Annotated in this window: 42 protein-coding genes and 1 riboswitch (2 of these 43 cut by a window edge); of the genes, 28 read left to right on the top strand and 14 right to left on the bottom strand. The window is 72.7% G+C overall.

The features are described 5' to 3' along the window. Window positions 1–867, bottom strand: partial view of a nucleotide sugar dehydrogenase gene (locus tag ACFYPA_RS23880; protein WP_359078432.1) — the 5' portion only. 396 nt of this gene lie to the left of the window's left edge; the window shows 867 of its 1,263 coding nt (coding positions 1–867); the start codon lies at window positions 865–867; its stop codon lies off the left edge, out of view. Between the two features lie 248 nt (window positions 868–1,115). Between ACFYPA_RS23880 and ACFYPA_RS23875 the strand changes: the two genes are divergently transcribed. The 7 genes from ACFYPA_RS23875 (at window position 1,116) to ACFYPA_RS23845 (ending at window position 15,607) form a co-directional block, all read left to right on the top strand. Next, window positions 1,116–2,822 carry a glycerol-3-phosphate dehydrogenase/oxidase gene (locus ACFYPA_RS23875; protein WP_359078434.1) on the top strand — a complete coding sequence of 569 codons (1,707 nt, stop codon included), beginning with the start codon at window positions 1,116–1,118 and terminating at the stop codon, window positions 2,820–2,822. A gap of 322 nt (window positions 2,823–3,144) precedes the next feature. Then, on the top strand, window positions 3,145–5,094 hold the full coding sequence (locus ACFYPA_RS23870; RefSeq protein WP_389134074.1) for a serine/threonine-protein kinase: 1,950 nt from the start codon (window positions 3,145–3,147) through the stop codon (window positions 5,092–5,094). A 179-nt stretch (window positions 5,095–5,273) separates the two neighbouring features. After that, window positions 5,274–8,039: a protein kinase gene (locus tag ACFYPA_RS23865; RefSeq protein WP_389134071.1), complete on the top strand. Its 2,766-nt coding sequence runs from the start codon at window positions 5,274–5,276 to the stop codon at window positions 8,037–8,039. 134 nt (window positions 8,040–8,173) lie between these two features. Beyond that, window positions 8,174–9,865, top strand: a complete 1,692-nt coding sequence (locus ACFYPA_RS23860) for a serine/threonine-protein kinase (RefSeq protein WP_389134069.1) — start codon at window positions 8,174–8,176, stop codon at window positions 9,863–9,865. Between the two features lie 186 nt (window positions 9,866–10,051). Then, complete coding sequence (locus ACFYPA_RS23855) at window positions 10,052–11,668, top strand: succinic semialdehyde dehydrogenase (protein ID WP_359078442.1); 1,617 nt, start codon at window positions 10,052–10,054, stop codon at window positions 11,666–11,668. Window positions 11,669–11,716: 48 nt separating this feature from the next. Beyond that, a complete protein-coding gene (locus tag ACFYPA_RS23850) occupies window positions 11,717–13,543 on the top strand; it encodes a GMC oxidoreductase (protein WP_389134067.1) in 1,827 nt (608 codons plus the stop codon). A gap of 312 nt (window positions 13,544–13,855) precedes the next feature. Beyond that, entirely contained in the window at window positions 13,856–15,607 is a 1,752-nt protein-coding gene (locus tag ACFYPA_RS23845; protein ID WP_389134064.1) for a peptidase, read from the top strand. A 335-nt stretch (window positions 15,608–15,942) separates the two neighbouring features. Here ACFYPA_RS23845 and ACFYPA_RS23840 read toward each other — a convergent pair whose 3' ends face one another. Then, the gene (locus ACFYPA_RS23840) at window positions 15,943–16,251 is read right to left on the bottom strand and encodes a chorismate mutase (RefSeq protein ID WP_359078447.1); all 309 of its coding nucleotides are present in this window, start codon (window positions 16,249–16,251) and stop codon (window positions 15,943–15,945) included. A 337-nt stretch (window positions 16,252–16,588) separates the two neighbouring features. Here ACFYPA_RS23840 and guaA point away from each other — a divergent pair, with 337 nt between their 5' ends. The 4 genes from guaA to ACFYPA_RS23820 all read left to right on the top strand — a co-directional run bounded on the left by guaA (window position 16,589) and on the right by ACFYPA_RS23820 (window position 21,161). Beyond that, window positions 16,589–18,175 carry a glutamine-hydrolyzing GMP synthase gene (guaA, locus tag ACFYPA_RS23835; RefSeq protein ID WP_359078450.1) on the top strand — a complete coding sequence of 529 codons (1,587 nt, stop codon included), beginning with the start codon at window positions 16,589–16,591 and terminating at the stop codon, window positions 18,173–18,175. 161 nt (window positions 18,176–18,336) lie between these two features. Then, complete coding sequence (locus tag ACFYPA_RS23830) at window positions 18,337–19,107, top strand: class II aldolase/adducin family protein (RefSeq protein ID WP_359313684.1); 771 nt, start codon at window positions 18,337–18,339, stop codon at window positions 19,105–19,107. Between the two features lie 126 nt (window positions 19,108–19,233). After that, on the top strand, window positions 19,234–20,499 hold the full coding sequence (locus ACFYPA_RS23825; protein WP_389134060.1) for a hypothetical protein: 1,266 nt from the start codon (window positions 19,234–19,236) through the stop codon (window positions 20,497–20,499). A 152-nt stretch (window positions 20,500–20,651) separates the two neighbouring features. Further along, a complete protein-coding gene (locus ACFYPA_RS23820; RefSeq protein WP_359078456.1) occupies window positions 20,652–21,161 on the top strand; it encodes a DoxX family protein in 510 nt (169 codons plus the stop codon). On the opposite strand, the gene ACFYPA_RS23815 is transcribed toward ACFYPA_RS23820, so the two are convergent. Beyond that, complete coding sequence (locus ACFYPA_RS23815; protein ID WP_359078458.1) at window positions 21,068–21,331, bottom strand: hypothetical protein; 264 nt, start codon at window positions 21,329–21,331, stop codon at window positions 21,068–21,070. The two genes, ACFYPA_RS23820 and ACFYPA_RS23815, sit on opposite strands and share 94 nt — an antisense overlap. Continuing rightward, entirely contained in the window at window positions 21,318–22,625 is a 1,308-nt protein-coding gene (locus ACFYPA_RS23810; protein ID WP_389134056.1) for a PspC domain-containing protein, read from the bottom strand. The genes ACFYPA_RS23815 and ACFYPA_RS23810 overlap by 14 nt, the downstream gene beginning before the upstream one ends. Before the next feature lie 173 nt (window positions 22,626–22,798). On the opposite strand from ACFYPA_RS23810, the gene ACFYPA_RS23805 reads away from it, so the two are divergent. Both ACFYPA_RS23805 and ACFYPA_RS23800 read left to right on the top strand, forming a co-directional pair. Beyond that, window positions 22,799–24,097 (top strand): PspC domain-containing protein, encoded by a 1,299-nt coding sequence (locus ACFYPA_RS23805; protein WP_359313682.1) that lies wholly within the window; start codon window positions 22,799–22,801, stop codon window positions 24,095–24,097. Then, window positions 24,081–24,785, top strand: a complete 705-nt coding sequence (locus ACFYPA_RS23800; protein WP_359078464.1) for a response regulator transcription factor — start codon at window positions 24,081–24,083, stop codon at window positions 24,783–24,785. Before ACFYPA_RS23805 ends, ACFYPA_RS23800 begins: the two co-directional genes overlap by 17 nt. Before the next feature lies 1 nt (window position 24,786). Here ACFYPA_RS23800 and ACFYPA_RS23795 read toward each other — a convergent pair whose 3' ends face one another. After that, window positions 24,787–25,560 (bottom strand): GNAT family N-acetyltransferase, encoded by a 774-nt coding sequence (locus ACFYPA_RS23795; protein WP_359078466.1) that lies wholly within the window; start codon window positions 25,558–25,560, stop codon window positions 24,787–24,789. 43 nt (window positions 25,561–25,603) lie between these two features. Continuing rightward, window positions 25,604–26,650 (bottom strand): NlpC/P60 family protein, encoded by a 1,047-nt coding sequence (locus ACFYPA_RS23790; protein WP_389134051.1) that lies wholly within the window; start codon window positions 26,648–26,650, stop codon window positions 25,604–25,606. A gap of 355 nt (window positions 26,651–27,005) precedes the next feature. Between ACFYPA_RS23790 and ACFYPA_RS23785 the strand changes: the two genes are divergently transcribed. Then, entirely contained in the window at window positions 27,006–27,359 is a 354-nt protein-coding gene (locus ACFYPA_RS23785; protein WP_389134049.1) for a hypothetical protein, read from the top strand. 74 nt (window positions 27,360–27,433) lie between these two features. Here ACFYPA_RS23785 and ACFYPA_RS23780 read toward each other — a convergent pair whose 3' ends face one another. Beyond that, window positions 27,434–28,615, bottom strand: coding sequence for an NlpC/P60 family protein (locus tag ACFYPA_RS23780; protein WP_389134046.1), 1,182 nt, complete (start codon window positions 28,613–28,615; stop codon window positions 27,434–27,436). Next, window positions 28,614–28,779: riboswitch (cyclic di-AMP (ydaO/yuaA leader) on the bottom strand. It overlaps the preceding gene by 2 nt. 259 nt (window positions 28,780–29,038) lie before the next feature. Here ACFYPA_RS23780 and pcrA point away from each other — a divergent pair. Then, window positions 29,039–31,477, top strand: a complete 2,439-nt coding sequence (gene pcrA / locus ACFYPA_RS23775) for a DNA helicase PcrA (protein ID WP_389134043.1) — start codon at window positions 29,039–29,041, stop codon at window positions 31,475–31,477. Between the two features lie 52 nt (window positions 31,478–31,529). Here pcrA and ACFYPA_RS23770 read toward each other — a convergent pair whose 3' ends face one another. Both ACFYPA_RS23770 and ACFYPA_RS23765 read right to left on the bottom strand, forming a co-directional pair. Further along, a complete protein-coding gene (locus ACFYPA_RS23770) occupies window positions 31,530–33,176 on the bottom strand; it encodes a M23 family metallopeptidase (protein ID WP_359078474.1) in 1,647 nt (548 codons plus the stop codon). A gap of 258 nt (window positions 33,177–33,434) precedes the next feature. Continuing rightward, the gene (locus ACFYPA_RS23765; protein WP_359078476.1) at window positions 33,435–34,400 is read right to left on the bottom strand and encodes an alpha/beta fold hydrolase; all 966 of its coding nucleotides are present in this window, start codon (window positions 34,398–34,400) and stop codon (window positions 33,435–33,437) included. 406 nt (window positions 34,401–34,806) lie between these two features. Here ACFYPA_RS23765 and ACFYPA_RS23760 point away from each other — a divergent pair, with 406 nt between their 5' ends. Further along, on the top strand, window positions 34,807–35,220 hold the full coding sequence (locus ACFYPA_RS23760; protein WP_328898391.1) for a cobalamin B12-binding domain-containing protein: 414 nt from the start codon (window positions 34,807–34,809) through the stop codon (window positions 35,218–35,220). Window positions 35,221–35,399: 179 nt separating this feature from the next. Here the strand turns inward: ACFYPA_RS23760 and ACFYPA_RS23755 are convergent, their stop codons facing one another. Both ACFYPA_RS23755 and ACFYPA_RS23750 read right to left on the bottom strand, forming a co-directional pair. Continuing rightward, window positions 35,400–37,133, bottom strand: a complete 1,734-nt coding sequence (locus tag ACFYPA_RS23755; RefSeq protein ID WP_359078478.1) for a DUF5691 domain-containing protein — start codon at window positions 37,131–37,133, stop codon at window positions 35,400–35,402. A gap of 30 nt (window positions 37,134–37,163) precedes the next feature. Further along, window positions 37,164–38,582 carry an SWIM zinc finger family protein gene (locus tag ACFYPA_RS23750; protein ID WP_359078480.1) on the bottom strand — a complete coding sequence of 473 codons (1,419 nt, stop codon included), beginning with the start codon at window positions 38,580–38,582 and terminating at the stop codon, window positions 37,164–37,166. 117 nt (window positions 38,583–38,699) lie between these two features. Between ACFYPA_RS23750 and ACFYPA_RS23745 the strand changes: the two genes are divergently transcribed. The 7 genes from ACFYPA_RS23745 to sucD all read left to right on the top strand — a co-directional run bounded on the left by ACFYPA_RS23745 (window position 38,700) and on the right by sucD (window position 48,496). After that, window positions 38,700–39,812, top strand: coding sequence for an AAA family ATPase (locus ACFYPA_RS23745; RefSeq protein WP_359078482.1), 1,113 nt, complete (start codon window positions 38,700–38,702; stop codon window positions 39,810–39,812). Next, window positions 39,809–42,229 carry a DUF5682 family protein gene (locus tag ACFYPA_RS23740; protein WP_359078484.1) on the top strand — a complete coding sequence of 807 codons (2,421 nt, stop codon included), beginning with the start codon at window positions 39,809–39,811 and terminating at the stop codon, window positions 42,227–42,229. Before ACFYPA_RS23745 ends, ACFYPA_RS23740 begins: the two co-directional genes overlap by 4 nt. Then, window positions 42,226–43,479 (top strand): vWA domain-containing protein, encoded by a 1,254-nt coding sequence (locus ACFYPA_RS23735; protein WP_389134038.1) that lies wholly within the window; start codon window positions 42,226–42,228, stop codon window positions 43,477–43,479. Before ACFYPA_RS23740 ends, ACFYPA_RS23735 begins: the two co-directional genes overlap by 4 nt. A 103-nt stretch (window positions 43,480–43,582) precedes the next feature. Further along, window positions 43,583–44,698, top strand: a complete 1,116-nt coding sequence (locus ACFYPA_RS23730) for a hypothetical protein (RefSeq protein WP_359078486.1) — start codon at window positions 43,583–43,585, stop codon at window positions 44,696–44,698. 108 nt (window positions 44,699–44,806) lie between these two features. Beyond that, window positions 44,807–46,078, top strand: coding sequence for a hypothetical protein (locus ACFYPA_RS23725; protein WP_359078488.1), 1,272 nt, complete (start codon window positions 44,807–44,809; stop codon window positions 46,076–46,078). 330 nt (window positions 46,079–46,408) lie between these two features. After that, on the top strand, window positions 46,409–47,590 hold the full coding sequence (gene sucC / locus ACFYPA_RS23720; RefSeq protein ID WP_359078490.1) for an ADP-forming succinate--CoA ligase subunit beta: 1,182 nt from the start codon (window positions 46,409–46,411) through the stop codon (window positions 47,588–47,590). Between the two features lie 21 nt (window positions 47,591–47,611). Then, window positions 47,612–48,496, top strand: a complete 885-nt coding sequence (gene sucD, locus ACFYPA_RS23715; protein WP_327709318.1) for a succinate--CoA ligase subunit alpha — start codon at window positions 47,612–47,614, stop codon at window positions 48,494–48,496. A gap of 136 nt (window positions 48,497–48,632) precedes the next feature. Here the strand turns inward: sucD and ACFYPA_RS23710 are convergent, their stop codons facing one another. Next, window positions 48,633–50,030 (bottom strand): helix-turn-helix domain-containing protein, encoded by a 1,398-nt coding sequence (locus ACFYPA_RS23710; RefSeq protein ID WP_359078493.1) that lies wholly within the window; start codon window positions 50,028–50,030, stop codon window positions 48,633–48,635. Window positions 50,031–50,155: 125 nt separating this feature from the next. Here ACFYPA_RS23710 and ACFYPA_RS23705 point away from each other — a divergent pair, with 125 nt between their 5' ends. Further along, window positions 50,156–51,829: a DUF6350 family protein gene (locus tag ACFYPA_RS23705; RefSeq protein ID WP_359078921.1), complete on the top strand. Its 1,674-nt coding sequence runs from the start codon at window positions 50,156–50,158 to the stop codon at window positions 51,827–51,829. Here the strand turns inward: ACFYPA_RS23705 and ACFYPA_RS23700 are convergent. Then, window positions 51,819–52,748 (bottom strand): hypothetical protein, encoded by a 930-nt coding sequence (locus tag ACFYPA_RS23700; protein WP_359078495.1) that lies wholly within the window; start codon window positions 52,746–52,748, stop codon window positions 51,819–51,821. The two genes, ACFYPA_RS23705 and ACFYPA_RS23700, sit on opposite strands and share 11 nt — an antisense overlap. Window positions 52,749–53,072: 324 nt before the next feature. On the opposite strand from ACFYPA_RS23700, the gene purN reads away from it, so the two are divergent. Beyond that, window positions 53,073–53,729 carry a phosphoribosylglycinamide formyltransferase gene (gene purN / locus ACFYPA_RS23695; RefSeq protein ID WP_359078497.1) on the top strand — a complete coding sequence of 219 codons (657 nt, stop codon included), beginning with the start codon at window positions 53,073–53,075 and terminating at the stop codon, window positions 53,727–53,729. After that, a complete protein-coding gene (gene purH, locus ACFYPA_RS23690; RefSeq protein ID WP_359078499.1) occupies window positions 53,716–55,269 on the top strand; it encodes a bifunctional phosphoribosylaminoimidazolecarboxamide formyltransferase/IMP cyclohydrolase in 1,554 nt (517 codons plus the stop codon). The genes purN and purH overlap by 14 nt, the downstream gene beginning before the upstream one ends. A 131-nt stretch (window positions 55,270–55,400) precedes the next feature. Here the strand turns inward: purH and ACFYPA_RS23685 are convergent, their stop codons facing one another. Next, window positions 55,401–56,189, bottom strand: a complete 789-nt coding sequence (locus tag ACFYPA_RS23685; RefSeq protein ID WP_359078501.1) for an RDD family protein — start codon at window positions 56,187–56,189, stop codon at window positions 55,401–55,403. Window positions 56,190–56,419: 230 nt separating this feature from the next. On the opposite strand from ACFYPA_RS23685, the gene ACFYPA_RS23680 reads away from it, so the two are divergent. Together ACFYPA_RS23680 and ACFYPA_RS23675 are read left to right on the top strand one after the other, a co-directional pair. Then, a complete protein-coding gene (locus ACFYPA_RS23680) occupies window positions 56,420–57,295 on the top strand; it encodes a bifunctional methylenetetrahydrofolate dehydrogenase/methenyltetrahydrofolate cyclohydrolase (protein WP_359078503.1) in 876 nt (291 codons plus the stop codon). A 20-nt stretch (window positions 57,296–57,315) separates the two neighbouring features. After that, on the top strand, window positions 57,316–57,671 hold the 5' portion of the coding sequence (locus ACFYPA_RS23675; protein WP_359078505.1) for a DUF3017 domain-containing protein. It continues 229 nt past the right edge of the window; the window shows 356 of its 585 coding nt (coding positions 1–356); the start codon lies at window positions 57,316–57,318; its stop codon lies off the right edge, out of view.

Below are 57,671 nucleotides of genomic sequence, written 5' to 3'. Positions count from 1 at the left end.
CTCCTGGGCGAGCGAGACCATCCGCAGCGGGTGTCCGGGGGTGCGGCTGTTGTACGGGAGGTAGCCCGGGTCGACCGGGGCGCCGTGGCCGCCGACGCCGGGGCCGGGGCGGAAGGGCTGGAAGCCGAAGGGCTTGGTCTCGGCGCACCTGATGACGTCCCACAGGTCGACGCCGAGGTCGTGGCAGAGCACCGCCATCTCGTTGACGAGCGCGATGTTGACGTGCCGGAAGTTGGTCTCCAGGACCTTCGTCATCTCGGCCTCGCGGGGGCCGCGGGCGCGGACGACCTTGTCGGTGAGCCGGCCGTAGAAGGCGGCGGCCGATTCGGTGCAGGCGGGAGTGAGGCCGCCGATGACCTTGGGGGTGTTGGCGTAGACGTGGGCGCGGTTGCCGGGGTCGAGCCGGGTGGGGGAGTGGGCCAGGTGGAAATCGCGTCCGCCGCGCAGGCCGGAGCCCTCTTCGAGGAGGGGGAGCAGGAAGTTCTCCGTGCTCCCGGGGGGCACGGCCGATTCCAGGAGCACCGTGGTGTGGGGGCGCAGCCGAGCCGCGAGGGCACGGGCGGCGTCGCCCACGCCGGTGAGGTCGAGGGTGCGGTCCGGGCCGAGCGGGGTGGGCGCACAGATCACGGCGGTACGGACCCGGCCCAGCTCGGCCTGGTTGGTGGTGGGGCGGAAGCCACCCGAGAGCATCCGGCGGATGTCGGACGCGGTGAGCGATCCCTCGACGGGGGTGCGGCCCGCGGAGATCTCCGCGAAGGCCCGGGGGTCGGTGTCGTAGCCGATGGTCTGGATACCGGCGGCGACGGCGGCTTGGGCGAGGGGCAGGCCGAGGTGACCGAGTCCGATGACGGCGAGGTCTGCAGGCACGTGGGTGGCCGTCCTTCCCTAAGACCATGAGGACAGAAAGCGCAACCGCTGTGGACAGCGCAATGTCAGACTAGGCGTAAATATGACCTATATGTCGCATTGTGGGCTCGTGATCGTCCGGGTGTTGTCCACAGGCGGTGGCTGAAGTCGCCGAGCCCGGACAGAATCGAGAGGTGGGCACGGGCATTCGACCCCGCGGTCGGACCGCATCCCCGTGCCGGACCACCCCGATCTACCGGGAGGCAGCAGTGAGGACAGCGACACTGGGACCCGCGGAGCGCGCCGAGGCGCTCGCCGCGATGGCCGAGCGCGAACTGGACGTGCTGGTCGTGGGGGCGGGCGTGGTCGGCGCCGGGACAGCGCTCGACGCGGTGACGAGAGGACTTTCGACCGGGCTGGTCGAGGCGCGCGACTGGGCGTCCGGCACGTCGAGCAGGTCGAGCAAGCTGATCCACGGCGGACTGCGCTATCTGGAGATGCTCGACTTCGCGCTCGTCCGCGAGGCACTGAAGGAGCGCGGGCTGCTGCTGGAGCGCCTGGCCCCGCACCTGGTGAAACCCGTGCCGTTCCTCTACCCGTTGCAGCACAAGGGCTGGGAGCGGCTGTACGCGGGTTCGGGCGTCGCGCTGTACGACGCGATGTCGGTGTCGTCCGGCCACGGCCGCGGACTGCCCATGCACCGGCACCTCTCGCGTGGCCAGGCCCTGCGGGTCGCGCCCGCCCTCAAGCGGGACGCCCTGGTGGGCGCCCTCCAGTACTACGACGCCCAGATGGACGATGCCCGCTATGTGGCGACGCTGGTGCGCACCGCCGCCGGGTACGGCGCGCAGGTCGCGAACCGGGCGCGGGTGATCGGCTTCCTCCGGGAGGGTGAACGTGTCGTCGGCGCCCGGGTGGAGGACGCCGAGGAGGGTGGTGTCTACGAGGTCAGGGCCAAACAGGTGGTCAACGCCACCGGCGTCTGGACGGATGACACGCAGGCGCTGATCGGCGAGCGCGGCCAGTTCCACGTACGGGCGTCCAAGGGCATCCACCTGGTCGTCCCGAAGGACCGCATCCACTCCTCCACGGGCCTGATCCTGCGGACCGAGAAGTCCGTGCTCTTCGTCATTCCGTGGGGACGGCACTGGATCGTCGGGACGACGGACACCGACTGGGACCTGGACAAGGCGCATCCGGCCGCGTCCAGCGCGGACATCGACTATCTGCTCGAACACGTCAACTCGGTCCTGGCCACCCCGCTGACCAGGGACGACGTCGAGGGCGTCTACGCGGGCCTGCGGCCCCTGCTGGCGGGCGAGTCGGACGCGACCAGCAAGCTGTCGCGCGAGCACACGGTGGCGCACCCGCTGCCGGGCCTCGTCGTCGTCGCGGGCGGTAAGTACACGACCTACCGGGTGATGGCGAAGGACGCCGTCGACGAGGCGGTGCACGGCCTCGACCAGCGCGTCGCGGAGTGCGTCACCGAGGACATCCCGCTGCTGGGCGCCGAGGGCTACCGGGCCCTGTGGAACGCCCGGGCCAGGATCGCGGCCCGGACCGGCCTCCACGTCGCCCGGGTGGAGCACCTGCTGAACCGGTACGGCTCCATGGCCGAGGAGATCCTGGAGCTGATCGTCGCCGATCCGGTGCTGGGTGAACCGCTGCCGTCCGCCGACGACTACCTGAAGGCCGAGATCGTGTACGCGGCCTCCCACGAGGGCGCGCGCCACCTCGACGACGTACTGACCCGGCGCACCCGGATCTCCATCGAGACCTTCGACCGGGGCACGCGGTCCGCCCAGTTGTGCGCGGAGTTGATGGCGCGGGTGCTCGGCTGGGACGAGGGCCGGATCGAGCGCGAGGTCGCGCACTACGAGAAGCGGGTCGAGGCGGAACGGGAGTCGCAGCGCCAGCCCGACGACCTGACGGCGGACGCGGCGCGGCTGGGGGCGCCGGACATCGTGCCGATCTAGTGCCGCGTCCGGCCGGGAGGCGGGCCCGTGTCCAACTGCCCCCGCCGGCACGAGGCGACGGCGGATCGCGCCGGGAATACGGTGGTCCGGAGCGTCGCTGTCCACGACGAGCCGTGGTAGGCAGGGGTGTGCCCGCGTGAGATGTGGTTCGCTGGGCAGGGGTCCGCAGGCGCGGTGCGTTGGCGGACCGCCCCGTACGGGCAGGCCGGGAATCCCTCCCGCCGGCCCCGTCGGGACGGTCCCCGGACCCGGCACCAGGACCGGTCCCGGGGTGAGGGACAATGAACGCTCTGCCAGGGCGGGTTGATCGCAGAGGGGACGCATGTCGGAGGCTGAGCAGGCACGGGAGCCCCAACGGGACAAGGACGGACGTCTTCTCGCGGGGCGGTACCGGCTCGGAGAGGTGCTCGGCCGGGGTGGGATGGGCACGGTCCACCGCGCCGTCGACGAGACGCTGGGCCGCACGGTCGCGGTCAAGGAACTGCGGTTCCCCTCAGCCATCGACGACGACGAGAAGCGCCGGCTCATCACGCGCACCCTGCGCGAGGCGAAGGCGATCGCCCGGATCCGCAACAACGGCGCGGTCACCGTCTACGACGTGGTCGACGAGGACGACCGGCCGTGGATCGTCATGGAACTCATCGAGGGCAAGTCGCTGGCCGAGGCGGTGCGCGAGGACGGCGTCCTGACGCCGAGACGGGCGGCCGAGGTCGGCCTCGCCATCCTCGACGTGCTGCGCTCGGCGCACCGCGAAGGCATCCTGCACCGCGACGTGAAGCCGTCCAACGTGCTGATCGCCGAGGACGGCCGGGTCGTGCTGACCGACTTCGGCATCGCCCAGGTCGAGGGCGACCCGTCGGTCACCTCGACCGGCATGCTCGTCGGCGCCCCCTCGTACATCTCGCCGGAGCGGGCCCGCGGCCACAAGCCCGGCCCGCCCGCGGACCTGTGGTCGCTCGGCGGACTGCTGTACGCGAGCGTCGAGGGCTGCCCGCCGTACGACAAGGGGTCGGCTATCGCCACCCTGACCGCCGTGATGACCGAGCCGCTGGACCCGCCGAAGAACGCGGGCCCGCTGGAGGAGGTCATCTACGGGCTGCTCGCCCGGGACCCCGAGCAGCGGCTCGACGACGCGGGCGCGCGCGCCCTGCTCAACCATGTGATCGACGCCCCGGAGGAGCCGGCGGTTCCGGTTCCGCCGCCTGCGGACGCCACCCAGGTGATGGCGCTCCCCAAGAACGTGGCCGACGCCCCGCCCAGGGCGCCGCAGAAGTCCGGCGAGACGGGCGAGGGCACCCGCGACCGGCTGCGCGGGGCGCTGCGCTCCGCGCGGAACGCGAAGTCGGCACCCGCCGCTGCCGCAGCCGCCGCCGTGGCCTCCGTTCCGGCCCGGCCCGTCACGGCACCCAAGACGGCCACGGCCTCCCCTTCGGGCGCCGTGCCGCCGCCGCGTCCGTCCACCTCACCGGTCAGCCCTCCCCGCGCGTCTCTGACGGACGTGGTGCCGCGCCGCACGCTGGCGATCATCGCCGCCGTCATCGTGCTCGCCGTGCTGGGCACGGTCCTCGCCCTCACGCTCGGCGGGGACGACCAGGGCTCCGGCAACGCGGGCAAGGCCAAGGACGGCACGTCCGCCTCGGCCGGAACCTCCGCGGGCAGCGGCTCCGGAGGTTCCGGCGGCTCCGCCGACACCGAGCAGGGCAGCGGCAAGGAGCAGGACAAGGACGAGCAGGGGAAGGACGACGGCCGGGGCGCGAGCGACGACTCGGGCAAGGGGTCGGACGACGCGCAGGGCGACAAGAAGGATGGCGCCGTGCCCGCCGGCTACAAGGTGGTGAAGAACGAGCAGTTCCACTTCTCCATGGCGATGCCCGAGGGCTTCCGCTTCGACAAGACGGCGGGCGCCAACTCCGGTGCCATCTACAACGTCAGCGGCGGTTTCCCCCGCATCCAGGTCGACTACACCGACTCGCCCGGCGGCGACGCCGCGGCAGCCTGGAACGCGGCCAGGGCCGCCGTCGCGGGCACCAGCAACGGCTACCACCACCTCGGCATAAACAAGGTCCAGTACAACGGCTACCCGACCGTCGCCGACTGGCAGTTCGAGCGCACGCAGCAGGGCCAGCGGGTCCGGGTGCTCAACCGGGGCTTCAAGGTCGACGGCGGTCACGGGTACGCGATCATGATCAGCTGCAAGGCCGACGCGTGGGACGGCGCGGAGTGCCGGGCGATGCGCAAGACGGCGTTCGACACGTTCAAGCCGCTCGGCTGAGGGAAGCCGCCCGGCCGGGTTGCGCCGACCCTGCCGCGCGGCCGCCTCCTGCCACGTATTGTGAGAGTTCGAAGACCGTGCGCAGCCGAAGACACCGGGCAATCGCACAGTAAGTGACCGCAATTGACGGTTTCGTGCGGTCAACGTGACCGGGGGACAGCGCGCTCTGGGGAGGCGTCGTGGACGACTATGCGGGTCGGGTACTTGCCGACCGCTACCGCCTTCCGCTGCCCCCGTCCGATGCGTACGAGCTGGTCGAGACCCGGGCGTTCGACACGTACAGCGGCCAGGAGGTGCTGGTCCGTCAGGTGCCGTTGCCGGAAGTCGTGGACGCCGAGGTGCTCGACGCGGACGGCCTGCCGACGGCGGCGCGGCGGGCCGGTGGGCGCACGGTGCGGCGGTCCACCGACCCGGCGGTGCGGCGCGCCATCGAGGCCGCCCAGGCCGCGGCCCAGGTGCCCGACCACCCCCGCTTGGACCAGGTCTTCGACGTGTTCGCCGAGGCGGGCTCGCTCTGGATCGTGAGCGAACTGGTCGCGGCCCGGCCGCTGGCGGCCCTGCTCGCGGAGCGCCCGCTCAATCCGTACCGGGCCGCCGAGATCGGCTCCGACGTCCTCACCGCGCTGCGCGTCCTGCACGCCCACGGCTGGACCCACCGCAACATCACCGTGCGCACGGTGCTCATCTGCGACGACGGACGCGTCGTGCTGACCGGCCTGGCGGCCGGGGCGGCCGAGGAGGCGCTCTGCGGGTACGTGCCCGTGCCGCGCGCCGACGACGACGGCGAGGCCGAGGACGGCTACGGCGGCCCCGCGGTGGAGTCGGGCGGCGCCGACCCGTACGGCCCGCCGGGGACGACGGAACCGGGCGGCCCCGACCCGTACGGCCCGCCCGCCGTCGAGCCGGGGCGCGATGACCCGTACCGCCGGCCCGCCGTCGAGGCCGCGCACGACGATCCGTACGGCCCGCCCGAGGTGCCCGGCTCCCGTGGGGCCGCGGCCATCGAGTCAGGGGCCGGGGGTGGTCCCGCGCAGCCCTACGGGGCGGGTGAGCCGGACTCCACGCGCCGGCCGTCGCCGCCCGCCTCCGTGCCGGTCCCCGCCTCCGAGGCCGCCGGCAGCGCTCAGGCGCGGGCCGCGCGGGCGGGTGCCATCGCCGCGTACCGTGCGGGCGCCCGCGCAGCCGCCCGCGTCGGCGAGGAGGAGCGCAGGGCCGGTGCGGACGGGGCCGAGGACACCGGCGTCCTCCCGGTCCAGCGCCCCGCGAACCCGCGGCAGCCCCTCGGCCTGCCCGGCGCCCCGGAGGCGTACGGCCAGGAGGCGTACGACGACGAGGATCTCTATGACGACGAGGACCCGTACGACGACGAGGACGACGGTGGCCCGCCGCCCCGCCGGCTCCATCTGACCGGTTCATGGGACGACGGTCCCGGCCGTGGGCGCCCGGTGCCCGCCGGTGGCTCCAACGAGGACGCCCTGCGCGCCGACTCCCGGCGCCGGGGCGCCACCCCGGAGGGCCACGCGCACCTGCCGGCCACCACCAGGGACACCTCCCCGGGCCGCTGGGACGAGATCGTCGCCGGAAGCCGCGAGCCGTCCGCCTACCGCGGCCCCGCCACCCCCCTCGCCGCCGAGCGCGCCCGCCAGGCCCGGATCGCCGTCGTCGGCGCGGTCACCGAACGCTGGGCACCCGAGCAGGCCGGACCGGTCCACGAGAACTGGCAGCTGGCACCGCCCATCGGCCCCTCCACCGACCTCTGGGCGCTGGGCGCGCTGCTCTACCGCGCCGTCCAGGGCCACGCCCCGTACCCGGAGGAGAACGCCGCCGAACTCGTCCAGATGGTCTGCGGCGAACCGCCCGCCTTCGCCGAGGAGTGCGGCGCTCTGCGTCCCGTCGTCGAGTCGCTGCTGCGTCAGGACCCCACCGAGCGTCCGGACTTCGAGGAACTGCGCGGCTGGCTGCGCTCCCTCGTGCGGTCGGCGCCCGAGCCGGAGGCCGGTCTCGACGTCGTGCCGCTGCCGGCCGCGGACGCCACCCGGCTGCCCGTCGTACGCCGCCGCGGCGAGCTCGTCCGCAAGCGCCGAGGCCGCCGGGGCGGGGCGGCCCACGGCCGGCACCGCCACACCAGGGAACGGCTGGAACCCGCGCAGCGGTCCACGCTCCAGCCGCGTGAGCCCAGGAGCCCCAGGCCGCCCCGCGAGCCCAAGGGGCCCAAGGCGCTGCGCACCCCGCCCCGCCCGCACCAGGACGGGGAACGCGCACCGCGCCGGCTCGGCCGGCTGCTGCTCGTCCTGATCCTGCTGCTCCTGGTCGCGGCGATCGTGTACGCCGTGATGTTCATGCCCAAGTCCGGTACGGAGTCCGGGGCCGGCGCCAGTCCCTCCCGTACCGCGTCCACAGCACCCGAGCCGGGCGGGCAGGACACGGGCGAGCCGTCCCCCTCGCGCTCCTCCGGCGCACAGCAGCCGCAGACCAGCCGTTCCGCCGTCGCGCTCGCACCCGGCTACACCCTGCGCAAGGACGCCGAGGGCTTCGAGGTCGGGGCGCCCAAGGGCTGGCAGCGCAGCCCGGCCAACGCGGACCGTCAGATCCGTTACGGCAGCGACGGCTTCAGCCTCCTCGTCGTCCCGGGCCGCGACACCGTGAAGGCGAACGGGGCCGATCCGCTCGACTACCAGCGCAACAAGGAACCGGAGTTGCAGCAGTTCCGCGACTCCAGCTGGGCGTCGGCGAGCGGACTGCGCCGGATCGACGTCGGCCGACAGGCCATGGCGGAGGGCCAGTTCACCTGGCAGGACGCCGGCGGCCGCGAGGTCTACGTGCGCAACCTCGTGATGATCGTCGAGGGCCGCTACCACATACTCCAGGTCATCGGCCCGGAGGACCAGCGCGACAAGGTGACCGAAATCTACCAACAGGCCACTGCCTCCTACCGCGTGACGTAGCGAAGACAACGCGTGAGAACGGCGTGCGGTCCCGAAGCGACAAGCATCACAGTGCGATCTCGTGAGCGGTGCGAGGTTCCGTGGCCGTACTTCCCCTCCGTAACCTGTCATCCGAAGGAACGGGGCGGGGACACGTGGATCGATCGCAGGGCACGGAAGAGGGACTGCTGCTGGCCGGGAGGTACCGGCTGGGCGAAGTCCTGGGGCGCGGCGGCATGGGCAAGGTCTGGCGGGCCCATGACGAGGTGCTGCACCGCACCGTCGCCGTCAAGGAGCTGACCGCTGGGCTGTACGTCGCCGAGGCGGACCGGGTCGTGCTGCACGCGCGTACCCAGAAAGAGGCGCGGGCCGCCGCCCGCATCACGCACCCCGGTGTGGTCACCGTCCATGACGTGATCGAGTACGACAACCGGCCCTGGATCGTCATGCAGTACGTCGACGGCCCGTCACTCGCCGACCAGGCCAAGGAGTCCGGCGAGATCGATCCCCGCGAGGCGGCCAGGATCGGACTGCACGTGCTGGGTGCCCTGCGCGCCGCGCACGGTGCCGGGGTGCTGCACCGCGACGTGAAGCCGGGCAACGTGCTGCTCGCCCGGGACGGCCGGGTGCTGCTCACCGACTTCGGCATCGCGGCGATAGAGGGCGACTCGACCATCACCAGGACCGGTGAACTGGTCGGCTCCATCGACTACCTGGCACCCGAGCGGGTCCGCGGCGGCGATCCGGGCCCCGCGTCCGACCTGTGGTCGCTGGGCGCCACGCTGTACACCGCGGTCGAGGGACGCTCGCCGTTCCGCCGCACCTCGCCCATCTCCACGATGCAGGCCGTCGTCACCGAAGAACCGCCCGCGCCCGAACGGGCCGGCGCGCTGGCCCACGTCATCACCGCGCTGCTCCGCAAGGAACCCGAGGACCGGCCGTCGGCCGAGGAGACGGAGCGGATGCTGCTGGAGGCCATGGAGGGGCGCGCGCCCCGGTCGGCCCAGGCGTACGTCCCCACCCAGCGGGTTCCTGAGGAGGCCCTGCACGCGATGGGCCCCGGCGGCACCTCCGGTGGCGGGATGCCGAGCGGCGGCACGGCCCAGTTCCCCTACCCCGGGCCCCTCCCCGTCCCCGGATCCGCACCGGTGACCCGGCGCGGTCGCGGCCGCTGGCGCACCACGGTCGTGGTCATCGCGGTGGCGGCCCTGGTGGGCGGCGGCGCCGGCATCGCCGCGATGATGTACGGGAACCGCACGGACACGGGCGGCGGCAGCGGCGGTACGGCCTCGCACGGCACCCGGTCGCCGGGCCCGGTCACCACCGGCCCGACAGCCACTCCCACGCCCACTCCGACTCCCACGACCGAGTCGGACCCGGTGAAGGACGGCGTACCGGACGGCTGGCGGCGGGTGGAGGACCCGTCAGGGTTCAGCATCCTCATGCCGATCGGCTGGGAGCGCCGGGTGGAGGGCACCAACATCGACTACACCCCGGACGGCGGTGTGCACTACCTCCGCGTCAGCGTGGACCCGGCGCCCGACTTCGAGCACCCGTACACGCACATGCAGAACCTGGAGACGAGCCTGCGCGAGCGGCTGCCGGAGTACCGGAGCGTGGAGATGAACTCCAACGTCTACCGGGACTGCCCCGGATCCATCTGGGAGTTCACCTGGACCGAGAAGGACGGCTCGCAACGGCACGCCATCGACCAGATGTACTACGCGCAGGAGGGCGGCCCCGAGTACGCGCTGTACATGACGGGACCGGAGGCCGACTGGGACATCACCCGGGACCGGTTCAACACGATGCTGCGCAGCTGGCGCGCGCCGGTCGATTCCAACTGAGCCCGGCCTGCTCCGGCGGGGTCTGTCGCGCCGGTGACTCCGAGGGAGATACCCCCTGATCAGCGGTTATGCCGCCAGTGATCACTGGCTGGATTGCCCGCTCACCGCCGAGGGCTGTTGTGGGGAGTGTGAAAAGCTGTTACCCACGGGTACCCAAAGCATCCGGCTCGACGTACTCTCGCCCTCATGACGGACTCGCAGGCCCCTGTAGCCCCCACCGGCTCGAACCCCGTGGCCGCCACGCCCGCGGGCGTGCGCACGGCCGCCGACGTCGTGACGCCCGAGGTGATCGCCCAGCTGACCCGTGGTGTCGTCGGCTCCGGCCGTACGGCCAACCACACACCCTTCACCGGCGAGAAGCTGGCCGACCTGCCCGAGTCCACCCCCGAGGACGTGGCGACCGCCTTCGAGCGCGCCCGTGCCGCCCAGCCCGCCTGGGCCGCGCTGTCCGTGCGCGCCAGGGCCGCCGTGCTGCTGCGCTTCCACGACCTCGTCCTCGACCGCCAGTCGGAGGTCCTCGACCTCATCCAGCTGGAGACCGGCAAGGCCCGGCTGCACGCCCACGAGGAGGTGCTGGCGGTCTCCGTCGCCGCCCGGCACTACGGCCGCAGGGCGCACGCCTATCTGAAGCCGAAGCGGCACACCGGTGTCGTACCGACCCTCACCAAGGTGACCGAGCTGCGCCAGCCGCGCGGTGTCATCGGCCAGATCGCGCCGTGGAACTACCCGCTCGAACTGTCCGTCGGCGACGCGCTGCCCGCGTTCGTCTCCGGCAACGCCGTGGTGATGAAGCCCGACACGGAGACCGCGCTGACCGCGCTGTGGGCCCGTGACCTCCTCATCGAGGCCGGACTGCCGCCCGAGGTCTTCCAGGTGGTCATCGGAGAGGGCCCCGTCGTCGGCCCCGAGGTCGTCAAGCACGCCGACTACGTCTCCTTCACCGGCTCCACCCGCACCGGCCGCGAGGTCGCCCAGGGCGCCGCGGCCCGGCTCGTCGGCGTCTCGCTGGAACTCGGCGGCAAGAACGCCATGCTCGTCCTCGAGGACGCCGACGTGGAGAAGGCCGCCGCAGGCGCCGTCCGCGCCTGCTTCTCCTCCGCCGGCCAGCTCTGCATCTCCATCGAGCGGCTGTACGTCCACGAGTCCGTCGCCGACGACTTCGTGGCCCGGTTCGCCGCCCGTACGAAGGCGATGCGGCTCGGCACCTCCCTCGCGTACGGCGCCGACATGGGCTCGCTCGTCGGCGAGCGCCAGTTGGAGACCGTGAGCCGGCACGTCGCGGAGGCGGTCGAGAAGGGCGCCAAGCTGGTGGCCGGCGGCGTCGCCCGGCCCGACATCGGCCCGCTGTTCTACGAGCCGACCATCCTCGACGGCGTCGAGGCGCCGATGGCCGTCTGCACCGAGGAGACCTTCGGCCCGGTCGTCTCCGTCTACCGCTTCAGTGACGAGGACGAGGTCATCGCCCTCGCCAACGCCACCCCGTACGGCCTCAACTCGAGCGTCTGGACCAAGGACGGCCGCCGCGGCCACCGGGTCGCCGCCCGGCTGCGGACCGGCACGGTCAACATCAACGAGGGGTACGCCCCCGCGTACGGCAGCGTGCAGTCCCCGATGGGCGGCATGAAGGACTCCGGACTCGGCCGCCGTCACGGCTCCGAGGGCATCCTCAAGTACACCGAGGCCCAGACCGTCGCCCAGCAGCGGCTGATCCCGCTCGCCCCGTCCTTCGGCATGGACGACGCGAAGTACGCGGCGTTCATGAGCCGCAGCCTCAAGGCGATGAAGGCCTTCCGCCTGCGCTGACCCCCGCCCCACCGCAGCATTCCTGTCCTTTTCGTACCGAGGAGAGCCATGTCCCAGGACAGCCCTGCCCAGAATCAGGCCGGACCGGCCGGCTTGGCCGATGACGACGCCGCGTACGACTACGACGTGCTGATCGTCGGCTCGGGCTTCGGCGGCGCGGTGTCGGCGCTGCGGCTGTCCGAGAAGGGGTACCGGGTCGGCGTCCTGGAAGCGGGCCGCCGCTTCACCCCCGGCACGTTGCCCAAGAACTCCTGGGACCTGAAGAACTACCTCTGGGCCCCCGCCCTCGGCCTCTTCGGCATCCAGCGCGTGCACCTGCTCGGCAGCGTGATGGTGCTGGCCGGTGCGGGTGTCGGCGGCGGCTCGCTCAACTACGCCAACACGCTGTACGTGCCCCCGGCGCCGTTCTTCGAGGACGGTCAGTGGGCGCACATCACCGACTGGCAGGACGAACTTAAGCCGTACTACGACCAGGCCACCCGGATGCTCGGGGTCAGGCTCAACCCGACGATGACCCCCTCCGACGTCCATCTGAAGGCGACCGCCGAGGCGATGGGCGTCGGTGACACCTTCCACCTCGCCCCGGTCGGCGTCTTCTTCGGCGACGGCAAGGACGCCGACGGGACGGCGAGGGCGAAGCCCGGCGGCACCGTCGCCGACCCGTACTTCGGCGGCGCGGGCCCGGCCCGCAAGGCCTGCACCGAGTGCGGCGAGTGCATGACCGGCTGCCGGCACGGCGCGAAGAACACCCTCAACGAGAACTACCTCCACCTCGCCGAGAAGGCCGGAGCCGTCATCCACCCGATGACGTCCGTCGTCGGGATCACGGACCACCCGGAGGGCGGCTACCGCGTCTCCACCGTGCCGACCGACCGGCGCGGGAAGGCGAAGCCCACCCCGCTGCGCGCACGGAAGGTGGTCGTCGCGGCCGGCACGTACGGCACCCAGACCCTGCTGCACACCATGAAGGACCGGGGACTGCTGCCGCGGATATCGGCCCGCCTCGGCGAGCTGACCCGGACCAACTCGGAAGGCCTCGTCGGCGCGCAGACCTCCGAGCGCCGCTACCGCAAGAAGCACGGCACCAAGCCCGACTTCACCAAGGGCGTCGCCATCACCTCGTCGATCCACCCCGACGGGAACACCCACATCGAACCGGTCCGCTACGGCAAGGGGTCGAACGCGATGGGCGGCCTGACCATCCTCCAGGTCCCCTACAGCACCCACCGGGTGCTGGCCTGGCTCGGCAACATCACCAAGCACCCGACGCTCGCCTTGCGTTCGCTCTCCAACCGGCGCTGGTCGGAGCGGACCATCATCGGGCTCGTCATGCAGTCACTGGACAACTCCCTGACCGCGTACCGCAAGCCCCGCGGCATCGGGAAGGGACTGCTCACCGCCCGCCAGGGCCACGGCGCCCCCAACCCGACGCAGATCGCCGAGGCGACGCAGAGCGCGTCGCTGCTCGCCGAGGAGATCAACGGTTTCCCGGGCTCCAACATCGGCGAGCTGGTGGGCACCCCGCTCACCGCCCACTTCCTCGGCGGCTGCGCGATCGGCGCGAGTGCCGAGGAGGGCGTCATCGACCCGTATCACCGGCTGTTCGGCCACCCGGGCATCTCGGTCGTCGACGGTTCGGCGGTCTCCGCCAACCTCGGCGTCAACCCGTCGCTGACCATCACCGCGCAGGCGGAGCGGGCCATGTCGTTCTGGCCCAACAAGGGCGAGCGTGACCCCCGCCCGGCGCAGGGCGAGGCGTACGAGCGGCTGGCGGCGGTCGAGCCGCAGGCGCCGGCCGTCCCGAAGGAGGCGTTCGGCGCGCTGAGGCTGCCGTTCCTGGGGATGCCGGTGGTACCGCCGAAGACAACGGCCTGAGCCTTCGGGCGGGAGACAGCAGAAGGGGCTGCACCCCCCTCCGAGTGCAGCCCCTCACGCTCTACCGGTGAAGCCGCGTTACGGATGTGACCGGTGGTTCCGCATGCATGACCTGCCGGGCCGCCGGATGGTTGTCCCCGGACGCACATAATCCTTATGTGACGCCGCTCACATTCCCCTCGCCGCCTCCGCCCTGACGTGCTCAATCCGTGACCTGGACCCGCGCAACTGTTCGTACGGTCCCGGGGTCGAACTCGTATCGCTGCCACGGCAGCCGCACGGTTTCCACCGACCCCCCCAGAAGGTCCCGCGATGAGAAGCACGACCCCGAGAGCCGCCCTGCGCCGCGCCGCGGGCACTCTCGCCGCCGCCGGCCTGCTGGCCGCCGGATCGCTCGCGCTGAGCGCCCCGGCCCGCGCCGCCGGTCCGGTCATGGGCTTCGGCGGCCCGGCCGAGACCGCGCTGTACCCGTACCCGGCGAGCGGCGGACCGCGGCAGGCCTCCGTGGCGATCACCGTCGACAACCTGTCCCGGGACGAGGCGCACGGCCGCTTCGAGGGCGCGTACACCGTGACCTTCGACCTCGGCGGGATCGCGGGCGTCGCCGACGCCGCCTTCGACGCGGAGGGCGGCGCGGAGTGCGAGATCACCGGCACGACCGGCGTCTGCCGCGGCGCGGGCCTCGCGCCCGGGACGAACCCGCTGCCCGAGCTCCGCGTCAGCGCCGCCGCGGGCAGCGAGGAGGGGGACTCCGGAACGATCCGGATCACCGGCACCGCGAGCGGCGCGACCTTCGCCCCGTTCACCACCCGGGTCGGGATCGGCGGCCCCGACCTGGTGATGGAGCGGGCCCCGCTGGAGCAGGAGCTCCGGCCGGGCCGGACCCAGCCGTTCCCGCTCGCCTTCGCCAACCACGGCACCCGCGCCGCCGACGGTGTCGTGCTCACGCTCATGTACACGCGCGGCATCGAGTTCACCGAACGGTACGAGAACTGCGTGTACAGCGAGGACGACGCCGGACAGGGCGTCCCCGTGTGGACCACCGCGCTCTGCTCCGTCGAGGGCAGCTACGAGGCGGGCGCCGTCTACGAGCTGGCCGAACCCCTGGTGCTCCGGGCCACCCCGCGCGCCTACCGCGACACCCTCGTCTACCGCATCAACGAGGCCGGGCCGGCGCCACGCGGCGCCGAGGGGGCGCCCGGAGCGCGGTCCGCCCCGGGCGCCAGGGGGAACGTGCTCACGCTCAAGGAGGCCCCGGCCGTCCGCTCCAGCGACCTCGACCCCCGGGACAACCAGCAGGAGATCGACTTCCGTACCGCGAACACCGCCGACTTCGCCGCGTACGGGGACACGGCGGCCGGCCGGCCGGGCAGCACGGTCGGCGCCGACATCGGCTTCCGCAACGACGGACCGGCCTGGATCGGCGACCTGCGCTCGGGCGAACCCGTCGCCACGGTCGACTTCACCGTCCCCGAGGGCGCCTCGGTCACCGCATGGCCCACCGGCTGCCGGGGCGTGGCGGCCGACGGGGAGTACCGCGAGGAGCAGGCGGGCGCACCGCGCTACGTGTGCGACACGTCGATGGCCGTCCGTGAGGACGCCGACCTCGCGCTGCACTTCGACCTGAAGATCGTCGAGGCCGTGACGGGGGCCTCCGGGGTGGTCGAGGTACGGAACACACGGTCGCGGGACCCGCTGCTGCCGTTCGACCCGGACCGGAGCAACAACACCGCCTCCCTCGTCCTGAACGCACCCGGCACCGGAGACCCGGACGCCGCCGCGTCGGGATCCACATCGGGCTCGGCCGGCGGCAGTGGCGACGGCGGCAGCGGTGGCGGTACGGCGGACGGCGGCTCCGCCTCGACCGGCTCCGCCTCGACCGGCTCCACGTCGGCCGGCTCCGGCTCCACGGGGAGCAGCGGCCCGGCGCCTCAGAAATCCGGCACCGGCGGGCGTCTCGCCGCCACCGGGACCGGCGCCGCGTCGGCGGCGGGCGCCGCGGCGGCGCTGCTGCTGGCGGGCGGCCTGCTGTACTGGGCGACCGGACGACGAGCGACCCGGTAGCCGCGCCCCCGCCGGCAGGTGCGCCGGGCCTCGGACAGAGATGCGGCCGCCCCCTGGCGTCCCAGGAGGCGGCCGTATCGAGTGACCGGGCTGCTGTCCCCTGCCGACCGGTCACGCACGCCGGTGCGCGGTCCCACGGCGTACGTGCAGTACGCCACACGCCCCGGCGGAGCCACGCGTGGTTCTCTTTCCACAGCCGCCCCTGGCTGGCACGGACACCGGGACCAACGAAGCCCCGTGGGGCCCGGTCACGCGCCGTACGGGTGAGAGTCCACCCGAACTGGGATACGCCCGTACAGCCCTGCCGGCCCTTGGTACGCCTGACCTGCGGCGCGTCACACCCGGCCGCGGCACAGCTCCAGGAGGGTCATCGCGAGGGAGGTGCCGGGCCTGCCCAGCGCGTCCCGGTACTGGCCGAGGATCTCCATCTCGCGGGAGAGGCTGACCCGGCGGCCCCCGGAGGTGATCCGCGCCTCCTGGATGACGGTGGAGACGGCCATCCGCTCCTGGACGAGGCCGATGATCCGGTCGTCGAGGGTGTCGATGCGCGTCCGGGCGTCGGCGATCAGGGACGCGGCCTCGTCGGTGTGCGCGCCGGTCACCTCGGCGGCGGTCCTGGCGGGGGTGGGGGTGGTGGTGCTCATGGCGGGTCTCCCTCGGGGAATGCGTGCGGCTCCCGAGGGCCGACCGGGCCCGGAACGCCAGAACGCCCCGGGCCTGTCGGCCCGGGGCGCCTGGAACGTTGCTTGTCAGTTGCTCAAGCAGCACGACCATGGCAGCCGGCGGGCCGGGTGCCATAGGTAAAGACGAAGATCGTGTGCTGACGCATGCGGACAGTATGAACCCCCGCCGGGCCCGGCCCGAGGCCGGGCCCGGATGGTGAGACGGCCGGCGTCCTCCCGGCGCGACGAAGCCCGCTCCCGGCCGCCGGTAGAATCGGAAGAACCGACCCCCCTTCTCCACCGCCGGAAGGCCGCTCCCGTGCCAGCAGCACCCCCCGCCGCCCCCGACATCACCACCGACGTGGTCCTCGTTGTCGACTTCGGCGCGCAGTACGCCCAGCTCATCGCCCGACGCGTCCGTGAGGCCCGGGTCTACAGCGAGATCGTGCCGTCCACGATGCCGGTGGCCGAGATGCTGGCCAAGAACCCGCGGGCGATCATCCTGTCCGGCGGACCCTCCTCGGTGTACGCCGAGGGCGCGCCCTCGCTCGACCGCGCACTGTTCGAGGCCGGGGTCCCCGTCTTCGGCATGTGCTACGGCTTCCAGCTGATGGCCACCACGCTCGGCGGCACCGTCGACGACAACGGTGCCCGCGAGTACGGCCGTACCGAGCTCACCGTCTCCAAGACCGGCTCCACCCTCTTCGAGGGCACCCCGGCCGAGCAGCCGGTGTGGATGTCGCACGGCGACGCCTGCTCCGCCGCCCCCGAGGGCTTCACCGTCACCGCGTCCACGGACGTCGTCCCGGTCGCCGCCTTCGAGAACGACGAGAAGAAGCTCTACGGCGTCCAGTACCACCCGGAGGTCCTGCACTCCACGCACGGCCAGCAGGTCCTGGAGCACTTCCTCTACCGCGGCGCCGGCATCGAGCCGAACTGGACGACGACCAACGTCGTCGAGGAGCAGGTCGCCCTCATCCGCGAGCAGGTCGGCACCAAGCGTGCCATCTGCGGCCTGTCCGGCGGAGTGGACTCGGCGGTCGCCGCCGCCCTCGTACAGAAGGCCATCGGCTCGCAGCTGACCTGCGTCTACGTCGACCACGGTCTGATGCGCAAGGGCGAGACCGAGCAGGTCGAGAAGGACTTCGTGGCCGCGACCGGCGCGAAGCTGAAGGTCGTCGACGCGGAGAAGCGCTTCCTCGACGCCCTGGCCGGTGTGTCCGACCCGGAGCAGAAGCGGAAGATCATCGGCCGCGAGTTCATCCGCGTCTTCGAGCAGGCCCAGCTGGAGATCCTCCAGGAGGACGGCCCCGAGGTCGCCTTCCTCGTCCAGGGCACGCTCTACCCGGACGTCGTCGAGTCCGGCGGCGGCACCGGCACCGCCAACATCAAGTCGCACCACAACGTGGGCGGGCTCCCCGACGACATCGAGTTCCAGCTCGTCGAGCCGCTGCGCCAGCTGTTCAAGGACGAGGTCCGGATGGTCGGCCAGGAGCTCGGCCTGCCGGAGGAGATCGTCCAGCGCCAGCCCTTCCCCGGCCCCGGCCTCGGTATCCGGATCGTCGGCGAGGTCACCAAGGAGCGGCTCGACCTGCTGCGCGACGCCGACGCCATCGCCCGCGAGGAGCTGACCAAGGCCGGCCTGGACCGTGACATCTGGCAGTGCCCGGTGGTCCTGCTCGCTGACGTCCGCAGCGTCGGTGTCCAGGGCGACGGCCGCACCTACGGTCACCCGATCGTGCTGCGCCCGGTCTCCTCCGAGGACGCCATGACGGCGGACTGGTCGCGCCTGCCGTACGAGACCCTCGCCAAGATCTCCACCCGCATCACCAACGAGGTCGCCGATGTGAACCGCGTCGTGCTCGACATCACGAGCAAGCCGCCGGGGACCATCGAGTGGGAGTAGGAGCTCACGCCGATGCCGCCGTCCGTTCCCACGGGCGGCGGCATCGCCGCGTTCCCGGGCCGAATCGATGGCCTACGGCTCTGGTCACCTGCGGCGACCGGCGGTAACTTCCGATCCCGTACGCCTGATCCCGTACGCCCGGGAGCACCCGAGGAGTCGCCATGCCCGAACCCACACCCGTACCCGTGGACCAGCTCCACTTCGCCATGCCGCCCGTGCACGCCTCCGTGGAGGAGGAACGCGTCCACCGCAAGGAACGCCTGGCCGGCGCGCTGCGCCTGTTCGGTGAGTACGGGTACGAGGACGGCGTCTCCGGGCACATCACGGCGCGCGACCCGGAGTTCGGCGACTGCTACTGGGTCAACCCCTTCGGCGCCCCCTTCGACGGGCTGCGGCCCGAGGAGCTGATCCTGGTCAACGGCGAGGGCCAGGTCGTCGAGGGCAGCCGGCACGTCAACCAGGCCGCGTTCGCCGTCCACGCGCAGGTGCACCGGGCCCGCCCGGACGTCGTCGCTGTCGCACACACCCACTCCGTGCACGGCAGGGCGCTGGCCGCGCTGGGGGAGCTCGTGGAGCCGATCACCCAGGAGTCCTGCGCCTTCTACGAGGACCACGCGCTCTACGACGCGTACACCGGGGTCGTCGTGGACGAGGACGAGGGCCGCCGGATCGCGGCCGCGCTCGGACCCCGCAAGGCCATCGTGCTGCGCAACCACGGGCTGCTGACCGTGGGCGACTCGGTGGACGCGGCCGCCTGGTGGTTCCTCGCACTGGAGCGGTCCTGCCAGGTCCAGCTGGCAGCGCGGGCGGCCGGGAAGCCGGTGCGGATCGACCACCGGGACGCGGTCACCACCCGCGAACAGCTCGGCAGCGACCTGGTCGCCTGGATCAACTACCAGCCGCTGTGGACCCGGATCTCTCGAACGTTCTGACGATCCCGCCCGCCCGGTGTGCCCCGATGCGGGAAAGTCCCGCCCCGTACGGCACAATTCGCAGCGATCGCAGTCGAGTTGGGTTGGCCGGCGACTGTACCGGGGCGGGAAAGGGCGGCGTTCTCCGTGGCGTTGGACGAGGCGAGACAGAGCACGCACGGTGGAGGCTGCACGTGCGGCGACTGCCCGCACGGAGCACGCCAGGGGCACCGGCGCGCGGTGGCCGCCTTCCTGGCCAAGCGGGACGAACTCGCCGCCGGTCAGGGCCTCCCGGCCGGGGTCGCCCAGTCCGCGTCCGCGACCCGGCAGTGGGTCTCGGACGAGCTCACCCAGTCGGCGCGCACGGTCGCCGACCGGGGCCGGGAAGCCGGTGACGCCTGGCTGTACCGGGTGTGGCAGCGCACCCTGGTCATCGTCTGGGGGGCCGTCGCCGTGCTGGCGATCGCCGAGGCCGCCACCGCCATCGGGGCCGGCTGGACCCACGCCCGTACCGCGGGCCTGGTCGCCGGAGTCGTCACCGCGGCGCTGCTCACCGCGGCCGCGCACGTCCACCGGGCACGCGGCGGCCTCCTCGCCCCGCTGATCGGTGAGGACAACCGCCTCTCCACCTCCCGCGCGGTCGCCGCGTCCTGGGTGCTGCTCGCCGTCTTCGCCGTCCTGGTCCTCGCCCTCCAACTGGCGGCCGCCTCCGGCCACGCGCAGCGCGACGCGCTGATCGAGGGCCTCGACCTGGCGCGCGGCGCCGGCGTGGTGAGCGTGCTGGCGCTGGTGTGCGCCATCGCGGTGGTCGTGCGGCGGGTGGTGAGCGTACGGGTGCTGTCCGGGCGGCTGCAGAAGCTGCGGGCGGACCGGCCGCGCGCCGCCGACCTGCTGACCGACGACTCGGGGCGCGCCGCGTTCACGGACGTGAGTTACGTGCTGGTGTCCACCGTCGCCGTGGTGTTCGCCGCGGTCCGCCTCGCCCGCCGGCCCGAGCAGTTGCCCGACCTGCCGTGGGGGCTCGCCCTCCTGGTGGCCGTCTCGGCGGCGGCCTACTTCGCCGGGAAGTACACCGAGGGCGGGCGGCCCGTGGTGCTGTCCGTGGTCCGGGCCCGCGAGGCCGGCGACCTGGACGCGCCGATCCGTACCGGCGACGACATCGAGATCCGGGGCGCGGGATTCGTGCCGCCCGGCGCCGGGGCCCCGGACCGGCTGGCCCGCATGGTCGTGCGCATCGGCCCCGTCCATGTCCACGTGCCCATGGTGCCGGTCACCGGCGGTTTCGCGAACCCGACCGACACCGTGCTGACCGTGCCGGTACCGGTGGAGGTGGAGCCCGGGGTGGTCGAGGTGCAGGTGGTGACCGCGTCCGGCGCGGAGTCGAACCGCGTCGCGATCGACGTGACGGACTGAGAGGCTGCCGGCAACTCGGCCGCACACCTGGTGAGCCGCGCCCCGGGGGCGTACGTATGGTCAGGTGACGGATCGAACGGTCCGGCGAGGGTCGAACGGCCCTGTTGGCGGACCGGGTGGTCCGGCGGCGGGCCGCGGAAGGCGGGAGAACCATGCACGGGTACGGCACGAACGGGCGCGTTCCGGGCGAGGCCAAGGGCCTGGGGGAACTGGCGCGGGAGCACGCCCTGCTGCCCCTGCGGATCTTCCTCGGCGTCACCTTCATCTACGCGGCGCTCGACAAGCTCACCGACAGCGCCTTCTTCCACGCCACCGGCCCGGGATCGATCGGCGAGCAGATGTCCGCCGTCCGCGACTCCGCCGCGATCCCGGCCCTCGTCGACCTCGCCCTGAAGAGCCCTTCCGGCTTCGGATACGCCATCGCGTTCGGCGAACTCGCCGTCGGCATCGGCACGCTGCTGGGCCTGTGGACCCGGATCGCGGCACTCGGAGGGGCGCTGATCTCGCTCAGCCTGTGGCTGACCGTCAGCTGGCAGGTCTCGCCGTACTACCTCGGCAACGACCTGATCTACCTCATGGCCTGGCTGCCGCTGCTGCTCGGCGGGGCCACGTCGTTCTCCGTGGACACCTTCCTCGCGACGCGACGGCGACGGATGCGGTAACCGATCCAGGTCACCAGGACGGCCGCCCACAGGCCGCCGACGAACAGAGCGACGAAGAACTGCGGCGGGGCGTCCCAGAGGCCGCCCGCGTCCGTGGCGTACCCGGCCGCCAGGGTCAGCATCACCAGGCCGGCCACGGCCCGTCCCGGCCGGATCTCATGTCGCGGCACGTGTGACCTCCACCTGTCCGTAGCCGACTTCCAGATCGAGTTCGATCGTGCCGCCCGGTGTGCTGCCCCCGGCCGGCTCCAGCGTCCGGCGCGCGTCCTGCGAGACGCGGACGTCCAGACCGGTCCTGTTGTGCCCGTCCATCACGACGAACGCGCCGAGCTCGGTCCTCGTACGCACCTTGACGGTGGTCTCCGGCGGTACGTGCACGATGACCCGCCCGGCCCTGGCCTCCACCCCGGTCCGGACGGTCTCGCCCCCGGGGACGGTGATCCGGGTGAGGTCCAGCTCCGCCTGCCCGGTGCCGACCGCGTACCGCGGCTGTACCGCGGCGACGGACGCCGGGCGCCACTCCTCGTTCACCCAGTGGGTGGTGATGTCCTTGGGCAGCGCGGAGGCGCCCGCCAGCAGGCCCGCCGTGATCATCGCCAGCAGCAGGGTGCCGAAACCGGTCCGTCCGACGAAGGCGGTGACCACCATCGCCAGCCCGAACACCGCCAGCGCGGCGGCCAGCCCGATCTGCAGACTCGTACCCAGCGGCTGGGAGGTCCAGCTCAGCCATACGCCGAGGCCACCTGCCACCACCGCGGTCAGGAACACCGGAAAACCGATGGACCACGGCCGCCGGATCTCCCGCGACCTCGGCGGCGGCCGCAGGGGCTGGTACGCCGAAGAACCGCGCGCCGCTCCGTCGGCCACGGCCTCCGGCGGCCCCCACAGATAGCCCGAGCCGACCGGTCCCGTGGTCCCGTCCTTGACGATCGGGTCGCGCCACCAGGACGGGCCGGACGGCTTCGGCGGCGCCTTCACCTCGGGCGGCGCGTCCGACACCGCCCGGTCGGCCGCCGGATGCGTCCGCTCCTGCGGATCGGCCGTCCTGCGGTACTGCGTCCAGACGGTGAAGCCGATGACGGCCACCGAGAGCATCGCGGAGAACGCCAGCGTGCCGCTGTTGCCCAGCATGGACAGGAACAGACCGCAGCCGATCAGCGCGCACAGCACCGCGATCAGTGACGACCCCTCGACCCGGCCCGACAGCAGCCGGCGCGCCTCGTTCTCCTCCTCGCCCTCCAACGGGATCAGCAGCCACGCGAAGCCGTAGAAGATCAGCCCGAGGCCGCCGGTCACGGAGAGCACACCGAGGACGATCCGGAAGATCACCGGATCGACGTTGCAGTACCGGCCGAGCCCGCCGCACACCCCGGCCACCACCTTCTGCCGCGAGCTGCGGCGCAGCTGCGGTACGGGCCCGGGGGGCGGTACGACGCCGGGCGGCGCATCCTGGGGAACGGTCATGGCTCCATGGTGACGGGCGCCGGTCCCTTCCGGCACCCGCCCCGACCCTGGCCGGTCCCTGATATTGGCCCGGCCGACCCTGAGGGGCACGGGCGGTCCGCCGCGCGGTCTCAGGGTCGATGTGGGGGCCGACCCTGATGCCACCACCCGCACGGACGTGTGACGATCGGGGCATGCCAGCCGCCACGCCCCGAGCCGCAAGCTCCCTCGCCCCCGACCCGGAGGAGCCGCCCCAGCGCAAGCTGTACCGCAGCGCCGACGGACGGCTGCTCGGCGGCGTCGCACGCGGGCTGGCCGGACACCTCGGGCTGCCGGTCGCCTGGGTGCGCTTCGTCTTCCTCGGACTGTTCTTCGCGGACGGTCTCGGCGCGCTCCTGTACGCCGTGTTCTGGATCATCGTCCCGCTCGGCGTCGGGGGAGTGGACGGCCCGCGCTCCCTCTTCGAGACCGCCCCCGACGGCAGCCGCAGACTCCGCAAGCCCGACAAGGGCCAGGTCTTCGCCCTCATCGCCCTGCTGTTCGGCGCCCTGATCTTCGTCGGCAACGTCGACATGGGCAGCAAGGCCGACCGCTACATCTGGCCCACCCTGCTCATCGGCGCCGGCTCCGTCCTGGTGTGGCGCCAGGCCGACAACGCCCGCCGCGCCCGCTGGATGGAGGTCGGCAGCCGCCGCCGGGTCCTGCACCTGGCCCGGGGCCTGGCCGGGGTCGCCCTGGTGGGCCTGGGCCTCGCCGGCTTCATGGTCGTACGCGGCTCCGCCGCCCAGCTCGGCAACGTCATGACCGCCGCCATCGCCGTGCTCACCGGCATCGCCCTGCTGGCCGGACCCTGGCTGGTCCGCATGACCCAGGACCTCTCCGAGGAACGCCTGATGCGCATCAGGGCCCAGGAGCGCGCCGAGGTCGCCGCCCACGTCCACGACTCGGTGCTGCACACCCTCACCCTGATCCAGCGCAACGCCGAGGACGCGGGCGAGGTCCGCAGACTGGCCCGCGCCCAGGAACGCGAACTGCGCAACTGGCTCTACAACCCCGAAGGCACCGGCAAGGACGAGGGCGACGAGCCCGGCACCCTCGCCGAAGCCGTCAAACGCGCCGCGGCCGAGGTCGAGGACAAGCACGGCGTCCCGCTGGAGGTCGTCGTCGTCGGCGACTGCCCACTCGACGAGAAGCTGACCGCACAGATGCAGGCCGCACGCGAGGCAATGGTCAACGCCGCCAAGTACGGTGGCGAGGGCGGCGCCGTCCAGGTCTACGCGGAGGTCGAGGGCCGCACGGTCTTCGTCTCGGTACGCGACCGGGGCCCGGGATTCGACCTGGAATCCGTACCGGGGGACAGAATGGGCGTACGAGAATCAATCATCGGCCGGATGCAGCGCAACGGCGGTACCGCACGGCTGCGTTCGGTGCCCGGCGGGGGCACGGAAGTCGAGCTGGAGATGGAGAGGACGAGCGATGAACGGGACCACTGAGGCGACCGGGGGCCACGAGGGCCCGGAGCGCCGGGTACGAGTCGTGCTCGTCGACGACCACCGGATGTTCCGCACCGGAGTACAGGCCGAGATCGGCCGCACCGAGGAGACCGGTGTCGAGGTCGTCGGCGAGGCCGCCGACGTCGACCAGGCGGTCACCGTCATCACGGCGACCCGCCCCGAGGTCGTCCTCCTCGACGTCCACCTCCCGGGCGGCGGCGGCGTCGAGGTGCTGCGCCGCTGCTCCCCCTTCATGGGCGCGGTCGAGAACCCGGTGCGCTTCCTGGCGCTGTCCGTCTCGGACGCCGCCGAGGACGTCATCGGCGTCATCCGCGGCGGCGCCCGCGGCTACGTCACCAAGACCATCACCGGCGCCGACCTGGTCGACTCGGTCTTCCGCGTCCAGGACGGCGACGCGGTGTTCTCGCCCCGGCTGGCCGGTTTCGTCCTCGACGCCTTCGCCTCGACGGACGCGCCCCCGGTCGACGAGGACCTCGACCGGCTGACCCAGCGCGAGCGCGAGGTGCTGCGGCTGATCGCCCGGGGCTACGCGTACAAGGAGATCGCCAAGCAGCTGTTCATCTCGGTGAAGACGGTCGAGTCGCACGTCTCGGCGGTGCTGCGCAAGCTCCAGCTCTCCAACCGGCACGAGCTGACGCGGTGGGCGACGGCCCGCCGGCTGGTCTGAGTCAGACGCGTTCGCTCTCCGGGTCGAGCGAGATGTTCAGTTTCTCGCCGACCCGGAGGTAGCCGATGGACGCGTAGATCCGCTCTACCTCGGCGTCGCCCGGCTCCAGCCACACCACCCGGCAGCCCCGCGCGAACGCGGTCTCCGTCAGGTGGACGGAGAGGGCGGCCCCGATGCCGCGACGGCGGAACTCCGCGCCCACAGCGAGACCCGCGAGCTCACTGAGCCCGTCGACCGGGACGGAACAGCCGCCCGCGCCCGCCGGGACGCCGTCGACGGTGGCGAGGGCCGCGACCCCGCCGTCCGCCGCGGCGGTGCGCAGCCACTGGACCGTTCCCGCCTCGGGTTCGCCCGTGCCGCCGTAACCCAGGTGCTGGACGAGGGCCGCGGCGTCGAACTCCGCGTCCGTGGCGGGCTCGGCCATCACCAGACCGTCCACCGGCTTCGGCGGCAGCAGACCGCCCGGGGCGCAGGCCAGGAGCGGGGCACGGTTCTCCACCGTGAACCCGGCGGCCAGCAGCGCGGGTTCGACAGCGGGCGCCCAGGTGGGCAGGAACTCCAGGCGCGGCATCCGGTCCAGCTCGCGGAAGGCCGCGACCAGCGCGTCGAGTTCGGCCGGTGTCGGCTCGGCGCCCTGGTCGGGGATCGCGTAGTTGGCGTACTTCAGGGACCAGTTCGGGTTGTGGCGAATCGCGAAGGGCCCCACCCGGACGTGGTCCGGGGAGCGGAGCGTGAGCGTACGGGCGTGGGTCTGGACGTCGACGTCCAAGGGCATGTGCGCGTGTCCTTCAAGCCGTTCGGGTGCGGAGGCCGGGATCCTATGCCACCCGGGTCGCTCCCGCGAAAGGCATTTGGTCGATCGGCGCGACGCGGACCGGGGCTCCCGGGCGCGGGGCGTGGATCATCTGGCCGTTGCCGATGTACAGGCCGACATGGCTGATGCCCGAGTAGAAGAACACCAGGTCCCCGGGCGCGAGTTCGGATCGCGGGACGCGCCGGCCCGCTTCGATCTGCGTGTACGTGGTCCGGGGGAGCGAGACACCCGCGGAGCGGTAGGCGGCCTGGGTGAGGCCGGAGCAGTCGAACGAGGAGGGGCCGGTGGCGCCCCAGACGTACGGCTTTCCCAGGGCGGTGTACGCGAAGGCGACCGCTTCGGCGGCGCGGGCGTTGGGCGCCTGGGCCGTGCCGCGCGGGGCACTGCGGTCGGCGTGTGCGCCGTCGCGGCCGCCCTCGGAGGCGTCGAAGGCGGCGCGGTCGGCGGGGGAGAGGCGGGCCAGCAGTTCCCGGGCCTCGGAGAGCTTGGTGCGGACCGTGGCCTTGTGCTTCTTCAGGGCGGCCCGGCGGGTGGCGAGCTCGGTCAGCCGGCCGGCGGCCTCGGCGCGGACCTGGGCCACGTCCGCGACCTGGCGCCGCACGGTGCGCACCTCGGTGGCGCGCCGCTCGCCGGCCCGCTCCACGTACGAGGCGCGCCGGAGGTACTGGTCGGGGTCCGAGGAGAGCGCCAGCTGCACGGCGGGGTCGAGGCCGCCGGAGCGGTACTGCGCGGCGGCGTACGAACCCAGCGCCTCGCGCGCGGTGTTGAGCCGCTCGGTCCTGCGGGCGGCCTCGTCGCGCAGGGCGTCCACGGACTTCTCGGTGGCGGCGGCCTTCACCTTGGCGCCGTTGTACTGCTCGGTGGCCACCTCCGCCTCCCGGTACAGCCGGTCCACCTCGGCTTTCACCTGGGCGGGGGTCGGCGCCGGATCGGCGTGCGCGGATCCCGGCAACGCGGCGGCGGTTGCGGCCCCGGCGAGGGCGAGCGTCGCCGCGGTGCGGGCAGCAGAGCCGGTGTACGGGCGCTGCTTGGGTTTCCGGTGCGCTGCCACGAGGGCGGGCGTCCTTCCTGTCGACGGCCCGCCGGGGTCTACCGACGGGCCCGCCCGGCCCGGCGGCGGGCCGTCAACAGGGGGGACGGCCCACCGCCGGATCCTCGGCGGGGTGACCGGGAACGCCGCCCGGGTACGGATCGGCGCTGTGCCGGTCACCTGCCAGGGACGCTAAACCCGGGACACGGGGAAGAGTTGTAATGACGCTTATTGCGCGAATTTGGCGTTGCGTTGCTGCGGGGCGATCGGAAAAATTGCATCAGAGTCAGGCAATTGGTGCATCTCGCGGTCAAGTGGTTGCTAAGGCCCACCTGGGTGCGGAGTGCTGATATGGCCGCGGCTAGGCTGCGGAGCCATGCGTGTACTCATCGATGTCTTCGTCGCCCTGCACATCATCGGCATCGCCTCCCTGCTGGGCGGTTTCCTCACCCAGATGAAGGCGATGAGGGCGGGCACGGCACGCTTCGTCCCGGCCATGCTGCACGGCGCGCTGACCATGCTGGTCACCGGAATCGCGCTCGTCGGACTCGACCAGGCCGACGACCACCCCGTGAACAACGTCAAGATCGGCATCAAGCTGCTGATCCTGGTCGTGATCCTCGGGCTCGTCTACGTCAAGCGCGACGAGGAGAAGGTCGACAAGGGCCTCTTCGCCGCCGTCGGCGGACTGACGATCGTCAACATCTTCATCGCCACGCTCTGGACCTGAGCCGTCGCCGACGCCGCTGCCCGGACCCGCGAGGGCCCGGGCAGCGGCGTTTCCAGGACGTGGGCCGAGAGGCCTCAGCCCGGTCGCACACTCCCGTAGATCGGCATGTAGTAGATCGACTCCTCGCGCACGTTCGCCCCCGGCTTCGGTGCGTGGATCATCATGCCGTCGCCCTTGTAGATGCCGACGTGGCTGATGTCGTCGTAGAAGAAGACCAGGTCCCCGGGCTGCAGATCCGCCGTGGCGATCCGGGTGCCGACGTTCACCTGGTCCCAGGTGGTCCGCGGAATGTCGACGCCGGCCGCCTTCCAGGCAGCCTGGGTGAGTCCCGAGCAGTCGTACGAGGACGGGCCGGTCGCCCCCCAGACGTACGGCTTGCCGACCTGCGCCCTGGCGAACGCCATGACCTTCTCGGCCTTGGTCGAGGCGGAGGCGTCCGTACCCGAGCCGGTCCCCGTACCGCTGCCGGTCCCGCTCCCGGTGCCCGTCCCCGTACCGCTGCCGGACTCCTTGGCGGCCTCCTCGGCCTCGCGGTCCGCCTCGGCCTTCGCGGCGGCCTGCTTCTTCGCCAGCTCCGCCGCCTTGCGCTTGGCCTCCGCCTCCTTCTTGCGCTCCAGATCGGCCAGGCGCGCCTTCTCCTCGGCGGTCAGCTTCGACAGCAGGCCGCGGGCCTCGGACAGCTTCGTCTGGACGTTCTGCTTGCTGGTGCGCAGCGTCGCCTGCGACTCGGTGAGCGTCTCCAGGCTCACGACGGCCTCGGCCCGCTGCTCGGACGCCTTCGCCTGCTGCGTACGGAAGTCCGAGACGGCCCGCGTCTGGCGCTCGGTCATCCGGTCCATGAGGTGCGTCTGGTCGAAGAACGACTGCGGGTCGTCGGCCAGGAAGAAGGTGGCGGTCGGGGCGAGGGCGCCGCCGCGGTACTGGGCGGCCGCGTACGTGCCGAGCGTCCTGCGCGCCTCGTTCAGCTTCTCGGTGCGTCGGGCGACGTCGTCCAGCAGCGTGTCCACCGTGGAGCGCTGCTTGGCCGTCGCCTCCTTCGCCTGGTTGTACTGCTGGGTCGCGGTGCCCGCCTGCCGGTAGAGGTCGTCGACCTTCTTCTGCACGTCCTCGATGCTGGGCCTGGGTGCCGGGGCGGCCAGTGCGCTCTGCGTGGACAGCAGGGTCACCGACGCCAGCGCGGCCGTCGTGAGCCCGACGGCGGGGCCGGTGCTGCGCACCAGGGTGCGCGGTTTGCGATGCGACGCCAAGGCCGGCATCTCCTTCCGTGGACCGCCTACCGGGTTAGCTGTCGGGTTCGGGCGGAACGGAAGGCTGCCCTACGGTCCTGGTGGGGGATACGGACCGATTCACCCCGGTGATGCGTGTGGGTCTCCGGTTCCCGGCTCCCGTACGGGGAGCCCGGATTCGGCGTGGACGCCCGCTCGGCGTGGATCGCCTCTGGGGTTACGGGCCGCCCGAACGAGCACGCTAGCCAACTCATGGTGCCGCTGTGAAGGTTGATGTTCGATATGCCCGATACATTTTCGTTACCTCGGCGGATTGAGGCCCTGCGGGGCAGGTGGGGCCCCGGGTCGCTGCACGCAGTGCGGTCCGGCGCTCGCTCTGCGTGCCTGCCCGGGGGTGCGTGCTTCGTCACTCGGCCCCGGAGTGTCAGTGCGGCCGCCTAGACTCGGACAGCGATGAGCAGCCTCTTTGACGACAGTTTCCTGGCCGGCCTCCAGCACACGGAGGAAGGGCCCCCGCCGCCCCCCGAGGACTCCGCACCCGAAGCGGTGCCGGAGGGCCTCTTCGCGGGCGTTTTCGAGGGGCCCCCGCCGCCCCGCGAGGCGTACTACCGCGACGGGGCCCACCGCCCCGTCATCGACGCGGCCGCGCTGCTCGACGGGCTGAACACCGAGCAGCGCGCAGCCGTCGTGCACGCCGGGTCCCCGCTGCTCATCGTCGCCGGTGCCGGTTCGGGCAAGACCCGCGTGCTGACCCACCGCATCGCCCACCTGCTGGCCGAGCGCGGGGTGCACCCGGGCCAGATCCTGGCGATCACCTTCACCAACAAGGCCGCCGGCGAGATGAAGGAGCGCGTCGAGCAGCTCGTCGGACCGCGGGCCAACGCCATGTGGGTCATGACCTTCCACAGCGCGTGCGTACGCATCCTGCGCCGCGAGTCGAAGCGGCTCGGCTTCACCTCCTCGTTCTCGATCTACGACGCCGCCGACTCCAAGCGCCTCATGGCCCTGGTCTGCCGCGATCTCGACCTCGACCCGAAGCGCTTCCCGCCGAAGTCGTTCACGGCGAAGGTGTCGAACCTGAAGAACGAGCTGATCGACGAGGAGACCTTCGCCGGACAGGCCACGGACGGTTTCGAGAAGACGCTCGCCCAGGCCTACGCGCTGTACCAGTCCCGGCTGCGCGAGGCCAACGCGCTGGACTTCGACGACATCATCATGACGACGGTGCACCTGCTCCAGGCGTTCCCCGACGTCGCCGAGCACTACCGCCGCCGCTTCCGCCACGTCCTCGTCGACGAGTACCAGGACACCAACCACGCCCAGTACACGCTCGTACGGGAACTGGTCGGCCCGGCCGGCCCCGAGGACACCCCCGCAGAGCTGTGCGTCGTGGGTGACGCGGACCAGTCGATCTACGCCTTCCGCGGCGCGACCATTCGCAACATCCTCCAGTTCGAGGAGGACTACCCGAACGCGACCACGATCATGCTGGAGCAGAACTACCGCTCCACGCAGACGATCCTGTCCGCGGCCAACGCGGTCATCGAGCGCAACGAGAGCCGCCGCCCGAAGAACCTCTGGACCAACGCCGGCGCCGGTACCCGCATCACCGGTTACGTCGCGGACACCGAGCACGACGAGGCGCAGTTCGTCGCCGACGAGATCGACCGGCTGACCGACGCGGGCGACGCCAAGGCCGGCGACGTGGCGATCTTCTACCGGACGAACGCGCAGTCCCGCGTCTTCGAGGAGATCTTCATCCGCGTGGGCCTGCCCTACAAGGTGGTCGGCGGCGTGCGCTTCTACGAGCGCAAGGAGGTCAGGGACGTCCTGGCCTACCTCCGTGTCCTGTCGAACCCCGAGGACACTGTCCCGCTGCGGCGCATCCTGAACGTGCCCAAGCGCGGCATCGGCGACCGCGCCGAGGCGATGATCGACGCCCTGTCGATGCGCGAGAAGATCTCCTTCCCGCAGGCACTGCGCCGTGTCGACGAGGCGTACGGCATGGCGGCCCGCTCGTCGAACGCGGTGAAGCGGTTCAACACGCTGATGGAGGAACTCCGCACGGTAGTGGAGTCCGGCGCGGGACCGGCGGTCGTGGTGGAGGCCGTCATGGAGCGGACCGGCTATCTCGCCGAGCTCCAGGCGTCCACCGACCCGCAGGACGAGACCCGGATCGAGAACCTTCAGGAACTCGCCTCCGTCGCCCTCGAATTCGAGCAGGAGCGGGCGGAGGACGAGGGGGCGGGCACGCTCGCCGAGTTCCTGGAGAAGGTCGCGCTCGTCGCCGACGCCGACCAGATCCCCGACGAGGACGAGGACGGCTCCGGTGTCGTCACGCTGATGACGCTGCACACCGCCAAGGGCCTCGAATTCCCGGTGGTCTTCCTGACCGGCATGGAGGACGGCGTCTTCCCGCACATGCGGGCGCTCGGACAGACCAAGGAGCTGGAGGAGGAGCGGCGGCTCGCCTACGTCGGCATCACCCGCGCCCGCGAGCGGCTCTACCTCACCCGGGCGGCGATGCGCAGTGCCTGGGGACAGCCCTCGTACAACCCGCCGTCGCGGTTCCTCGAGGAGATCCCGGACCAGCACCTGGAGTGGAAGCGCAAGGGCCCGATGGCGGCACCGGCGGGACCGACGTCCGGCATCACCTCGTCGCTCTCCGCCTCCCGCTCACGCTCGGGCCCCTCGGGATTCGCGACCCGGCGGACCTCGGACAAGCCGACGATCACGCTGGTGGCCGGCGACCGGGTCACCCACGACCAGTTCGGTCTGGGCACGGTGACGGCGGTCGAGGGCCTCGGCGACCAGGCGAAGGCCACGGTCGACTTCGGCGACGAGCGCCCGAAGAAGCTGCTGCTGCGGTACGCGCCGGTCGAGAAGCTGTAGCGCCGGGCCGGCCCTGGGGTGGGCGGCCACGGCCGGCCCACCCGGGCAGCGGTCAGTTCGGGTTGACGTTGTGGCTGCGGAGCCAGGGCAGCGGGTCGATGGCCGCGCCGCCACCGGGCCGCACCTCGAAGTGCAGGTGGGGGCCGGTCGAGTTGCCGGAGTCGCCGGAGTGCGCGATGACGTCACCGGCCTTGACCGAGCCCGAGCGGATCCGGGTGCTGCTGAGGTGGCAGTACCAGGTCTCGGTGCCGTCGGCCGCGGTGACGATGGCCATGTTCCCGTAGGCGGTGTTGAACTGCGTACGGACGGTGCCGTCGGTCGCCGCCATCACCGGGGTGCCGTAGTCGACGGGGAAGTCGATGCCCGTGTGCACGGACATCCAGTTGACGCCCGCCTGACCGAAGTACGCGCTGAGCCGGTGGTCCTTGACCGGCATGACGAACTTGGGGCGCAGGGCCTCCTTGCGGGCGGCCTCGTCCGCGCGCCTCTTCTTCTCGGCGGCCTGCCGCGCCTTCAGGTCGATGCGCTCCTGGGTACGGCTGGCGCGATCGGCGAAGTTCTCGGCGTCGGCGCTGAGGTTGGCCAGCTGGGTGTCCAGCTTGTTGTTGGCCGCGACGGGCTTGACCGTGCCGGGGTCGGCGGCCGCCATCGACGTCGTCTCGTCCTTCTTCTCCTCGCCGCCACCCATTCCGCCCACGGATGCCGCGGCGATGCCCGCCACGCTCATCACACAGGCGGAGGGAACGGCGACGGTGAGAAGGGCGGAACGCTTCGCGGGGGAACGCCTGCGGCTGCGGTTCCCGCCACCGCTGCGGGTGACGGGGCGGCTTGCGGGGCGGTGGCTCCCGGCCGGAGCGGGGTCCGGGCCGGCGGCGGCGTCGTGGCCGTCGGACGGGGTCGAGGGCTCGGACTCGAACTCGGTGCTCGCCGTGCCCTGGGTGTCCTGGCTGCCGTGGGTGTCCTCGGGGGTTTCCGCGCCGAGGTCCGTCTCCGGGAGGCCGAACTCGGAGGTCCGGTGGTGCTCGTACGGGTCGTACGGCTCGTACGCGTCGTAGGAGGCCTGATGTTGCTCGTAAGCCTCGGTGATTCCGTACGCGTACTGGGCAGTTTGTTCGGCTGCGTTCGGCAACGTCGCCATGTGCGAGGTTTGCGCGGTTTGCTGTTCGTGCTCGGGCGTGGCGCCGGTGCCCGTGCCGGTGTTCCAGGCGGTGGCGTCGTAGGCGCCCGTGTCGTACGTGCCGGCGTCGTACGCACCGGTGTCGTAACCCGTCGTGCCGGTGCCGGCCCACTGGCCGCTCTGCTGCCAGGTGGTGGTGTCCCACTGGCCCGAGGAGTCCGGGGCGCCGTGCTGGGCCGGGATGTGGCCGTAGCCCCCGTCCGTCGGGATCCAGGTCGCGCCGGTGTCGTACTGCTGCCCGGTGTCGTACGGGTGCTGCTGGGGCTGCGCGGTGGGGGCCGTGTAGTCGGCGGTGTGGCCGTACCCGGCCGTGTGGTGCGCGCCCGTGTCCCACGAGGAGGTGTCGTACGTCCCGCTGTGACCGGCCTGGCCGCTGTCGTACGGGGCGGCGTAACCCGTCGTGGTGTCGTACGAGGTTTCGTAGCTGCCGGGGAGGGAACCGAAGAGCGGGTCGCTGTCGAAGCCGCCCGTGGGGTGGCCGTCGTGTCCGGCGTACCCGGCGTGGGGGTGCTGGTCGTTCACCAACTTCTCTCTCGCCTCGGCAGCAGGACCAGTGTCCGGGGTCCGGTGGGGACTCCGGGGGAAGCAGTGGCCGCGACTGTACCCGGCGGTATGCGACGCCGACAATCTTCGAAGGCCTCCCGGCGCTCAGGAAACGGGCAATCGGCCGTCTTTCGACGAGCTGCTCACACAGCCTTGGCTCTATGTTCGAAACCCGTTCTATTTGTGGCGCGGTGGAGCGTTGACCGGGCGGGGTTGCCGGCCCGTCCTGGGCCACTTTCAGGCCACGGACGCGGTACCGGTGGACGCCCGGTCCGCCTCGTCTGCGTCGAGCGCCTCGCGGACGGCGGCGGCCACGGAGGGGTGCACGGGCAGGGCGAGATGGCCGACGCCGCTCACGCGTACGTTGACCGCGTCGAGGTCCGGGTGGTCGATACGGGCCGCCTCGACCGGAACGATCACCTGGTCAAGCTCGCTCCAGAAGCTGACGAACCGGGTGCGGCAGCCGGGCGCGGGCAGCCGCAGCTCCTCGATCGGCGCCGAGTCGCTGCGCATCTGGCGCACGATGGGCAGGGCGCCGGCCAGCGGGGCGACGGCGGTGCCGCCGTGCGGCGTGCCGAGGGTGACGAGGGTGCGGACCCGCTGGTCACCGCCCAGCCGCTGCACGTAGTAGCGCGCTATCAGGCCGCCGAGGCTGTGCCCGACGATGTCGATCTCGCGGTGGCCGGTGCGGGCGCAGATCTCCTCGACGTGCCGGCCGAGCAGCTCGGCGGCCGTGCGGATGTCGCAGGTCAGCGGGGAGTGGTTGAGCGACTCCAGGTGGCGCCAGCCGTGCCGGGCGAGCGACCGGCGTAGCAGGACGAAGACGGAGCGGTTGTCGATGAAGCCGTGCAGCAGTACGACGGGCGGCCGCTCGGGGTGCCCGACGGGGAGGGCGGTAGTGCCCGCGGGAGCGGTCGTGGCCGTGGATGCCCGGCCCGTCTGCCCCGGCGAGCCGGACGCAGTGCCCTCAGCCGCTCCGGCCCCCGGGTGCCGCTCGCCGGTGATGCCGGTGGGATACAGGAGCGCGTGCCCCGCGAGCACCACCAGCTCCAGCGCGGTCGCCCTCAGCAGGGCCGCGGACACCCGGGTGGGCGATGACGCGGTGGATGGCGTGCGGGCGGACGGCAGCAAGGTGGTGGCGCCCGCGCACAGCCGGTGCAGCAGTAGGAAGGGGAGAAACGGCACGGTCTGGAGGGTCTTCATGGTCGACCTCCTGCTCCGGCATCCGGGGCGGAGCGGCTCGCTGCCCCGTCTGCCCTCGTGGGGCGCCGTGCGGGAGGTCCGGGCGGGCGGTCGCCGTCCGGGACTCGCCGCCCGCCGTGTCCTCCGGATCACCTGCGGTGACCGGCGTACGGGCGGGTGGTGAGCCGTACCACCGTGCCGTGCGGCTGACGGCGCGGTGGTACGGCGACCTCGTCGCGGCTCCCCTGGCGGCCGGTCCCGCACGGCAGGACTGCCGCGTGCTGCGGGAACGGTGCCCGGTGAACATGTCCCACATGTGATTTCCCCCTCCCCGTCCACCGCGAAACGGCGGCTTGCGGGATGCTGTCGATAACGTTCGTTCACATCCCCGGCCCTTCAGGCACGGGAGACGCATGTGGAGGCAGTGATGGGTGTGACCGGTCCGATCCGTGTGGTGGTGGCCAAGCCGGGCCTCGACGGCCATGACCGCGGGGCCAAGGTGATCGCGCGAGCGCTGCGCGACGCCGGTATGGAGGTCATCTACACGGGGCTCCACCAGACGCCCGAGCAGATCGTGGACACCGCGATCCAGGAGGACGCCGACGCCATCGGCCTCTCGATCCTCTCCGGCGCGCACAACACGCTCTTCGCGAAGGTGATCGAGCTGCTGAAGGAGCGCGACGCGGCGGACATCAAGGTCTTCGGCGGCGGCATCATCCCGGAGGCCGACATCGCACCGTTGAAGGAACAGGGCGTCGCGGAGATCTTCACGCCGGGTGCGACGACGGTCGCGATCGTCGACTGGGTCAACGCGAACGTCCGCCAGCCGGCGGAGGCCTGAATCCGAGGGTGAGGGCCGCGAGCCGCGAGCCGCGAGCCGTGCGGTGCGCGGTCCACAGCGGTGTGCGGTCCACAGCGAGGTGCGGTGCGTGCGGTGTGCGGGCTGTGTCGGTGTCCGAGGTGTGCGGTGCCCGGGACCGGCTGCCCCGGGCCGGGGCACCGCACACCGCCGCCCCCGCCTCAGTGGTCCGGTATCAGCTCGCTGTCCATCGCCGCGCGCAGCCGCAACGTGGAGACCAGGCGCCGGAACGCCTCAGACCAGTAGCCGTTCGCACCCGGTGACGCGTCCGCGGGCTCGTCGGGCGTCGTGGTCAGGACCTCCAGCCGGTCCGCCTCGGCCGGTTTCAGGCAGCGCTCGGCGAGGCCCATCACCCCGCTGAAGCTCCAGGGGTAGCTCCCCGCGTCCCGGGCGATGTCGAGGGCGTCCACCACGGACCGCCCCAGCGGCTCCGCCCACGGCGTCGGGCAGACCCCCAGCAGCTGGAACGCCTCCGACAGGCCGTGGGCCGCGATGAACCCGGCCACCCAGTCGGCCCGTTCGGCGGCGGGCAGAACGGCCAGGAGCTTCGACCGCTCGGCGAGCGACGCCGTGCCGGGGCCGTTCGACGGAGGCGTGGAGGGGGCACCGAGCAGCGCCCGCGCCCATGCGGGGTCGCGCTGTCGCACCGCCGCCCGGCACCAGGCCGCGTGCAGTTCCTCGCCCCAGCCGTCGGCCACGGGCAGCCCGACGATCTCCCGCGCACCACGGCCGCCGAACCGTGTTGTCCAGACGGAGAGCGGCGACGACTCCACCAGCTGGCCCAGCCACCACGACCGTTCGCCCCGCCCGGACGGCGGGAGCGCGACCACTCCGTCGCGCTGCATCGCCGCATCGCATTCGTGCGGGGCCTCCACGGCCACGGACGGCCCGGTGCCGGTGAGACCCGGGCTCACGCAGGACAGGGCGCGGGCCGCCATCCGGTGGGCCAGTGCCGATCCCGGGAGAGCGGACAGCAGCTCGGCCGCCGTGGCGCGCACATTGCGGCTGCGGTCGGCGAGGGCCTGCTCCAGGAACTCCTCGTCGGCTCCGGACAGCCCGGTACGCAGCGAGTCGATGAACATCAGCCGGTCCTCGGCCCGCTCCGTGGACCAGGTGGTGGCGAGCAGCGCGAGGGCGGCGTTCGCGTCATGCGCCCGTACGGCGGACAGCAGGGCGACACGTTCGGCGAACAGGCCCTCCTCCCACAGGCGGCGCACCGCCTGCGGGTCCGTCACCTCGGGCAGCAGGGCACTGCCGGACGCGCCGCGCAGCGCGAACTTCCAGTCGGGATTCAGGCCGGCCAGCCACAGACCGCGCGGCCCGGCGAACACCAGGGCCTGGGGCCGCAGATCGGTCCGCGCCCGGGCCGCGTCCAGCAAGGGCGGCAGCGCGGCGTCCGGAGCCCGGTATCCGTGCAGATTGGCGGTGGCCAGCCACTGCGGGATCAGCTCCGTGAGATCGGGAGCCGTGCCGCGCCTGCCCCCCGAACCGCTGGGCGCCGCCCGGTCCGCGAGCAGTTGTGCCAGCCGGCTCCGGGCGGCGTCCGGAAGAGCCGGCCGCGGGTCGGCGGGCGCGAGGCCGGGCCGGGGCGCGGCGGGTGCGGGCAGCAGACCCGCCCGCCGCCGCACGGTGTGCAGCGCGGCGGCGTCCAGCAGTGCGGCCGCCGCGCCGTCCGGGCCCGAGCCGGACGCGTCCCCGGGCGGCCTGCGGTCGGTGCCCAGCAGCGCCGAGGTGACGAGCTCCTCCCACGGCGGGGGCACCGGTCCGCCGGAGGGCGCGGTCGCCGTACCAGCCGGATGACCGGTGCGGGGCGGGGTCGTGTGCGCGGTCGTTCTCGCGGTCGTGGGGACGTGTGTGTGCGTGGTCGTGGGTACGGGCGGGGTGGTGCGGGGCATCGCTCCTCCTCCGAATTCAGATGAGCGGGGTCAGATGAGCGGCACGGTCTCGGCGGCGTCCGGCCGGACGCGCGACGACGGATCCGCCGACGCTGCGCCCTCGCCCCCGCGGCCTGACGCCCATGCCGCGAGCGGGTCGAAGCCGCGGTGGCCGCACTCCCCGAAGACCGTGACCGGGCCACCGCCGGAGAGCGCGACGAGCTTCCACAGCGCCGGCCGGGACAGCGCGGCAGCGGCGACGGGCAGGGCCGCATCGCCCTCCGCATCCGTCAACTGCCAGCCGTCCGCGGACGGCACGGGTATGACATCGCGCAGCGTCACCGGCCAGGAGTCCAGCCACGGATCGTCGCGCAGCGCCACGCCGTAGGCGGTGATCGCGCCGGTGACCGTGACTCCCGGCGGCGGTCCGGCCGGCACCGGCAGGCCGAACTGCCGCCCCAGCTCCGCCCGCAGCTGCCCCGACCCCGGATAGGGCGTGACCTCGGCGTCGAGCGTGGCACCCACCGGCAGGGCCTGCGCCGGGGAACGCCCGGCGGCCCCGAAGGACAGCAGCAGCGCGATGCGGCCCGAGTCCCTGCCGTACAGCCAGATACGGCGTGTGACGATCTTGGCCTCGGGGGTGTCGTACTGCGCGAGGACCAGCCAGTGGTCACGGACCGGCGGTCCCGCCGCGGGGGCCGTGAGGCCCACGCGGGTGCGGACCGTCGCGGCCAGCGGCGGCGGCAGCCGGTCGATGCCCAGCCACGCGGTGTCCAGCAGGTGGAGCAGCGCGCACTCCTCCAGCAGCCGCACCGGCCAGCCCGGACCGGACGCCGGGATCGCGCCCAACTCCCGCACCCTGCCCGCCAGACCGGGTGCCTGCGCGTCGACCATGCGGGCCGCCGTCTCCTCCCACAGCCCGTAACCCGACTGCTCGGCCGCGGCCAGCCCGCCGCGCAGCAGGTCGGTCAGGCGCTGCTCCAGCTCCCGAGCGCCGCCCCCGATCCGCTCCGCCCTGCGCTCGGCGCGGCGTCGGGCCGCCTCCGGATCGGCCGGCCCCCCGCCCGAGGGCTCTTCCTTCACCTGGGCGCGGGCGCGGCGGCCCGCCAGCCACTCGCCCGCCCAGTCGGGCGGATCGCCGGCGGGCAGATCCGATCCGTCGGAGGCGAGGAGGAGCAGCAGACCCAGCGCGTGCTTGCACGGAAACTTGCGACTGGGGCAACTGCACCGGTACGCCGGACCCGTGGGGTCGATCACGGTCCGGTAGGGCCTGCTCCCGCTTCCCCGGCACAGCCCCCACACCGCGCCCGAGCCATCCCCTCCGGTGTCCGACCACGGACCGGCCGAACCCAGCTTGTTCCCCGCCTTGCGTGAAGCGTCGTCAGGAGCCAGGGCCAGGACCTGCTCCACCGTCCAGCGCGCCGCCGGAGCAGCGGCGCCCAAGGGTTCTCCCCCGTCAGTCAGCAGCATGGGAACGACGGTAGGCCGCACCACTGACAATGCGTCCTGACCTGCGGGAAGGCCGATTGTCAGTGCCATGGTGCACGGTGGGAACCACATCAGGTCGACCGATCTGGAGGGGGATCCATGACCGTGTCCGAAACCACCGCGGCCACCGGCGCCGAAGTCCTGCGCCCGCATGCCGAGGACGCCTTCGCCGATGAGCTGAAGGCACTCGCCGCCGCCGACGACCGACCCCGGCCCGAGCGTTGGCGCCTGTCGCCGTGGGCCGTCGCCACGTACCTGCTGGGCGGCACCCTGTCCGACGGCACGGTGATCACACCCAAGTACGTGGGCCCGCGCCGCCTCGTGGAGGTCGCCGTCACCACACTCGCCACCGACCGTGCGCTGCTGCTCCTCGGCGTGCCAGGCACCGCCAAGACCTGGGTGTCCGAGCACCTCGCGGCCGCCGTCAGCGGCGACTCGACCCTCCTCGTCCAGGGCACGGCCGGCACGCCCGAGGAAGCCGTCCGCTACGGATGGAACTACGCACAACTGCTCGCGCACGGCCCCAGCCGTGACGCGCTGGTGCCCAGCCCGCTGATGCGCGCCATGTCCGACGGCATGACCGCCCGGATCGAGGAACTCACCCGTATCCCCGCCGATGTGCAGGATTCCCTGATCACGATCCTGTCGGAGAAGACGCTCCCCCTGCCCGAACTGGGCCAGGAGGTCCAGGCCGTCCGCGGGTTCAACGTCATCGCCACGGCCAACGACCGCGACCGCGGGGTCAACGAACTGTCCAGCGCGCTGCGCCGCCGCTTCAACACCGTGGTGCTGCCGCTGCCGGCCACCCCCGAGGCGGAGGTCGACATCGTCTCGCGCCGCGTCGACCAGGTGGGGCGCTCACTCGACCTGCCGCCCGCGCCCGACGGCCTCGCGGAGATCCGCCGCGTGGTCACGGTCTTCCGTGAGCTGCGCGACGGGGTCACGACGGACGGCCGCACCAAGCTCAAGTCCCCCTCGGGGACGCTGTCCACGGCCGAGGCCATCTCCGTCGTCACCAACGGCCTCGCTCTCGCCGCCCACTTCGGCGACGGTGTGCTGCGCCCCGGGGACGTCGCCGCCGGCATCCTCGGCGCGGTCGTCCGCGATCCGGCGGCGGACCGCGTGGTCTGGCAGGAGTACCTGGAGACCGTGGTGCGCGAGCGGGACGGCTGGAAGGACTTCTACCGCGCCTGCCGTGAGGTCTCCGCATGACCGCCGCCCGCTCGCCGGGGCCGCTGCTGCTCGGGGTCCGGCACCACGGACCCGGTTCCGCCCGCGCCGTCCGCGCCGCCCTGGACGCGGCCCGCCCGCAGGCGGTGCTCATCGAGGGCCCGCCCGAGGGCGACGCGCTGTTGCCGCTCGCCGCCGACGAACAGATGCGGCCGCCCGTGGCCCTGCTGGCGCACGCGGTGGACGACCCGGGGCGGGCGGCGTTCTGGCCGCTCGCCGCGTTCTCGCCGGAATGGGTCGCGATCCGCTGGGGCCTGGCGCACGGCGTACCCGTCCGCTTCATCGACCTGCCCGCGGCGCACTCCCTGGCCATGGTGGAGGAGGGGGACCTGGGCGGCCGCACGGACGGCCGCCCGGAGCAGGACGACGAGCCCCGGCCCGCTCCCGTCGACCCGATCCGGGTGCTCGCCGAGACGGCGGGCTACGACGATCCCGAGCGCTGGTGGGAGGACGTCGTCGAGCACCGCACCCCGGGCGCGCCCGGGGCCGCGGCCGGCGACCCGCTGGCCGCCTTCGCCGCGCTCGGCGAGGCGATGACCGCCCTGCGCGAGGTGTACGGGGACGGCGGGCACCCCAGGGACGCGGTCCGTGAGGCGTACATGCGCGGCCGGATCCGCGCCGCGCGCAAGGAGTTCGGCGGGGCCTTCGCCGTGGTCTGCGGCGCCTGGCACGTTCCCGCACTCGAAGCGAGGACGACACAGACCGCCGACCGGGCACTGCTCAAGGGCCTACCCAAGGTCAAGGCCGAGCTGACCTGGGTGCCCTGGACCCACCAGCGGCTCGCCCGGCACAGCGGATACGGGGCGGGGATCGATTCGCCCGGCTGGTACGAGCACCTCTTCGCCTCCCCGGACCGCCCGGTCGCACGCTGGATGACGAAGGTCGCCGGACTCCTGCGCGACGAGGACCGGTTCGTGTCCTCCGCCCATGTCATCGAGGCGGTCCGGCTCGCCGACACCCTCGCCGCCATGCGGGGCCGGCCACTCGCCGGACTGAGCGAGACGACCGACGCCGTCCGGGCCGTGATGTGCGAGGGCTCCGACGTGCCGCTCGCGCTCGTCCGGGACCGGCTGGTCGTCGGGGTGACACTCGGCGAAGTGCCGGACACCGCCCCCGCCGTGCCGTTGCAACGCGATCTCAACCGCCGGCAGCGCACCCTCCGGCTCAAGCCGGAGGCGGCGGAGCGAGAACTGGACCTCGACCTGCGCAAGGAGACCGACGCGGCGCGCAGCAGGCTCCTGCACCGCCTGCGCCTCCTCGGCATCGGCTGGGGCGAGCCCGCCGCGGGCCGGGGGAGCACCGGCACCTTCCGGGAGAGCTGGCGGCTGCGCTGGGAGCCCGAGCTGTACGTACGGGTCGCGGAGGCAGGCGTCTGGGGCACCACCGTGCTCTCCGCCGCCACCGCACGCGCCGAGTCGGACGCCCTGGCGGCCACGTCGCTCGCCGAGGTGACGGCCCTGGCCGAGCGGTGCCTGCTCGCGGGGCTGCCCGAGGCGCTTCCCGTCGTGATGCGGATCCTCGCCGACCGCGCGGCCCTCGACGCCGATGTCGGCCACCTCGCCGACGCCCTGCCGGCCCTGGCCCGCACACTGCGTTACGGGGACGTCCGCGCCACGGACACCGCCGCGCTGGGGGAGGTCGCGGCCGGGCTCGCGGAGCGGATCTGCGTCGGACTCCCGCCCGCCTGCACGGGACTCGACACGGACGGGGCCGCCGCCCTGCGCCACCAGGTGGACGGCGTCCACACGGCGATCGGGCTGCTCGCCGGCGCCGTACCGGAGAACGCGGACGGGCTGCGCGAGCGCTGGAGAACCGTGCTGCGCCGGCTCGCCGTCCGCGACACGGTCGCCGGTGTGATCCGCGGGCGGGCCGCCCGGCTGCTGCTCGACGACGGCCACCTCGCACAGGACGAGGCCGCCCGCCTGATGGGCCTCGCCCTGTCGCCCGGCACACCTCCCGCCGACGCCGCCGCATGGATCGAGGGTTTCGTCGGCGGCGCGGCCGGCGGCGGCATGCTCCTGGTCCACGACGAGCGGCTGCTCGCCCTGGTCGACTCCTGGCTCACCGGCGTCCCCGCGGACACCTTCACCGATGTGCTGCCGTTGCTGCGCCGCACCTTCTCGGCGTACGAGGCGGGCGTGCGGCGCACCTTGGGCGAGCTCGTCCGCCGCGGGCCGGCCGCCGGCACCGACCCGGCCGCCGGGGCGGCCCCGGGCCGGGAGGCCACTGCGCCCGGGTTCGGCCCCGTCCTCGACGCGGAGCGTGCGGACGCGGTGGTGCCGGTCCTGCGCCTGCTGCTGGGCTCAGGTCCTGTACGGAGTTCACCACCGGATCTGGGCGCCGGGACGACGGCGCGGACACCCGAACACCACGAGCGAGGGCTGGGGGCCACGGGATGACGACGGGCATCGATACGGACGCGACCGGCGCCGCGGACGTGTCAGCGACGACAGGGGCAACGCCGCAGCCCTCCTCGGGCGACGGGGAACGGCTGCGACGGTGGCGCATGGTGCTGGGCGCGGACAGCGCGGAGAGCACCGGCTGCACCCTCACCGGCCGTGACGCCGCGATGGACGGTGCGCTGACCGCGCTCTACGAGGGCGGGGGCCGGTCCGGCGGCCGGGGCGGCAGCGGACGATCGGCCGGACTCGGGGCCTCCGCCCCGTCCGTGGCCCGCTGGCTCGGTGACATCCGTACGTACTTCCCCACCTCCGTCGTCCAGGTCATGCAGCGCGACGCCATCGACCGGCTCGGCCTCTCCGCGCTCCTGCTGGAACCGGAGATGCTGGAGGCCGTCGAGGCAGACGTCCACCTCGTCGGCACGCTGCTCTCACTCAACAAGGCCATGCCCGAGACGACGAAGGAGACGGCGAGGGCCGTCGTGCGCAAGGTCGTCGACAAGCTGGAGAGGAAGCTCTCCACCCGTACCCGGGCCACGCTCACCGGCGCACTGGACCGCTCCGCGAAGGTCACGCGGCCCCGGCACCACGACATCGACTGGGACCGCACCATCCGGGCCAACCTCAAGAACTACCTGACCCTGCCCGGCGAGGAGGGGGCAGGCACGATCGTCCCCGAGCGGCTCATCGGCTACGGGCGGGCAGCGCAGTCCGTGAAGAAGGACGTCATCCTCTGCATCGACCAGTCGGGTTCGATGGCGGCGTCCGTCGTGTACGCGTCGGTTTTCGGTGCCGTCCTCGCCTCCATGCGCGCGCTGCGGACGAGGCTGGTCGTCTTCGACACGGCGGTGGTCGACCTCACCGACCAGCTCGACGACCCCGTAGACGTGCTCTTCGGTACCCAACTCGGCGGCGGCACCGACATCAACCGGGCGCTCGCCTACTGCCAGTCCAGGATCACCCGCCCCGCCGACACCGTCGTCGTGCTCATCAGTGACCTCTACGAGGGCGGTATCCGCAACGAGATGCTGAAGCGGGTCGCCGCGATGAAGGCGTCCGGGGTCCAGTTCGTCACCCTGCTCGCCCTGTCCGACGAGGGCGCCCCCGCCTACGACCGCGACCACGCGGCGGCACTCTCCGCTCTGGGCGCTCCCGCCTTCGCCTGTACGCCGGACCTCTTCCCGGACGTCATGGCGGCGGCGATCGAGAAGCGTCCCCTGCCCATACCGGACAAGGAGACCCATCAGTAACAGGGGACTTGCGCGACCCCGGGCGTCTCGTGCAAGCATCGTCCCGACGTCCGCGGAAGCTCTCATTCCGCGGTCCACGCCATCCTGAGAGGGCTCGCTCCCCGTGACCACCGCAGTCGCCGGTCCCGCGACCGCCCCGCGCCCCCGGCGCGGAGCGGCGGGCCGGCGCGCGCTGCAGGTGGTGCTGTTCCTCGGCGGACTGCTGGCACTGGGTCTGCTCTTCGGCGCCCGTGCGCAGGCGGACCAGCAACCGGTTCGGCAGCCGGAGCGCCATGCGGTCCAGCAGCAGCTCCAACGGCCCGTCCAGGAGCGGCAGCCGCTCCGGACGGCGGTGGCAGTGGCGGACGTGGTGGCGACACCGGATGCGGTGGCAACAGCGGATGCCGGGGTAACCGCGAAAGCCGTGGCACCGGAAGCCGTCACGCCCGCGCCTCCCGTGCCGGAGGAGGAGAAGAGGCGGACCGAGGCCGCCGCAGCGCCCGTCGCGCGACCCGCGCCCCGGCCCGCAACCGGGCCCGCGGCCCCGGGCGTAACCCGGTCCGCGCCCTTGCCCGCACCCGAGTCCCTGCCGGTTGCCCGCCGAGATCAGACGGACGTCACCAGCGGAACGGGCGGCGTGACCCACGCCGTGTCCGTGCTGCGCCCGGTCACCGAGCCCGTACGCAACAGCGCCCGGCAGGTGACCCGGCCCGTCGGCCAGGTGGTGGAGAAGACCATCGGCGCGGCCACGACCGGCCTCCGCGACATCACGGTGGACCTTCCGATCCTCCCGGCCCTCCCGCTCCCGGCCCCATGGCCGCTGCCCGGGCCCTCGTTGCCGGCCTCACCGGAGGTGCCCCAGACCGGTCCCGCACCGATACCCGGTGCGCCCGGCGGCGTCGCGACGGCCCCCTCGGCCGCGCCGCGCTCCAGCACCGCGCCCGTCTCCTCCCCTCTCACCCTCATACCGGTCGTGCTCCCCGCGCCGCGTGAGGCGGCGGCGGTCCCTCACCGGGAGGCCGCGACGGGCCACCGTCCGGTGCCCCGGGGGCCGTTCGGGCCCGACGGCGGGCAGAGCCACTCGGCGTCCGCCGAGATCCACCCGCCCCGCGGCGGGGACCAGCAGGCCGTTCCTCCGGTGGACGGTTCCTCCTTCGGACTCGTGCGCGGCGCCGGTCTTCCGGCGACCGCCGCACCGGTGCGCGACCGATCCGGCGACATCCTCGAATTCCCCGGCTAGGGCAGGCCTTTCACCCGCCTCGACCTGCCGCGCGGGGGCGGAACAGGTCTGCCCGCCGTCCGGACGTACTCCGGACCGCCGAACACGTTCGAAGGATCTGACACACACATGCACAAGAACATCCGCCGTTCCATAGCCGTCGCTGCCACGGCCACCGGTATGTGGGCCCTCGGCACCGCAGCCGCAAGCGCGGACGAACTGCCCGTGTCCCTCCCGCTGTCCACCCCCGACCACGCGGCCGACGTCGCCGACGCGGCCGATGTGATCGGCGGCGTCGACGGTGTGGACGCCGTCGGCAAGGCCGGAGACCTCCAGGACACCGTCCGGGCGAAGGCGGCCGACGTGACGTCCGCCGTCAGCGGTATCGAGGCCGGCACCTCGGTAGCCCGCAGCGTCGAAACCGGCAGCTCGGCAGCCCGCAGCACCGAAGCCCGCAGTGCCGTCGCCGGCCACACCTCGCAGGTCCGCGACCAGGTCAGCGACCGAGTGCGCGACCAGGTCGCGGGGACCGTGGGAGAGGCCGCGGGCGGGACCGTCGGCACCCCCGCCCCCGAGGCGCCCGTCGACTACCTCTTCGGCCCCATCGAGCAGCTTCCCGGCTACGGGCAGCACACAGGGCAGCGCGTCGGCCCGTACCTGGGTCAGAACATCGGCGAGCACCTGGGCCAGAACATCGGCGAGCACCTCGGCCAGAACATCGGCGAGCACCTCGGCCAGAACATCGGCCAGGACTACGTGCGGAGCGCGACGCCGTACGCACTCGACACCGCCGGCGCCACGGCCGGGGGAGCCCTCGCCCAGGCCGCGCCGGTCGTGGGACAGACCTCCGACGCCGTGCTGCCGCCCCTCGTCGCCGACGCCGTCTCCTCGGTGCTGCCCGTAGTCGGGCAGGCCCTCGGTGACGTCTCCACCCTCGCTCAGGGCGTCACCGGCGAGGTCACGCCGTTCGTCGACGGAGTGGTGTCGCAGGCCGCCGTGCCCTTCGTGCAGGGGGTGACGACAGAGGTCCAGCCCCTGGCGTACGGAGTGACCGGCGCGGTCCAGCCGTTCGCCGAGGGGGTCGTCTCCGAGGTCCAGCCGCTGGCCGGGGGCCTGACCGGCGACGCCGTCGCCCCGTTCGCCCAGGGAGTGACGGGCCAGGTGATGCCGCTGGCCCAGGGCATCGGCTCCGAGGCCCGTCCCTTCGCGGGCGGCCTCGTGTCCACCGTCGGTGACGACGCCCGTCCGGCCGTGGCGCACGCCGCGTACGGCTCCCAGGGCCTGACGGCCGTCACGCCCGACTATGTCTCCGACACCGTGTCGTCGGCGACGGCGACCGTCTCGTCGCTGCACCCGGCGCACTCCGTCACCACTCCGGCGTACCCGCTCCAGGGCATCTGAGAGTGCTGGGCGGTCTCCCGCACGCGTCCGGGCCCCGCACGGGGTCCGGAGCAGGGGGACCGCCCGGCCCGCAGGGCGCCGTCCGGCCCCCGCCCGTGCCGATTTGTCCACTGCGACCCGGCCACCAGGGCGATCTGTGACCGTAATCACCGCCCAGGTGTGAGCTGCGATTTAGGGTCATGCGGGGCTCGGGGATAACCTGCGAGACGGACATGCCGCGTATTCGGTCACCGTGTGCGCCTTCCTTGTGACAGAGCAGTCACGTTGCCCCTCGCGGCACGCCCACGCAGAAAACCAACCGCGAGACCATTTGATAAGGGACGGACGCGCGTGGACCTGTTCGAGTACCAGGCGAGGGACCTCTTCGCCAAGCACGGTGTACCGGTGCTGGCCGGTGAAGTGATCGAGACGCCTGAGGCAGCCCGCGAGGCGACCGAGCGGCTGGGCGGCAAGTCCGTCGTCAAGGCGCAGGTGAAGGTCGGTGGCCGCGGCAAGGCCGGCGGCGTGAAGCTGGCCGCCGACCCCGACGAGGCGGTCGCCCGGGCGACCGACATCCTCGGCATGGACATCAAGGGCCACACGGTCCACAAGGTGATGATCGCCGAGCTGTCCCCGGAGATCGAGGCGGAGTACTACGTCTCGTACCTCCTCGACCGCACCAACCGCACCTTCCTGGCCATGGCCTCGGTGCAGGGCGGCATGGACATCGAGGAGGTCGCGGAGAAGACCCCCGAGGCCCTCGCGAAGGTTCCGGTCAACGCCGTTGACGGTGTCGACATCGTCAAGGCCCGCGAGATCGTGGCCCAGGCGAAGTTCCCGGCCGACGTGGCCGAGGGTGTCGCCGAGGCCATGGTGACCCTGTGGGACACCTTCGTCGCGGAGGACGCCCTCCTCGTCGAGGTCAACCCGCTGGTGAAGACCAAGGACGGCCGCATCCTGGCCCTCGACGGAAAGGTGTCTCTCGACGAGAACGCCGACTTCCGTCAGCCGGGTCACGAGGCGCTCGAGGACAAGGCCGCGGCCAACCCCCTCGAGGCCGCCGCCAAGGCCAAGAACCTCAACTACGTCAAGCTCGACGGCGAGGTCGGCATCATCGGTAACGGTGCCGGTCTGGTCATGTCGACCCTGGACGTCGTCGCGTACGCCGGTGAGAACCACGGCAACGTGAAGCCCGCCAACTTCCTCGACATCGGTGGCGGCGCCTCCGCAGAGGTCATGGCGAACGGCCTGGAGATCATCCTCGGCGACCCGGACGTCAAGTCCGTGTTCGTCAACGTCTTCGGCGGCATCACCGCCTGCGACGAGGTCGCCAACGGCATCGTCCAGGCGCTCGAGCTGCTCAAGACCAAGGGCGAGGCGGTCACCAAGCCGCTCGTCGTGCGCCTTGACGGCAACAACGCGGAGCTGGGTCGCAAGATCCTTTCCGACGCCAACCACCCGTTGGTCCAGCGCGTGGACACCATGGACGGCGCGGCCGACAAGGCCGCCGAGCTCGCCGCGGCTGCGAAGTAAGGAAGAGGGACTCAGACCACCATGGCTATCTTCCTCACCAAGGACAGCAAGGTCATCGTCCAGGGGATGACCGGCTCGACGGGCATGAAGCACACCAAGCTCATGCTCGCCGACGGCACCAACATCGTCGGCGGCGTGAACCCGCGCAAGGCCGGCACGACCGTCGACTTCGACGGCACCGAGGTACCGGTGTTCGGCTCCGTCGCCGAGGCGATGGAGAAGACCGGCGCGAACGTGTCCGTCCTCTTCGTGCCGCCGGCCTTCTCGAAGGCCGCCGTCATCGAGGCGATCGACGCCGAGATCCCGCTCGCCGTCGTGATCACCGAGGGCATCGCCGTCCACGACTCGGCCGCCTTCTGGGCGTACGCCGGCGCGAAGGGCAACAAGACCCGGATCATCGGCCCGAACTGCCCGGGTCTCATCACCCCCGGCCAGTCCAACGCCGGCATCATCCCGGGCGACATCACGAAGCCGGGCCGCATCGGCCTGGTCTCGAAGTCCGGCACGCTGACGTACCAGATGATGTACGAGCTCCGTGACATCGGCTTCTCGTCCGCCGTCGGCATCGGTGGCGACCCGGTCATCGGTACGACGCACATCGACGCCCTCGCGGCGTTCGAGGCCGACCCCGAGACCGACCTGATCGTCATGATCGGCGAGATCGGCGGCGACGCCGAGGAGCGTGCGGCGGACTTCATCGCGAAGAACGTCACCAAGCCGGTCGTCGGTTACGTCGCGGGCTTCACCGCCCCCGAGGGCAAGACCATGGGCCACGCCGGCGCCATCGTCTCCGGCTCCTCCGGCACCGCGCAGGCGAAGAAGGAGGCCCTCGAGGCCGCCGGCGTCAAGGTCGGCAAGACGCCGACCGAGACCGCCAAGCTGGCACGCGAGATCCTCGGCGCCTGACGCCCCACCGCGTCGGAGCACCACCGCAGGAACGCGTCACCGCACGAGAACGCGGGCCCGTACCCCGATCAGGGGTGCGGGCCCGCGTCTTCGTGTGCCGGGCGGGTACGGGCGCCCCGGTCGCCCCGCTCGTGGATCAGCCGGTCCGGGGGACCAGCCGGCCCGGGCCGCGCCCCAGTTCACCGCCGAGCTTCTTCTGCAGCTTCTTGTCCTGCGGCGTCAGCTTCTGCGGACCACCGAGCGGAGGCACGCCCTGCACCTTCTGCGGGGGCGACTCGGGCGTCTCGTACTGCCTCGGGGCCGTCGCCAGGGTGATCAGGGTGAGCCCGATCAGCAGCACGGTGAAGGCGATGGCCGCCCGGGTCCAGAGCTGCGCCTTGCGCTCGCACCCCGTCCGGATCACGTCCGGGACCGGGAGCGAGGAGGTGGGCTGGGTGAGGGCGAGCGCGCCGAGGTGTTCGTGCAGCAACGCGGACTGCGCGGCCGGTGCCGCCGGCTCCGCGAGTTCGGGCAGCTTCTCGGCGACGGCGGCCCGGGCGTTCAACAGCCGCCCCGCCGCAGCCGGACTGCTGGCCTCGGTCTCCGCCGCGGTCTCGGGCAGCCCCAGCCCGACCCCGTCGTGCAGCAGCAGGGTGCGCCGGTACGAGGGCGGCAGGGCCAGCAGCGCGTCGAGCAGCGCGCGCGGGCCGGGCGCCTCGGGCGCGGGGTCCGGGTGGCGGTGCTCGCGGCGCAGCCGGTGCCACGGCGACATCGCGTACTCGTGGGCGGCCGCCCGCACCCACCCCATCGGATCGCGGTCCACGGCGACCTCCGGCCAGCGCTGCCAGGCCTGCTCGAAGGCCTTGCCGACGGCCTCCCGGGAGAGGGCGCGGCGGCCGGTCAGCAGGTAGGTCTGACGGTAGAGCGCGGGGGCGGCGTGCCGGTACAGCGCGTCGAACGCCTCGGCGGGGGAGAGGCCCGCTCCTTCGGCGGCCGCGGCTCCGTCGACCGCGACTGCCGTAACGGCCGCTTCGTCAGCCTTACCGTCTGCGACGGCCTCGTCCACGACGGCCTCGTCCACGACGGCCTCGTCCACGACGGCCTCGTCCACCACGGCCTCGGCCGTGAGGGGGGTCTTCGCCGGCTCGGGGGCCTCGGCGGTGGCGGTGGGCTCGCTCGGGTCCATGGCGTTGCTCCCGGTGGCTTCGACGGGGGCCGGCGGACAGGGCGTGGGGGAGGGTGACGGGGGTTCCGCCGGCAGGGCCTGCCGCGCGGCGGCGGCCCTCGGCGGGTTGTGCGGGGTGGCCGGTTCGGCGGGAGAAGGGTGCGAGGCGGACCGTGTGCCACCGGTACCGATCAGTCGCGCGTACGCCTCGCGCTTGCGTCCGCGTGGGCTGGTGCGGCCCGTCTCCCAGGCCCGGACGGTGGCCCGGGTGACCCCGACGGCCGCCGCGACCTGCGCCTCACTCAGCGACTTCGCCTTTCGCAGCCTGCGTCGCTCCTTGGGCGAGGGGAGCGGAGGGGAGGCGGGCGTCCCGGTCGTGCTCTGGGTCATGAGGGCCCCCCGCCCGGCCTGCGCTGGGTGAAAAAGTACATAAACGTATATTGGGCGACACAACGGCCGTTCGCCCGTTACACGGAATAAGCGCGTGTCGTTGGGAGCATGGCGGCGTGACCCAAATGACCGAACGCGGCCCGTCGTTGTCGGCAGAGCACGGACGGTCCGCCGTGCAGGCCCGGGCGCTGCTGCGCGGGGCGCTCGCGGCCGGGCTGAGCCTGGGCTCCGTCGTCGTACTCGTCGTGGTGATGTGGATCAGTTCCGCCAACCCCGGCAGTGGCCCCGGCGAGGCCTTCCACGCGGCGGCGGGTGTCTGGCTGCTCGCACACGGAGCCGAACTGATCAGGACCGACACCCTGACCGGGGCCCCGGCCCCCGTCGGCGTCGTTCCGCTGCTGCTCACCGCCCTCCCGGTCTGGCTGGTGCACCGGGCCGCCCGGGATGTGCTGGAGCCCGAGGAGGGGCGCGACGCCCCCTCGACCGGAGGCGCCTTCGCCCTGGTGACGGGGGGATACCTGCTGGTCGGCGCGGCCGTGGCGCTCTACGCCCGAGGCACCTCGCTGTCGGCGCGGCCGCTGTCCCTGCTGTTCCCGGCGACCCTCGTCGTGGCGGGTGCGGCCGCGGCCGGTGTGTGGACGGCCTCGGGGCGTCCGCTCGGGCCGCCGCCCCCGTGGGCGCCGGTGCGGCTGCACGAGGCGATGGCGCGCTCCCGGTTCGCGCGCCGCGCGGAGGTGGTGGGCCGGTCGGCGGCGGCCGGAGTGGCGGCCCTGCTGGGCGGGGGCGCACTGGTGGTCGCGGCGGGGCTGGTGGTCCACGCGGAAGCGGTCCAGGAGTCCTTCCTGCGACTCTCCGGCGACTGGTCCGGGCGGTGGGCGGTGCTCCTGCTGGCGCTGGCGCTGGTGCCGAACGCGGCGGTGTGGGGCGCGGCGTACGGGCTCGGCCCCGGTGTCGCGTTCGGTACGGCGTCCACGGCCGGCCCGCTCGCCTTCACGGGGCGCCCGTCGTTGCCGGACTTCCCCCTGCTGGCCGCGCTGCCGGCGCAGGGGACCGGGACGCCCCTGAACTGGGCGGCCGGGGCGGTTCCGGTCGCGGCCGCGGTGACGGTGGCCTGGTTCACCGTACGCATGGCGGCGCCCGCCCAAGGCAAGCGCGAGGAGGTGTGGAGCCTGGGGGAGACGGCGCTCACCACCGCGCTGGCGGCGGCCGGGTGCGGTGCCGGCGCGGCCCTGATGGCGGCGGTGGCGGGCGGGCCGCTGGGGACGCACGCGCTGGCACGGTTCGGCCCCGTCTGGTGGCTCACCGGCGCCGCGGCCCTCGTGTGGACGGCGGCGCTCGCCGTACCGCTGGCGCTGCTGCTGCGGGCCTGGCGGCTGCGGGGACGCACCCCGGACGGAGAACAGGCGGCCGAGGCGGCGGGCGCCGGCGGTACGGGCGAAGCGCGAGAGCCCGGTGACGCGGCGGAGGGGGAGAACGGTAAGGCGGCCCGTCGCGGGTGGTGGCCGAAGCGAGGCGCCCGGCCGGAGGAACCCGGGGCGGACGAGCCGCCGGTGTCCGTGCCCCGCCCGGCCGGCCCGGTGGCGTCCCGCGAGGCCGACGCGGACGAAGACTTCGAGGCGTACGACTTCCTGCCGACCGACCCCTGGCACGCGAAGACACCTGCCGCCCCGGCCCCGAGCAGTGAGCCGGCCGCGAGCGCCGCACCCGCCGCGCCGGCGGCCGCCCCGGCCACCGACTCCACGCCGTCCGGACCGGCCGGGCCTCCGGGCCCGGCCGATCCGGAGGACGCTACTTCTTGACGCCGAAGAAGGGTTCCAGCGGCTTCGGCAGCTCGTCGTTGCAGGACAGCTGGCCCGACTTGGTGAGTGCGTCGTTCACGCAGGTGTAGTAGTCGCGGTAGACCAGCTGCACCGTGAACGTCGTCGCGACGATCGACAGGGCGATCAGCGCCGTCACCAGTCCACTGACCGCGGCCGTCGTCTGCTGCCGGCTGCCGCGCTGGAGGTAGTTGGTGCCCTGCGGGCCCGCCGAGGGCGTGTCCCCCGTGGTCGGCGCGGGAGCGGACGGCGCACCGGGCGCGGCCGCCTGACCCCCGGTCCGGCCGGCCGGCTCCCCGGCAGCCGACGGCTCCTTGGGCTTGGCCCGGAGCGCGCTGATCGACCAGTAGGTGGCGAGAGCGCCGAGCAGCAGCGCGATCTCCGGGAAGTCGAAGAGCGCGAAGAAGAAGGCCCACATGCCGGAGAGCAGCGAGTAGCGGGCGCGGCGCTGCACCGGGTCGGTCGGGTCCCAGCGCACACCGCGGGAGCCCTCGGGGCCGCCCCGCCCGCCGCCCTGGCCGTTCGGTCCGCCGGGTCCGGTGGGGCGCCCGCCGAAGTTGCCGCCCTGGCGTCCCGGCTGGTGGCTGCTCCACTGGCTGCCCCAGACGGGCCGGTTGTCGGAGGAGCCGCCCTCGGGCGCGTCCCCGGAGTCGCCGTTGCCCTCGCCGTTGCCGTTCGCGGCGCCGTTGACCGGGTGGCGCGGCTGCCACGGCTGGTCGGGTCGGTCCTCGGGCGGCGGGGCGAAGGGGTTGTCGTCCTGCGGACCGGAGGACCCCGAGGAACCGGCCGGTGAGGAGGAGGAAGAGGAGGAGCCCGTGGGGGACTGGCGCTCCCGCATCAGCATTGAGGACCGCTCGGGCAGCGGATGGCGGAAGGCGGTGCGGCGGCGTCGGTCCGGCATATGGTGAACGTCTTCCCCATCTCGTCATTTCCGCCCTGCGGACGGATCGCTGTCCCCTGACGCTACCCTCCGGCGAGGACGGGCCGGAAGCTGGGCGCAGGGGCGCGGTGGTCGTGCACCAGGTCGTTACCCCGTCAGACGAGGGCCTCCCGAGGTGCCGGTATCGTTGCTGACGGTCGGCCCGTTCGTAGAGTTCCCCGTATCGAGGGGTGCGATTCTTTCGTACGACCGTACAAACAGCATGGCCGTCGTGCCGCCGGTCCCGCAACGCGGCGGGTGGTGCGGCCGCTTCGAACTGCTCCACACGCGAGAAAGGGCCCAGCCGTGGCCTCCCCGCTCTCCTCCGCCGGACCGGCCCGCCTGGTCGTCCTGGTCTCCGGCTCCGGTACGAACCTCCAAGCCCTGCTCGACGCCATCGATGCCGACCCCGACGGGTACGGCGCCCGGATCGTCGCGGTCGGTGCGGACCGCGACGGCATCGCCGGTCTGGAGCGGGCCGAGCGGGCCGGGCTCCCCACCTTCGTGTGCCGGGTCAAGGACTACGGGACGCGCGAGGAGTGGGACGCGGCGCTCGCCGCGGCCACCGCCGAGCACCGCCCGGACCTCGTCGTGTCCGCGGGCTTCATGAAGATCGTCGGCAAGGAGTTCCTCGCCGGGTTCGGCGGCCGGTTCATCAACACCCACCCCGCCCTGCTCCCCAGCTTTCCCGGAGCCCACGGTGTGCGCGACGCGCTCGCGTACGGCGTGAAGGTCGCCGGGTGCACCGTCCACTTCGTCGACGACGGCGTCGACACCGGTCCGATCATCGCGCAGGGCGTGGTCGACGTGACCGAAGAGGACACCCCGGAGGGCGAAGCGGCCCTCCACGAACGCATCAAGGAAGTCGAGCGCCAGCTGCTCGTCGAGGCCGTGGGGCGGCTCGCCCGTGACGGCTATCGCATTGAGGGACGAAAGGTTCATCTCGCTCATGTCGGTGAATAAGCCCATCCGCCGTGCCCTGATCAGTGTCTACGACAAGACGGGGCTCGAAGACCTCGCGCGCGGTCTCCACGAGGCGGGTGTCGAGCTGGTCTCCACCGGCTCCACCGCCGGGAAGATCGCGGCCGCCGGGGTGCCGGTCACCAAGGTCGAGGAGCTCACCGGCTTCCCCGAGTGCCTCGACGGCCGCGTCAAGACGCTGCACCCGCGCGTCCACGCCGGCATCCTGGCCGACCTGCGCCTGGACACCCACCGCGAGCAGCTCGCCGAGCTCGGTGTCGAGCCGTTCGACCTGGTGGTCGTCAACCTCTACCCGTTCAAGGCGACCGTCGCCTCCGGCGCCTCGGACGACGAGTGCGTGGAGCAGATCGACATCGGCGGCCCGTCGATGGTCCGCGCCGCCGCCAAGAACCACCCGTCGGTGGCCGTCGTCACCAGCCCCGAGCGGTACGCCGACGTGCTGGCCGCCGTCAAGGGGGGCGGCTTCGACCTGACCGCCCGCAAGCGGCTCGCCGCCGAGGCGTTCCAGCACACCGCCGCGTACGACGTGGCCGTCGCCTCCTGGTTCGCCGCCGACTACGCCGCCGCCGACGACTCGGGCTTCCCCGACTTCACCGGTGCGACCTACGAGCGCAAGAACGTCCTGCGCTACGGCGAGAACCCGCACCAGCCCGCCGCGCTCTACACCTCCGGCGAGGGCGGCCTCGCGGAGGCGGAGCAGTTGCACGGCAAGGAGATGTCGTACAACAACTACACGGACACCGACGCCGCGCGCCGGGCCGCGTACGACCACGCCGACCCCTGCGTCGCGATCATCAAGCACGCCAACCCGTGCGGCATCGCGATCGCCGACGACGTCGCGACGGCGCACCGAAACGCGCACGCCTGTGACCCGCTGTCGGCGTTCGGCGGCGTCATCGCCGTCAACCGGCCGGTGACCGTCGAGATGGCCGAGCAGGTCGCCGAGATCTTCACCGAGGTCATCGTCGCCCCGGCGTACGAGGACGGCGCCGTCGAGGTGCTCTCGCGCAAGAAGAACATCCGGGTGCTGCGCTGCCCCGACGCCCCGTCCGCCGAGGTCGAGGTCAAGCCGATCAACGGCGGCGCGCTGCTCCAGGTGACCGACCGCCTCCAGGCCGAGGGCGACGACCCGGCCAATTGGACGCTCGCCACGGGTGACGCGCTCTCCGCCGACGAGCTCCGTGAGCTCGCCTTCGCGTGGAAGGCGTGCCGCGCGGTCAAGTCCAACGCGATCCTGCTCGCCAAGGACGGCGCCTCGGTCGGCGTCGGCATGGGACAGGTCAACCGCGTCGACTCCGCGAAGCTCGCCGTCGAGCGCGCGGGCGAGGAGCGGGCGCGGGGCGCGTACGCGGCCTCCGACGCCTTCTTCCCCTTCCCCGACGGGCTGGAGATCCTGACCGCGGCCGGCGTCAGGGCCGTGGCCCAGCCGGGCGGTTCGGTCCGCGACGAGCTGGTGGTCGAGGCCGCGAAGAAGGCGGGCGTGACGATGTACTTCACGGGCACGCGGCACTTCTTCCACTGACACGCGCCGCACGCGGGCCGCTCAGCGCCGTACCCGGGCCGCCCGGGTACGGCGAAGGCCGCCCATTCCCCGGAACCGGTGGGGAGTGGGCGGCCTTCGCCGCAGTGAGGGTGGTTACACCGTCAGCATGTTCACTTCGTCTTGATGACGAGCGTGCTGCCGGCGCGGTCGTGCCAGCCCTGCAGCTTCCCCGAGTTGTCGAAGAAGGGGGAGAGGTAGACCAGCAGTGCGCCGAGACCGCAGAAGAGCGAGCCGACCATCGGGATGATCCAGCGGATGAAGCCCGCGCCCAGACCGGGGGCCTGGCCGGTGTTCTCCCTGACGACCTTGAGGTTGAGCACCATCTTGCCGAGCGTGGCGCCCCAGATGGAGACCATCAGCCACTCGTAGAGCAGAGCGATCAGGGCGAACAGGGCGATGAAGCCGAGGAAGCCCGCGAGGATACCGACGCCGGCGTCGGCCGCGTCGTTCACGCACTGGGTGTGGGCGGCGGTGCCGTACTGGGTGCCGCTGCAGTCGTCGATGGACTCGGACGCGCCCACGAGGCTCGCGACGCCGATCACCGAGAAGAGCACGTAGAGGATGCCGTATGCGACGGCGTCCAGCGCACGTGCGCCCAGACGACGACCCATCGTGGCGAGTTCGACGGTACCGAGGCCGGCCACGTTGATGTAGCCGTTGTTGGCCTGGAGAGTGCCGCCGGGCGTCTGCTGCGGGTAGCCGTAACCGGGCTGCCCCTGCGGCGGCACGCCGGGCTGCTGCTGCGGGTAGCCGTAACCCGGCTGGCCCTGCGGCGGGACGCCCTGGGGGGCCTGCTGGGGGTAGCCGTAGCCCGGCTGGCCCTGCGGGGGCTGCCCCTGGGGCGGCTGACCGGGCTGCTGCCCGTAGGGGTTGTTCGGATTCGGGTCGCCGAAGCTCATCTGGGGCGTTCCTCCAACGGACGTACGGGGACGAATGCGGCCGCACGGAGGAAAGAAAACATCAGCGGTCCGCCCCCCGGGTACTTCTGCGGCACTGCGGCCTTCATCGTTATAAGCGGGACGTAAGTTTGTCCAGCCGCAGTCGGAGAAGTTGTCCAAGTGCAACCTTGTGTCCACGCTCGGCACCCGCAATTGGTATGGGGGCGGGGTCATCCGCGAGTATGGGGAACATGACTGCCCAGATTCTCGATGGCAAGGCCACCGCAGCCGCGATCAAGTCCGATCTCACCGTCCGCGTGGCGGCCCTCAAGGCACGGGGCATCACCCCCGGCCTGGGAACCCTGCTGGTCGGGGACGACCCGGGCAGCAGGTGGTACGTGAACGGCAAGCACAAGGACTGCGCCCAGGTCGGCATCGCCTCCATCCAGCGCGAACTCCCCGACACCGCCACGCAGGAGGAGATCGAGGACGTCGTCCGCGAACTCAACGCCGACCCCGCGTGCACCGGTTACATCGTGCAGCTGCCCCTGCCCAAGGGCATCGACACCAACCGCGTCCTGGAACTCATGGATCCGGCCAAGGACGCCGACGGCCTGCACCCGATGAGCCTGGGCCGCCTCGTACTCAACGAGAAGGGCCCGCTGCCCTGCACCCCGCAGGGCGTCGTGCAGCTGCTCCGTCACCACGGGGTCGAGATCAACGGCGCGCACGTGGTGGTCGTCGGACGCGGTGTCACCATCGGCCGGTCGATCCCGCTGCTGCTGACCCGCAAGTCCGAGAACGCCACGGTGACCCAGTGCCACACCGGTACCCGTGACCTCTCCTCGCACCTGCGCCGGGCCGACATCATCGTCGCCGCCGCGGGAGTGCCGCACATCATCAAGCCCGAGGACGTGAAGCCGGGCGCGGCCGTGCTCGACGTCGGCGTCAGCCGCGACGAGAACGGCAAGATCGTCGGCGACGTGCACCCGGGCGTGGCCGAGGTCGCCGCCTGGATCTCGCCGAACCCGGGCGGCGTCGGTCCGATGACGCGCGCCCAGCTGCTCGTCAACGTGGTCGAGGCGGCCGAGCGTGACGCCGACGCCGATGTCGTCTCCGCCGGCTGATCCGGCCCGGAAGGAACCCCATGGCTGCTGATACGAGTCCGGCCGACCGGGCCGCGTCGGCGTCCGGGCCGGACGCCGACGGAGCCGGGGCCCCGGCGGAGCCGGAGGCGGCCGAGGCCCGGACCGGTTCGACCGCGTCGGACGCGATCGCGTCGGACACGAGCGCATCAGACACGACCGCGTCGGAGACCGGTGAGGCCGGCGGGACGCGCCGGGGACGTCGGTTCTCGCTGACCCGCGACACCGCCCGCCCCGAGGGCGGTGGCCGGGCGGCCGGCGGGGACGCCCCCGCGCCCGCCCGTCAGTGGCCGCTGCTCGCGGTGCTCTGTACGGCCGGGGCCGGGCTCCTGATCGTGGCCGCCGACCCGTTCGACCA

Origin of the sequence: Streptomyces sp. NPDC005775 (genome assembly GCF_042871565.1) — a bacterium.
Taxonomy (GTDB): Bacteria; Actinomycetota; Actinomycetes; order Streptomycetales; family Streptomycetaceae; genus Streptomyces.
This window is presented reverse-complemented; position numbering and strand designations above follow the sequence as displayed.

Coding starts and splice junctions, on each gene's coding strand:
- ACFYPA_RS23870 (WP_389134074.1), top strand. CDS start 3,145: ATGTCGGAGGCTGAGCAGGCACGGGAGCCCCAACGGGACAAGGACGGA.
- ACFYPA_RS23855 (WP_359078442.1), top strand. CDS start 10,052: ATGACGGACTCGCAGGCCCCTGTAGCCCCCACCGGCTCGAACCCCGTG.
- ACFYPA_RS23850 (WP_389134067.1), top strand. CDS start 11,717: ATGTCCCAGGACAGCCCTGCCCAGAATCAGGCCGGACCGGCCGGCTTG.
- ACFYPA_RS23845 (WP_389134064.1), top strand. CDS start 13,856: ATGAGAAGCACGACCCCGAGAGCCGCCCTGCGCCGCGCCGCGGGCACT.
- ACFYPA_RS23840 (WP_359078447.1), bottom strand. CDS start 16,251: ATGAGCACCACCACCCCCACCCCCGCCAGGACCGCCGCCGAGGTGACC.
- ACFYPA_RS23830 (WP_359313684.1), top strand. CDS start 18,337: ATGCCCGAACCCACACCCGTACCCGTGGACCAGCTCCACTTCGCCATG.
- ACFYPA_RS23820 (WP_359078456.1), top strand. CDS start 20,652: ATGCACGGGTACGGCACGAACGGGCGCGTTCCGGGCGAGGCCAAGGGC.
- ACFYPA_RS23810 (WP_389134056.1), bottom strand. CDS start 22,625: ATGACCGTTCCCCAGGATGCGCCGCCCGGCGTCGTACCGCCCCCCGGG.
- ACFYPA_RS23805 (WP_359313682.1), top strand. CDS start 22,799: ATGCCAGCCGCCACGCCCCGAGCCGCAAGCTCCCTCGCCCCCGACCCG.
- ACFYPA_RS23800 (WP_359078464.1), top strand. CDS start 24,081: ATGAACGGGACCACTGAGGCGACCGGGGGCCACGAGGGCCCGGAGCGC.
- ACFYPA_RS23795 (WP_359078466.1), bottom strand. CDS start 25,560: ATGCCCTTGGACGTCGACGTCCAGACCCACGCCCGTACGCTCACGCTC.
- ACFYPA_RS23785 (WP_389134049.1), top strand. CDS start 27,006: ATGCGTGTACTCATCGATGTCTTCGTCGCCCTGCACATCATCGGCATC.
- ACFYPA_RS23780 (WP_389134046.1), bottom strand. CDS start 28,615: ATGCCGGCCTTGGCGTCGCATCGCAAACCGCGCACCCTGGTGCGCAGC.
- pcrA (WP_389134043.1), top strand. CDS start 29,039: ATGAGCAGCCTCTTTGACGACAGTTTCCTGGCCGGCCTCCAGCACACG.
- ACFYPA_RS23765 (WP_359078476.1), bottom strand. CDS start 34,400: ATGAAGACCCTCCAGACCGTGCCGTTTCTCCCCTTCCTACTGCTGCAC.
- ACFYPA_RS23760 (WP_328898391.1), top strand. CDS start 34,807: ATGGGTGTGACCGGTCCGATCCGTGTGGTGGTGGCCAAGCCGGGCCTC.
- ACFYPA_RS23755 (WP_359078478.1), bottom strand. CDS start 37,133: ATGCCCCGCACCACCCCGCCCGTACCCACGACCACGCACACACACGTC.
- ACFYPA_RS23750 (WP_359078480.1), bottom strand. CDS start 38,582: ATGCTGCTGACTGACGGGGGAGAACCCTTGGGCGCCGCTGCTCCGGCG.
- ACFYPA_RS23745 (WP_359078482.1), top strand. CDS start 38,700: ATGACCGTGTCCGAAACCACCGCGGCCACCGGCGCCGAAGTCCTGCGC.
- ACFYPA_RS23740 (WP_359078484.1), top strand. CDS start 39,809: ATGACCGCCGCCCGCTCGCCGGGGCCGCTGCTGCTCGGGGTCCGGCAC.
- ACFYPA_RS23735 (WP_389134038.1), top strand. CDS start 42,226: ATGACGACGGGCATCGATACGGACGCGACCGGCGCCGCGGACGTGTCA.
- ACFYPA_RS23725 (WP_359078488.1), top strand. CDS start 44,807: ATGCACAAGAACATCCGCCGTTCCATAGCCGTCGCTGCCACGGCCACC.
- sucD (WP_327709318.1), top strand. CDS start 47,612: ATGGCTATCTTCCTCACCAAGGACAGCAAGGTCATCGTCCAGGGGATG.
- ACFYPA_RS23710 (WP_359078493.1), bottom strand. CDS start 50,030: ATGACCCAGAGCACGACCGGGACGCCCGCCTCCCCTCCGCTCCCCTCG.
- ACFYPA_RS23705 (WP_359078921.1), top strand. CDS start 50,156: ATGACCGAACGCGGCCCGTCGTTGTCGGCAGAGCACGGACGGTCCGCC.
- ACFYPA_RS23700 (WP_359078495.1), bottom strand. CDS start 52,748: ATGCCGGACCGACGCCGCCGCACCGCCTTCCGCCATCCGCTGCCCGAG.
- purH (WP_359078499.1), top strand. CDS start 53,716: ATGTCGGTGAATAAGCCCATCCGCCGTGCCCTGATCAGTGTCTACGAC.
- ACFYPA_RS23685 (WP_359078501.1), bottom strand. CDS start 56,189: ATGAGCTTCGGCGACCCGAATCCGAACAACCCCTACGGGCAGCAGCCC.
- ACFYPA_RS23680 (WP_359078503.1), top strand. CDS start 56,420: ATGACTGCCCAGATTCTCGATGGCAAGGCCACCGCAGCCGCGATCAAG.